Below are 57,671 nucleotides of genomic sequence, written 5' to 3'. Positions count from 1 at the left end.
TGATTGCCGGACTGGTGGCAGTGCCTGTTGTCAGTCTTCTTACGCCGAAGATGAAAAAGGAAAAAATTGATGAGATATTCCAGTGTTATGATGAGACTGTAACAATTACGAAAAAAAGATCGCTTCAGCAGGATGTATAAAAAATAAGAAAAAGGCGGGAATCGGAGCCCTGTCGGACGGAACGGCGGAACAGGCCGGGAAGACCGACAGGGCTTCGCTTTTATATGAAAGAGTTTTTGAAGTTGAATATACGCAATACGTATGTTATAATGGCAGCATATCAAAAAAGTTGTTGACATTTGAAGACCGGTATAATACTATAGTATCAGATGCGAACAACTGTTCGATTTTGAAAAGGAGAATTGATTTATGGCAAATAGTGCAAATATGAACGAAGAAAAGAAAAAAGCGCTGGATGCGGCGATCGCCAAGCTGGAAAAGGATTTCGGAAAAGGCGCGGTGATGCGGCTTGGAGATTCCAGTGCGCATGTTGCGGTTGAGACTGTTCCCACGGGCTGTCTGAGCCTGGATCTTGCGCTGGGACTCGGAGGGGTTCCGAAAGGTCGTGTGATTGAGATTTACGGGCCTGAATCCAGCGGTAAGACGACGGTGGCTCTCCACATGATTGCGGAAGTACAGAAAAGAGGCGGAATTGCCGGGTTTATTGATGCAGAGCATGCACTGGATCCGGTTTATGCGAAAAATATCGGCGTTGATATTGATGAACTGTATATTTCCCAGCCGGACAGCGGAGATCAGGCGCTTGAGATCGCAGAGACCATGGTGCGCTCCGGAGCGATTGATATCATTGTAATTGACTCTGTGGCTGCTCTTGTTCCAAGACAGGAGATTGAGGGAGATATGGGAGACAGCCATGTGGGGCTTCAGGCCAGACTGATGTCTCAGGCACTGAGAAAGCTGACCCCCGTGATCAGCAAGTCCAACTGTGTGGTGATTTTTATCAACCAGCTCAGAGAGAAAGTAGGAGTCATGTTCGGAAACCCGGAGACAACTACCGGAGGAAGGGCTTTGAAGTTCTATGCGTCTGTCCGTATGGATGTAAGAAGGATCGAGACGTTGAAACAGGGCGGAGAAGTTGTGGGAAACCGCACCCGTATTAAGATTGTTAAAAATAAGATTGCTCCTCCGTTTAAAGAGGCGGAGTTTGACATTATGTTTGGAAAAGGCATTTCGCGGACGGGAGATATTCTGGATCTTGCCGCCGGGATAGACGTAGTGAAAAAAAGCGGCGCATGGTATGCCTATGAAGGAGAAAAGATCGGACAGGGAAGAGAAAATGCGAAAACCTATCTGGAGACACATCCGGAAGTGATGGAGGAGCTGGACAGAAAGGTCAGGGCGCACTATCATCTGGGAGATGCTCCGGAGACAGAAGACAAAAATACGGAGAAAAAAGAAAACCCGGACGGAGATCTGAAATTGACGGCCGGTAAGACCAAATGACAGTTACAAGAATCGAACCCTGCGGGAAAACCAGATACCGGATTCATCTGGATGGAGAGCCGGCTTTTATCCTGTATAAAGGAGAGATGAAGAACCTGGGTATTCGTGAAGGGGAGGAGGTCTCCCCGGATACGCTGGAAACAATTTATTCGGCGATACTGTACAGGCGGGCCCGACTGCGGGCCATGCATCTGCTGGAAGACATGGACCGGACAGAGGCGGGACTTCGGGAAAAACTTCGTCAGGGAGAATATCCGGAGGAAGTGACGGAAAAGGCGATCGCATATGTCCGTTCCTTTGGCTATCTGAATGATGCCCGATATGCGGAAAATTTTATTCTGAGCCGTCAGGATACGAAAAGCCGGCGGGAAATAGAAGCGCTTCTGATAAAAAAAGGCGTGGCCAGAGAGATTATTGATCAGGCTTTTTCTGTCTGCTATACGGAGAACGGAGAACTGGAAGCAGTGAGGAAAATTCTCCGGAAAAAAAGGTTTGATCCGGACTCTGCCGACAGCCTGCAAATGCAGAAAATATACGGATATCTTGCCCGGAAAGGATTCCGCTATGAAACAATCCGTCAAGTGATACAAAATCATGCGGAGGATGCTTGACATTGTTGTGAAAACAGTATAAAATTTAACTGTTGTATTTTGATAAAATGTACAATGAAAACTGAATAAGGAGGTGCTCCTGTGCAATGAATCTAGGCTTATGTATAATAATTGCCGTGGCCCTCGCTGTGATAGTCGGTATTATTTCTCATCTCGTGACTGTCTCCAATCTGAAAAAGAATGCGGAGAGTAAGATCGGGAATGCGGAGACCAGAGCAAGAGAAATAATCGACGATGCTGTGAAAACTGCAGAGACAACGAAAAAGGAAGCTCTCTTGGAAGTCAAAGAGGAATCTATCAGGACCAAAAATGATCTTGAAAAGGAAACCAAAGAGAGAAGAGCAGAGCTGCAGCGCTATGAAAAGCGTGTGCTGGCAAAGGAAGAAGCAGTGGATAAGCGGTCAGATGCTCTTGAACATCGTGAATCAAAACTCACGTCGAAAGAAGAGCAGCTGCGTCAGCGTGAAGTCAAGGTAGAAGAACTGAGTCAGAAACGGGTACAGGAACTGGAACGAATCTCAGGACTTACCTCCGAACAGGCAAAAGAGTATCTGTTAAAAACTGTTGAAGAAGATGTCAAGCATGACACTGCCAGGATGGTCAGAGAACTGGAGGCGCAGGCAAAGGAAGAAGCAGACAAGAAAGCAAAAGAATATGTCGTTAATGCAATTCAGAGATGTGCCGCTGACCATGTGGCTGAGACAACGATTTCTGTTGTCCAGCTTCCCAGTGATGAAATGAAAGGACGTATTATCGGACGTGAAGGAAGAAATATCCGGACACTTGAGACACTTACTGGTGTGGAACTGATTATAGATGATACACCGGAAGCGGTTGTATTGTCAGGATTTGATCCGATTCGCCGGGAAGTGGCAAGGATAGCCCTTGAAAGGCTGATTGTGGATGGCAGAATTCATCCCGCAAGAATTGAAGAGATGGTGGAAAAGGCTCAGAAAGAAGTCGATACAATGATCAGAGAGGAAGGAGAGGCGGCTGCACTGGAAGTTGGTGTGACGGGAATCCATCCGGAGCTGATTCGTCTTCTCGGGCGTATGAAGTTCAGAACAAGTTATGGACAGAATGCCCTGAAACATTCCATAGAGGTGGCACAGCTTGCCGGACTTCTGGCAGGGGAAATCGGATTAGATGTACGTGTCGCAAAACGTGCCGGACTTCTGCATGATATAGGAAAATCCATAGATCATGATGTAGAAGGATCACATATTCAGATCGGCGTGGATCTGTGCAGAAAGTATAAAGAATCCGCTACAGTTATAAATGCTGTAGAGGCGCATCATGGAGATGTAGAACCTCAGACATTGATTGCATGTGTAGTGCAGGCTGCGGATACAATTTCCGCGGCAAGACCGGGAGCAAGAAGAGAAACCATCGAAACATATACAAACAGATTGAAACAGTTAGAAGATATTACCAACCAGTTTAAAGGTGTGGAGAAGTCTTTTGCCGTTCAGGCAGGAAGAGAGATTCGTGTTATGGTAGTTCCGGAGCAGGTATCTGATGATGATATGGTGCTTATGGCCAGGGATATTGCAAAACAGATTGAGTTTGAGCTGGAATATCCCGGACAAATTAAGGTGAATGTAATCCGTGAATCACGTGTAACGGATTATGCGAAATAACTGAAATCATAACAAATTAGAAAAGATGCAGCCCTTGTCGAAAGACGAGGGCTTTCTTTTACAGACAGGAGGTATGAAAGATGAGCGATGAGATACGGCGGCTGAAGAGAGAGCTTAAGTTTAAAGGAGTAATACTGGATTTTTATCAGGATACTATGGAGATTAACGGAGACCACACAGTGGTCTGGGATTTTATCAGTCACAAGGGAGCGGCAGCTGTAGTTCCTGTGTGTGATGACGGGCGAATACTTATGGTCAGACAGTACAGAAATGCATTGGAGCGATATACACTTGAGATTCCGGCCGGTGCGTTAGACGCAGAGGATGAGCCGGGAATTGTCTGTGCGGCCAGAGAGCTGGAGGAAGAAACAGGATATCGCTGTGATGAACTGGAATGGCTGATTAACCTCCGGACTACCGTTGCATTCTGTAATGAAAAAATACAGGTGTTTGTAGCCCGGAATCTGGTCCCGTCAAAACAGCATCTGGATGATGACGAGTTTATCGATCTGAAGGCGTATTCGCTTGAAGAACTGAAAGAAAAGATTTTTTCAGGAGAAATCGAGGATGCGAAAACAGTTTCCTCGCTTCTGGCCTACGATGCAAAGTACGGAAGAAACGAATAAATCAGGCTGTCCGGCATATAATGAAATATCTGTCAGGGGAGGAACCATGTCAGAACTTTCTTTCAGGAGGCGTTTCCATGAAGATATTTCATACGAGAAAGCAGCTTTTGGCTTTCTTTATGCCCGGATTTTTGATTGGAATTATATATGTTAATTTTTTCGCCGTAAAATATATGGGGGAACCGGGTATATTCAGTACATATTTTCTGGAGCAGTATCAGTCTGTGGATATTGTGGCAGGAGAATACCTGTGGTATCTGATACGGGTCAGAGTAATTCCTTTTCTTGTACTGTCAGGTCTGGCGCTCACAAAGGCGAGAAAAGCAGCTGCGGTTCTGTTTCTTGTCTGGACGGGCATATCCGGCGGCATTCTGATCTCTCTGGCAGTAATCGATATGGGAATCAAAGGAAGCATTCTGTGTATCACAGGAATGCTTCCTCAGTTTATATTCTATATTCCTGCCTATCTGGTTTTGCTCTGGTATGCCTACATCTATCCCGGCAGCCAGTGGAACCGGCAGAAAACTATTTTCATTTCTTTTATGATGGCAGTAGGACTTATTCTTGAAATTTATGTAAATCCGCTGCTTGTTCGTGCATTTATTTCCACACTTTAAGACAGAAGCTGTATTTTATCATATGGTTCTGGTGAAATCAGCGTGAAATCAGTCTTCTATGGAAGAGGATCCGTTCTTTTTCCCCAGGATAAACAGAATACAAAGCGCAAGGACGGTCACGACTCCCTGACTTGCAAGAAGACCCCAGAGATATCCGACAATTCCATATCTGGGGATAACCAGAAATACACTGGCAATCCGTATGCCCAGACTCAACGTGTTAATCAGGAAGGTGGAGCCGGTTTTTCCGAGGCCGTTAATGGAACTGATCAATGCGGTATTTGTATAGAGAAACGGGCAGATCCAGGCCAGCGTCAGGATAAATTTTCCTGCGGCAGGACTGTGAAACAACAGGTTCCCGAGATACGGGCCGGTAAACAGAAAGAACAGGCAGCAGCCAATACCAAGAAGAAAGCAGCTCCCGGCAGCTTTCCTGATAAGAGCTGCAGTGCCGGATGAATTCCCGTCTGCCTGGGCTTTTGTGACAGCAGGCATTAGAACTGTTCCCACAGAACTGGTAATAGCAGAGGGAAAAAGAATACAGGGCAGTGCCATACCGGTCAGTACGCCGTAAGTGCTTAAGGCCTCCGGCGTGCTCATCCCGTAAAGTTTAAGGGAAGCAGGGATAGAAGCGGCTTCTACGCTCTGCAGCAGGGTGACTGCAGTCCGGTTGGCTGTCAGTGGAAGAGACAGACGGAATAGTTCTCCGGCAGGTCCTTTCAGAGCTGAAAAAGATAAACCGGCAGGACGACGGATTAATTTTGCCAAAACCCGCCAGGAATACAGAAGAGAGAAAAATTCTCCGGCAACAATTCCTGCGGCAGCAATGCTGACAGAAGGGATGCTGCCGCTTTCCCGGATCAGCAAAAAGGTTACCACTACAAAAGCAATACGGACGGACTGTTCTACCAGCTGAGAGACGGCCGGAATTTCAGCCTTCTGCAGTCCGAAAGAATAGCCGCATATACAGCAGTGAACGGCAGCGCATGGCAGCGCATAGGAGATAATAACAAGCATTTCGCTGCATCGGATATCACCCAGAAAATGTCCGGCAATAAAAGTTGCATTTTGCTGGATCAGAATAATTTCCAGTATGGAGAGAGAGACTGTGAAAAACAATGCAATGAAAAGGGCTGTTTTTGCCTCCCGGTGTCGGCTGAGAGATATTTTCCGGGCTACCGTACGGGAAAGAGCGGTTTCGATTCCGGCGGTACTTATAGAATGACACAGAGCATAGACGGGAAAAATAAGCTGATACAGTCCTACATTTTCCTCGCCAAAGGCATGACTTAAAAATATACGGAAGAAAAATCCCATAAAGCGGCTGATAAATCCGGCTGCAGTCAGAATAAAAGCACCCCGGACTAAAGTATGTTTTGACGGCATGAAAGAGATTCCTCCGGCAGAACTTTTTATAAAGATATGACAGATTTTATTAAGATATGTTGGATTCTTTCTTGACAGAACAGGCAGAGGATGGTATCCTACATGAGTAAATCCTAGTAAAATACTAGGGATAATACAGCGATTTAAGAGGGTGATAGATTGAAACTTTCGACAAAAGGAAGATACGGGCTTCGCGCACTGATTGATCTTGCACAGTACAGCAAGGATGCACCGGTTTCAATTATGAGTATTTCCTCCCGCCAGGAACTTTCCGAAAGATATCTGGAACAGCTTATGTCCATGCTGAAAAAGGCCGGGCTGGTGAAAAGCATCCGGGGTGCCGCGGGCGGCTATATTCTGGCAAAGCCGGCAGACGAGATATCGGTGGGGGACGTGCTCCGTGCTCTGGAAGGAAGTCTGGAACCGGTGGACTGTGCGGGGCTGGACCCGGAAGGCAGCTGTAAAGCAGCTGACAGTTGTGTGACAAAATACGTCTGGCAGCGGATTAATGAAAGTATCAACCGGACAGTGGATGAGATTATGTTAAGTCAGCTTGTGGAAGAAAGCCGGAAGAAAAACTGCACAGAGCTCAGAAAAGACCGCGGCGGATGCAGAAATTAAGCCGGTATGGTCCGGGGGCTGTAGATCAAAATACAGGAGGTAGAAAAAGTGGAAAAACTGATATATCTGGATAATGCAGCGACAACGAAGACATCACCGGAAGTGGTGGAGGCCATGCTCCCTTATTTTACGGAGCATTACGGCAACCCTTCCAGTGTGTACGGATTCGCTGCGGGAAACAAAGAGGTTATTACAAGACAGCGGGAGATTATTGCAGAAGCTCTCGGAGCAAAGGATAATGAAATTTATTTTACTGCCGGCGGCACCGAGTCTGACAACTGGGCTCTTACGGCAGCGGCAGAGGCCTATGAAAGCAAAGGAAAACATATTATAACAAGTAAAATTGAACACCACGCAGTTCTTCATACCTGCCGGTATCTGGAAAAGAGAGGATACGAAGTAACCTATCTGGATGTGGATGAAAACGGTCTGGTGAACCCGGCGGATGTGGAAGCGGCAATCCGGCCGGACACTATACTTGTTTCAATTATGTTCGCTAATAATGAGATCGGTACGATTCAGCCAATCCAGGAGATCGGGGAGATCACCCGGAAAAAAGGTGTGCTCTTCCACACAGATGCAGTGCAGGCCTTCGGTCAGATTCCCATCCGGGTGGATGAATGCGGAATCGATATGCTGAGCGCCAGCGGGCATAAGCTTAACGGGCCAAAGGGAATCGGATTTCTGTATATCAGAAAAGGCGTGAAAATCCGTTCTTTCATCCACGGCGGGGCACAGGAGAGAAAACGACGTGCCGGTACAGAAAATGTCCCCGGCATTGTGGGACTTGGAAAAGCAGTGGAACTGGCCTTCCGGACTATGGATGAGCGGACGGCAAAAGAAACAGAGCTCAGGGATTATATGATCAGCCGTATTGAGCGGGAGATACCGTACTGCAGGTTGAACGGAGACAAAAAAAAGCGGCTTCCGAATAATGTGAATTTCAGCTTTCAGTTTATTGAGGGGGAATCTCTTCTCATTATGCTGGATATGAAAGGTGTCTGCGCGTCAAGCGGTTCTGCATGTACATCCGGATCGCTGGATCCGTCCCATGTGCTGCTCGCCATCGGACTTCCTCATGAAATTGCCCATGGGTCCCTGCGCATGACTCTCGGCGCGGATACGGAAAAAGAAGATGTAGATTATGTAGTGGATTGTTTAAAAGAAATTGTAGACCAGCTGCGAAATATGTCCCCGCTTTATGAGGATTTTGTGAAAAAACAGAAAGAGAACCAGTAAAAAGGAGGAACAGAGAACTATGTATACAGAAAAAGTAATGGATCATTTTCAGCATCCGAGAAATGTAGGAGAGATTGAAAACGCCAGCGGAGTAGGTACGGTGGGAAATGCAAAGTGTGGCGATATTATGCGCATTTATCTGGATATTGATGAAAATCAGATTATCCGGGATGTGAAATTTAAGACGTTTGGCTGCGGCGCGGCGGTTGCAACCAGCAGCATGGCTACAGAACTGGTAAAGGGAAAGAACATTCAGGAAGCAATGCAGGTGACAAATAAAGCGGTTATGGAAGCTCTGGACGGTCTTCCGCCGGTTAAGGTTCACTGTTCTCTTCTGGCAGAGGAGGCGATTCACGCGGCGCTCTGGGATTATGCGGAGAAGAATGGCATAAAGATCGAAGGACTATCAAAACCGAAGTCAGATATACATGAGGATGAGGAAGAAGAGGAATACTAATGAGCAGAGTGGTCATTGGAATGTCCGGGGGAGTGGATTCCTCCGTTGCGGCGTATCTGTTAAAAAAGCAGGGATATGATGTTATTGGTGTTACCATGCAGATCTGGCAGGAAGAAGACGTCTGTTCCGTGGAAGAGAACGGCGGCTGCTGCGGATTAAGCGCTGTAGATGATGCCAGAAGAGTTGCGGCTGCTCTGGATATTCCTTTTTATGTAATGAATTTCCGGGAAGAGTTCCAAAAGAATGTGATTGATTATTTCGCCGGCGAGTATTACAGCGGACATACTCCCAATCCCTGCATTGCATGTAACCGATATGTAAAATGGGAAGCTCTGCTGAGAAAAAGTCTGTCTATCGGCGCGGACTATCTGGCTACAGGCCACTATGCCCGGATTGAAAAGCTGAAAAACGGCCGCTATGCGCTGCGGCGTTCGTCCACTCTGACAAAGGATCAGACCTATGCTCTTTATAATCTTACGCAGGAGCAGCTCAGTCATACCCTTATGCCTGTAGGGGATTATTCGAAAGACGAGATCCGTGCGATTGCCGGAGAAATCGGTCTTAAGGTAGCGGATAAACCAGACAGTCAGGATATCTGTTTTGTGCCTGACGGAGATTACGCTGCATTTCTTGAAAAAGAGACCGGAAAAAAAGCAGAAGAAGGAAACTTCGTCACACCGGACGGAAAGATTCTCGGACGCCACAAAGGAATTATTCATTATACAGTAGGCCAGAGAAAAGGGCTGGGCCTTGCCCTGGGATATCCTGCCTTTGTGGTGGAAATACGGCCGCAGACGAATGAAGTAGTAGTCGGCACACTGGAAGAGTCGCTGACCCATACTGTGCGGGCTGACAGACTGAATTTCATGGCTGTGGGGGATATCACATCACCGGTGCGGGCTTTCGCCAAAGTAAGGTACAATCACAGAGGCGCCTGGTGCACAGCGGAAAGAACCGGCGAGGATGAAATTACCTGTCATTTTGAGGAACCGCTTAGAGCCGTTGCACCGGGACAGGCTCTGGTACTCTATGACGGAGAATACGTGATGGGAGGCGGAACCATATTATGAAACCGGCAGATATGGGGGTACGGGCAGATTTTCATATGCACACAGAGTTTTCCGGGGACAGCGACGCATCGGTGCGGGCGATGCTGGATGCTGCTCTGGAGCGTGGCATGGAAGCAGTCTGCATTACAGATCATATTGACGAAGATTATCCGGCAGACAGTGAGACCGGAATGAATCCTTTTCTGTTCGATCTGGATCAGTATTTTCAGGTTCTTCGTGAAATCAGAAAAGAATATGCGGACAGACTGGATCTCCGCATCGGTGTAGAGCTGGGACTTCAGCCTCACCTGGGAGACCGGTACCGGAAACTGATAGAGACATATCCTTTTGATTTCGTAATTGGTTCTCTGCATGTGATTCACGGGATGGATCCATATGACGGTGTTATTTTTGAAGGCCGCAGTGATGCAGATGTGTACAGAGAAGCGTTTCAGGCCACGGCAGAAAATCTGGACCAGGTGAAGGGTTTTGATGTTCTGGGGCACCTTGATTATGTGGTGCGTTATGGGAGACATCAGGCCCGGGAGTATTCCTATCAGGCATTTTCGGATGAAATTGATGAAATTCTGAAGAAATTGATCAATATGGGGAAGGGGATTGAGATGAATATGGGCGGCTTTAAATACGGGCTGGGATTCTGTAATCCTCATCCGGATGTGATCCGCAGATACCGGGAACTGGGAGGCGAGATTATTACGGTAGGGGCAGACGCCCACAAGCCGGAGCATGTAGCGTTTGATTTTGAAAAAGCAGGCGATATACTCAGAAACTGCGGTTTCCGATACTATGCGGAATACAGGAACAGAAAACCCATTTTCAGACAAGTTTAGCTAAAAATACATTTAGCACTTGAATTTTTGTTTCCATTTTAGTACAATTATTCTAGTTGATGAATCTTAAGCAATACGTGCGTGCATTTGTGAGGGGTTCATTGCCTGGCTGTACTTCAGCCAAAGAATTTTTATAAACTTTTAGGAGGAATTAATCATGGCAGTAAAAGTAGCGATTAATGGATTTGGACGTATCGGACGTCTCGCTTTCAGACAGATGTTTGGAGCAGAGGGATTTGAGATCGTGGCAATCAACGACCTTACTTCTCCGAAAATGCTGGCTCACTTACTGAAATATGACTCAACACAGGGCAAATATGCACTGGCTGACAAAGTTGAGGCAGGAGAGGATTCCATCACTGTTGACGGCAAAGAGATCAAAATCTACGCTGAAGCTGATGCTAACAACCTTCCGTGGGGAGAGATCGGTGTTGACGTAGTTCTTGAGTGTACAGGCTTCTATACAAAGAAAGAAAAAGCTCAGGCTCACATCAATGCAGGCGCTAAGAAAGTTATCATCTCCGCTCCGGCAGGAAATGACCTTCCGACAATCGTTTACAATGTAAACCACGAGACACTGACAAAGGATGACGACATTATTTCTGCAGCATCCTGTACAACAAACTGCCTTGCTCCGATGGCTAAGGCTCTGAACGATCTTGCACCGATCAAATCCGGTATCATGTGCACAATCCACGCTTACACAGGCGATCAGATGACACTTGACGGACCGCAGAGAAAAGGCGATCTGAGAAGATCTCGCGCAGCAGCAGTTAACATTGTACCGAACAGCACAGGTGCAGCGAAAGCTATCGGTCTTGTTATTCCGGAACTGAACGGAAAACTGATCGGCTCTGCTCAGCGTGTTCCGACTCCGACAGGATCTACAACAATCCTGACAGCAGTTGTTGAAGGCGAAGTTACAGTTGACCAGATCAACGCAGCTATGAAAGCAGCATCCAATGAGTCTTACGGCTACAACGAGGATGAGATCGTATCCAGCGATATCGTTGGTATGACATATGGTTCTCTGTTCGATGCTACACAGACAATGGCTCTTCCGGTTGGCGACGGTACAACAGAGGTTCAGGTTGTTTCATGGTATGACAACGAGAATTCTTACACAAGCCAGATGGTAAGAACAATCAAATACTTCGGAAAACTGCTTGAGGCTTAATTGAAAGTCTGACAGAATTCTGAATTGACTCACAAAGGGTCCGGTCTTAATTATTGGACCGGACCTTTTTTCACTATTTTGAAAGTACAGGAGGCAATGACAATGGCAATGCTCAACAAAAAATCAGTCGATGATATCAATGTAAAAGGAAAGAGAGTTCTTGTAAGATGTGATTTCAACGTTCCGCTGATTGACGGAAAGATCACAGATGAAAATCGTATTGTTGCGGCTCTTCCGACAATTAAAAAACTGATTGCAGACGGAGGAAAGGTAATCCTCTGCTCTCATCTTGGAAAACCGAAGGGAGAACCCAAACCGGAACTTTCTCTGGCGCCGGTTGCAGTAAGACTTTCCGAACTGCTCGGACAGGAAGTGAAATTTGCAGCAGATCCGGAAGTAGTTGGACCGAACGCAAAAGCAGCAGTTGCAGAGATGAAAGACGGAGACGTTGTGCTTCTTGAGAATACACGTTACAGAGCAGAAGAGACAAAGAACGGGGATGAGTTCTCCAAAGAACTTGCTTCTCTTTGCGATGTATTTGTAAACGACGCATTTGGTACAGCCCACAGAGCTCACTGCTCAAATGTCGGTGTTACAAAATATGTAGATACTGCAGTTGTAGGATATCTGATGCAGAAAGAGATTGATTTCCTTGGCAACGCAGTTGAAAACCCGGAGAGACCGTTTGTTGCAATCCTCGGCGGATCCAAAGTTTCCAGCAAGATTTCCGTAATCGAGAACCTGCTTGATAAGGTTGATACTCTGATCATCGGCGGAGGAATGTGCTTTACATTCAGCAAAGCTCAGGGCGGCAGTGTTGGAAAATCTCTTCTCGAGGAAGATTACTGCCAGTATGCGCTTGACATGATCGAAAAGGCAAAAACAAAAGGCGTAAACCTGCTTCTCCCGGTAGATGCTGTTATTGCCGATGATTTCTCCAATGACGCAAATACGAAAGTTGTTGCTATGGGCGAGATTCCGGAAGGATGGATGGGCCTTGATATCGGACCTGAGACAGCAAAACTTTATGCGGATGCTGTAAAAGACGCAAAAACTGTTGTATGGAACGGACCGATGGGATGCTTCGAGATGCCGAAATTCGCAGCCGGAACTGAGGCAGTTGCGAAGGCAATGTCCGAGACAGACGCTGTAACAATCATCGGCGGCGGTGATTCTGCAGCAGCAGTAAATCAGCTGGGCTACGGCGACAAGATGACACACATCTCAACAGGCGGCGGCGCTTCTCTCGAATTCCTTGAAGGAAAAGAACTGCCGGGCGTAGCAGCAGCAAACGATAAGTAAAAAGCTTAGCGAAGGCAAGCCGGAGGCGCAGGCTGAGCTTAGCGTTTACTTAGTTCGCCGCACTTGCTGAGGTATTATCGAAGCTAGTAAGGCGAACATACCAGAGAGCTTAGCGAAGGCAAGCCGGAGGCGCGGGCTGCCGATAATATGTTTAGGAGAAGAAAAAATGGCAAGAAAAAAAATTATTGCGGGCAACTGGAAAATGAATAAAACTCCCAGCGAGGCCGTTGCTCTTGTAGAAGAACTGAAACCACTTGTTGCGAATGATGAAGTAGATGTAGTATTCTGTGTACCGGCTATCGATATCGTTCCGGTTGTTGAGGCGGTAAAGGGAACAAACATCCAGGTTGGAGCTGAGAATATGTATTTTGAGGAGAGCGGCGCTTACACAGGCGAGATCTCCCCGGCAATGCTTGTAGACGCAGGCGTGAAATATGTAGTTCTCGGACACTCAGAGAGAAGAGATTACTTTGGTGAGACAAACGAGGATGTAAATAAGAAAGTCCTCAAAGCTTTCGAGCACGGCATTACACCGATTATGTGCTGCGGCGAGACTCTGGAGCAGAGAGAGCAGGGCGTTACAATGGACTTCATCCGGCAGCAGGTTAAAGTGGGTCTTCAGAATGTAACAGCTGATCAGGCTAAGACAATGGTTATCGCTTACGAACCCATCTGGGCCATCGGAACCGGCAAGACTGCTACAACAGAGCAGGCTGAGGAAGTGTGCAAAGGCATTCGTGAGTGTGTTGCAGAGGTTTATGATGAAGCTACAGCAGAAGCAATCCGTATTCAGTACGGCGGATCTGTAAATGCTGGAAACGCTGCAGAGCTGTTTGCGCAGGCTGATATCGATGGCGGCCTGGTAGGCGGAGCTTCTCTGAAGGCAGACTTCGGAAAGATCGTAAACTACAAATGATCGTAAACTACAAATAACGATAAACAGACTGTTTAAAAGTCAGAAAACAGGACTTCCGGTTTCAGATAAAAGGGATATGTTTCCCCAATATCTGGATCCGGAAGTTTCGCTTTACGGGAATGTCTGTTGTCTAAATCTACTAAAACAGTTTTTTTAAATTTGTCTGATCTGACAGTGGACAAAAAGCAGGCTGTGAGATACAGATGCCGGTTCTTATTACGAATGCAGAGGAACTTGGCGGAGTGACAGTTGAAGAGGACAAACTTATCATAGGAGGAGAATAGAATGGGATTTTCAAAGAATTTTCTCTGGGGCGGCGCTACTGCCGCAAATCAGTGCGAAGGCGCATGGAATGTTGACGGAAAGGGTGTTTCTGTATCAGACATCTGTACGGGAGGAAAGTTCGGACAGAGCAAACGGATTACTCCGATACCGGAGGAAGGAACTTTTTACCCCAGCCATGAAGGGATCCGGCACTATGAGAAGTTTAAAGAAGACATTGCCTTATTTGCGGAGATGGGATTCAAGTGCTATCGCTTTTCGATTGCATGGACCCGGATTTTCCCGAACGGCGACGAGACAGAGCCCAATGAAGCAGGACTGAAGCACTATGAGGAAGTAATTGACGAGTGCCTGAAATACGGAATCGAACCTCTGATCACCATATCGCACTACGAAGTGCCTTTCGGACTGACAAAGAAGTGCAATGCATGGGTCAGCCGGGACATGATCGGATATTTTCTGAATTACTGCCGGGCGATTTTTGAGAGATACAAAGGGAAAGTAAAATACTGGCTTACATTTAACGAAATCAACAGCTCCGTGGTGCCTATGGGGGCCCTTCTGAATCAGGGAATTCTCAATGATCTGGAGCATCCGACAGAATTTATGAAACAGCCATATCCCGCAGAGCGCGGCAGAAGCGTTTCCTGAACTGAAAGCGGGAACCTGGGGCGGCGCGGGAGAAACGGCGCTGTTCGGAGATCTGGCTTTGAAAGAGATTGACAAAGCATATGCCATGGATGTTCTGCTGGAACATCTGCATGCTTCTCCGGATGCTACGGTGGCTTTCGGAGATGCAAAGGTAGATATTCCCATGCTGGAACACAGCCGGATGGGCGTAGCTATGGGAAACGGAGGCCCGGAGATCCGGGCTGCGGCAGATTATGTGACCGATGATGTAGAATGTGACGGGCTTTGGAAAGCATTTTCCCATCTGGGGCTCCTGGAATAAGAAGAATTTCAGCAGTTATTTCGGCGGGCGGATAAGCTTTTGTCACAACCCCTGTTCTCCGTCTTGCAAAATTGTTTAAAAGCGGGTACAATATTTAACGGGATAAATCCCCAAATGTACAGAATAAAGGAGATATGGATATGAGCAAGAAACCAACCGTATTGATGATATTAGACGGCTACGGCTTAAGAGATGACAAACATGGAAACGCAGTGGCAGAGGCGGCTACACCGGTCATGGACAAGCTGATGGCTGAGTGCCCGTTTGTGAGAGGAAATGCCAGCGGCATGGCAGTAGGACTTCCGGACGGCCAGATGGGAAACTCCGAGGTAGGACATCTGAACATGGGCGCAGGACGTATTGTTTATCAGGATCTGACCAAGATTACAAAAGCGATTCAGGATGGGGATTTCTTTGAGAATAAAGCGCTTGTGGCAGCATGTGAGAACGTTAAGAAGAATGATTCCTCGCTTCATTTGATGGGACTTGTGTCTGACGGCGGCGTGCACAGCCACAATACACATATTTACGGACTTCTTGAGCTGGCAAAGAGACAGGGAATCGAGAAGGTATACGTACACTGCTTCCTTGACGGACGTGATACGCCTCCGGCATCCGGAAAAGAGTATGTGGAAGAGCTGGAAGCCAAAATGAAAGAGATCGGAGTAGGGCAGGTTGCTACGGTTGCAGGCCGCTACTATGCCATGGACCGTGATAACCGCTGGGATCGCGTGGAGAAAGCCTACAGAGCACTTGTAAAGGGCGAGGGAGACGAAGCGGTTTCCGCGACAGAGGGAATTCAGGCTTCCTATGATAAAGATGTGACAGATGAGTTTGTTGTGCCCATGGTAATTATGAAAGACGGCGCTCCGACAGCAACGGTAAAGGATGGAGATTCCATTATCTTCTTTAATTTCCGTCCGGACCGGGCAAGAGAGATCACCAGAACATTCTGCGATGATGACTTCACAGGATTCGACAGAGGCGAGAGAGTAAAGACAACTTATGTGTGCTTCACAGAGTATGATGTGACAATTCCGAACAAGAAGGTAGCCTTTGTAAAAGAAGAGATCACAAATACATTCGGAGAATTCCTTGCGGCTCATAACATGAAACAGGCCCGTATTGCCGAGACAGAGAAGTATGCTCATGTAACCTTCTTCTTTAACGGCGGCGTTGAGGAGCCGAATCCGGGTGAGGACCGCATCCTTGTAAAATCTCCCAAGGTTGCGACATACGACCTGAAACCGGAGATGAGCGCTTATGAAGTATGCGACAAACTGGTCGAGGCGATCAAATCCGGCAAATACGACGTGGTTATCATCAACTTCGCAAACCCGGATATGGTAGGACATACCGGAGTTGAGAATGCGGCGATCAAGGCAATCGAGGCGGTTGACGAGTGTGTCGGAAAGGCAGTAGATGCAATCAAAGAAGTGGACGGACAGATGTTTATCTGTGCTGACCACGGCAATGCGGAACAGCTGATAGATGAGGAGACAGGCGAGCCGTTTACCGCTCATACAACAAACCAGGTTCCCTTTATCCTTGTAAACGCAGATCCGTCCTACAAACTGAGAGAAGGCGGATGCCTGGCTGATATCGCTCCGACTCTGATTGAGATGATGGGAATGGAGCAGCCCAAAGAGATGACAGGAAAATCACTGATTGTAAAATAAAGAAGATCAGATATAGAAAAAGCTGCACAGAGGCACGGCATGAATACAGCCGGGCCTCTGTCTGTATGTAAAGCCGGCAAAAGCCGGCTTTCAGAAGGAGAATATGAAATATGCGGGAAAAACTGACAAAAAGTGATGTGGAAAAAATACAGGCAGAGATCGATCACCGTAAGCTTGTAGAGAGGAAAGAACTGATTGAAGCGGTAAAGGAGGCCCGTTCCCATGGAGATCTGAGTGAAAATTTTGAGTATCACGCGGCCAAAAAGGAGAAAAACCGGAATGAAAGCCGGATCCGCTATCTGGAGAGAATGCTGAAGACAGCCATAATCGTGGAAGATCATTCGAAAGCAGATGAGGTCGGGTTAAATAATACAGTTGAGATCTACTGCGAAGATGATGATGAGACAGAGACATACCGGATCGTTACGTCTGTCCGGGGCAGTTCTCTGAACGGCCTGGTCAGTATTGAGTCGCCCATAGGAAAAGCACTTCTGGGACATAAAGAAGGCGACCGGGTCTACGTGAAAGTCAATGATGACTACGGATATTATGTTGTAATACGGAAGGTAATCAAAACAGAAAGCGAAGAGGAAGATCATATCAGAAGTTTTTAGAGATTATCAGACGGAAAAGATATATTATGCTGCAGTATCTCTGTTAATATTTTCATGAGAGGAGAAAAGAAAATATGAAATACACAACAGCTGTGTTTGATCTGGACGGAACAATTACGGATTCCTGTCCCGGAATTTTAAATTCGATCCGTTATGCTCTGAAAAAACGGGGAATCAGTGAGCCGGAGGAAGGTGTGCTTCGTTCTTTTATCGGACCGCCTCTTCAGCAGCAGTTTCAGAGGGTTTTTCATCTGTCCGAAGAAGAGGGAGCAGCAATGGTTTCTATATACCGGGAATATTACGGGGAGAAAGGCATTTTTGAGAACCGCGTATATGACGGTGTGCCGGAGATGCTCAGACAGCTTAAAGCAGCAGGAATTAAAGTACTGATGGCCACTTCAAAGCCGGAAAAATACGCAGGACAGATTGCGGAGCATTTTGGATTTGATCAGTATTTTGATTTTATAGGCGGCGCATGTATGGACGGAACACGAACAGTCAAACATGAGGTGATTGAATATGTACTTGAGACATGCGGTATTTCTGAAGCTGACAGAAAAAATACCGTCATGATCGGCGACCGCCGTCACGATATAGAAGGAGCAAAACAGTCCGGACTTCACAGTCTGGGAGTATTATACGGATATGGCAGCCGTGAAGAACTGGAACATGCAGGAGCAGAAGCGATTGCAGAGACTCCGGCTGATGTGGCCGGACAGATTCTGGGATAATTGAGTGCAGAACAGAAAATGGATCTCGCATGTCCGCTTTACAGAAACTTTGCATAATCAGAAGAATAGTTTTTACATCCTCTGTTTAAAATAAATATGCAGCAGTAAAGAGAATGGTACTCTTTAACAGATTTATGCATAGGATGACATATGAGATAAAACGGGGGCCTGAAAATGTACAGAGGATTGTGGAATTTTATTAACAAATATACGGACGAGAGTCATGCAGTATCTATTTTTCTTCCGGTTATGATCATGGGCTGGACGCTGGCAGGACTGGCGATTGGCCTGGTCGTATGCGCATGTACCGGAACAGGTATTATGGCGGCGCTTGCAGATCTGATCTGTGCCGGCGGATATGCGGGCCTGATTCTCGGATTGTTCGGCGGATGCTTCTTCCTTTACCGGATCGGTGTCTGATGCCGCGGAAATCCGGCTCAATAGAAATGTGTAAATGAAAAATAAGAATCGAACGTCCCCTGCCGGGATTGACTAATGCAAGTCAATCCCGGCAGGGGACGTTCTGTATCTTTTCTAAAGAAGACCGGTCCAGCTGTATAAAGGCCATATGGAAAACCATTTTATGACAGGAAGTCCCATTTCGCTCAGAATAAGTGGGACGGCAAACAGCAGCAGCGTCAGAAACAGCGCCTGAAAGGCGTTTTTCCTCCAGCGGGACAAAAGCAGGACGAGAAATGTTATGAGAAGTACAGCGCCGGCCTGAATCAATGCTGCCAGGAACAGAAAGAGCAGAATCGGCATATTGAGGAGGAAATGACTGTATTGTGGTATGTTCTGTATTCCTGCCTGCAGTTCCCCCATGGGATAGACTTCTGAAATGGAAATCCAGCGGAAGATCCAGGGAAAAAGAGTGATTCCGATGCACACAAAACTGCAGACCAGATATTTGCTCCGGAGTACTTTCCTGCGGCCGCAGCGGGTGGCAGAAAGCAGTTTCCACATTCCTCTGCTGTCCTCCAGCGCCATTACATCTGAGAAGGAGAAGCAGATACAGAGGACAAGAAGGAGCAGATCGGTCAGAAGACTGTCGTCTATGCTGCCGAGAAGGTAAAGATACCCGGTATCATAGACAAAGATGCCGCCGTTTTCCAGAATCTTTTCATATTGAGCCAGGACTCTCTGAAAGGCAGGATAGAAAGACATTTCGCTTTCCCAGGGCAGTTTCATACTTTCACCGGTACTTTCGCTGATCGCGCCGTCTGCTGTCATACGGTCGATTTTTTTGATCTGTGCGGATGCCTCATCAAAGCGTGCCTGTTCGGAAGCAATAAGCGCCTCTTTTTCTTCGTTCAGTTCTCCTTCTAAAGATTTCATCAGTGTCTGATAGTATTCTTCTCCTGCTGACGGGACATATTTCCTTCCCAGATCCGTCCATCCGAGAATGCATACAAATGCTGCTGCAACAAACAGGATGCGGTTTGCAAAAAGCAGTTTGTAACTTTCATGGCACAGCAGGCTGCTGTGAGGGCGGAAGGGCATACGAAAGGAAAAAATTTTCCGGCGCAGGGTCAGATGTCTTCCACGGGCGAACAGTACGAAAGTGAGCGACAGACCTGCTGCGAGAAAGAGTGCCAGCGCAGTCAGAGAGCAGGCAGGGCGGCTGACCGGATATCCCAGAATACTCAGATTTAAATAGTTCCCCCATATCTGATCCGTCCGGAGCAGCCCGAAAAAAGAAAGATATTTTAACAGATTCCATCCGGAATAAGAGGGAATCTGTGTGTAGAAAATCCAGTTTACTGTAAGAAAGCCGATTCCTGCCAGCTGGGGTGAGAAGCTGCGGGAGGCGAAAATGGCGAAGGCGGACAGCAGCAGTCCGAAGCAGAAAACTGTAATAGCTTTTCCGGCTGTTGATGCCAGAAGAAAAGTACTTATGGAAACCGGCACACTGCTTTCCGTATAAGAGGCCACCGACTGGAGCGCTGCGGTCAGGTCTCCGGCTCCCGCGGCTGATATGCCGAACAGCAGACCGGTGCCAAAGAGCAGAAACGTGAGGGTGACACAGTGGAGGAAAAGCGCGGCAATGCGGGCCGCCATATCCACGGCCACACCCCGCCTCGAAGCTCTTGTAACCGCAAAAAGTTCCTTTTCCTTTTCTTCCGCGATCAGCTGTCCCACAAAGAGAAATACCGAAAGAAGCAGAAGAAGATCCGAAACAGGATTTTCCAGTGCCATGGTGATCCCTTTTGCGGGAAACCAGCGGATATTTTCCCCGGTCATGCCGCTGTGGTCCTCCGCACTTTTCCTGATATTCCGGCTGGTGAAGGATTCTTCTGATCCGCCGGACTGAAAGATTGAGATACCGCTTAAGCGGGAACTGTTCTCCTGTACCGTCCGGATATAATCGTCATAACGGGATACAACGCTGATTTCTTCATACAGCTGATCTGCCAGTGCCTGTTCTTCCTCCAGAGAATGGGTGTAGGTAAGATAATTCCCGGTCCGGTAAATTTCGTAATACTTTTCATAGATTACGGAACTGCTGTTCATACGCTGCCTGGCAAGTGCGTTCCCTGCCTCGGTCCCCTGAGCGAAAAGATTCCGGACTTCTTCCACCAGGGCAATGCCGTCGGTCTGTTCCTTCAGCCCCTGGATATAATCCAGCTTTTCCGGCTCTGTCATTCCGGAGATGTCCCGGCATACAGCCCGGTAAGCTGAAAGAGGAGGCTCTCCCTGGACAGGCCGGTTCAGGTACCACAGAAAAAACAGATTAAGGAAGATGAGAAGAGCCATAAGGCCGGGGAAGCTTTTCCTTCCCCAGACTTTTTTCAGCTCAGACCGGATAAGACAAATCATATGCGGCCTCCTTTCCGGCAGCTCTTTTTTTGAATACCTGTAAATATACCTGTTCCAGATTTTCTGCCTGATTCCATTTCCGGCAGAGATCAGGGACTGTGCCCTGATCTACGATACTGCCTTCTCTGAGAAGGATGATTTCTCCGGCTGCAGATTCAATATCGGATACCACATGGGTTGAAACAAGAATGATTCTGTCCCCGGACATATTTTTTATCGTTTCCCGGATTCTGACCCTTTCTCTGGGGTCCATTCCTGCGGTAGGTTCATCCAGGATGATCAGACTGGGATCTCCAAGAATGGCCTGGGCGACAAGAATTCTCTGCTTCATGCCGCCGGAATATGTTCCGATCAGCCGGCCGGCTTCGTCCGCCATATTTACACAGGACAGGACGCGGTGTATTTCTTCTTTCTGTTTCTTTTTCGGAATGCCTTTGAGGGCGGCCATATAGGAGAGAAAGCGAAGACCGGTAAAATTGTCGTAAAGGCCCTGCTGCTGGGGTGCATAGCCCAGCAGACTCCGGTATGCGGCGCCCATTTTCAGGATCTCTGTTCCATCCCAGAAAATCTGCCCCGAAGTGGGAGCCAGATTCCCTGTGATAAGGCTCATCAGCGTGGACTTGCCTGCGCCATTCGGGCCGAGAAGGCCATACACGCCTTCTTTTAATGTAAGAGAGACCTGATCCAGAGCCTTTTTCCTTCCGTATTGTTTCGTTATTTTATTTAATTCCAGCATTTCAGATTCCCTCCTGGATCATTTTTACAGGTGTGTAGTCCGGCACGCTGTTCAGCAGGTCTTCCAGTCTGATCAGCCCGTACTGGTAGCGGGAAATTTCATAGGAGCCGTCCCCGTTGTCAGTATATTCATAATCATAGATTACCAGCGCGCGGCCGCCGGCTTCTGCCATCAGATCCAGCGGCCATCCAAGTGCCTCGTTGGTCAGGCTGCAGTCATATACCTTTCCTGTGTCTGTATCGATGAAGCTGTAGCAGGGATCTTCTGCTGTGTTGTAACTGGTGCAGCACAGCAGACTGCCAAGGGTGCCGGACAGATCGTTCCTGGACAGACTGGCGACAACGCTTTCCTCACCGGTCAGAGGATCGATTTTTAAAATGTCCTTACCGGAATCATCTGAAATATACAGAAATCCGTTTAAAATACATTCAGAAGAGGAATTGCCGCAGGACCGGGTGCAGATTACGGCTTTTTTTCCGTCAGACAAGTCCAGCGATGCATATACCAGTTTTGTTTTTTTCAGGATATCCATATAGCTGTCTTCGTCGAGAGCGGCAGCATCCTGTTCTGTCATGCCGTCCGGATACTGATATGTCTCCAGAATAATCCGGTTTCCGGCACAGCCGATTACCTGCCAGTTCAGTCCGTCGTCAAAATCCAGCGGACATACAGAACGGGTTTCCCGGCTGTCCGGATCAAGGCAGATGAGCTGCCGGTCGGAAGCCGTAGTATAGGTGCCGGAGCTGATCTGAGCAGTGCCCAGCTTTTTGGTTACAAAATACAGGCCGCCGGGGCCGCCAAAAGCCACGTCTTCCACGGTGGCGTTGTCGTCAAAGGTGTAGATCTGTTCCCGGCCGGACCCGTCCGGATTCATGCGGTACAGGACAGAGGGCCTGGTTTCCGTTTCGGTTTCGCCTGTAATCGTAATGACCGTTGTGCCGCTCGTGTCGGGGAAACGGTCCAGGTAGTAGAGAAAACCGTCCCATAGAAAGATTCTGCCGTCATAAGATGCATCTGAAAAAACAGATGTACATGCCTGCGTATCATGTCTGCAGCTGCTGTCGCTGCACAGATAGACTTCCTGACAGGTGGCATAATCCATGTACATCAGATGAGAAGCATAGCTGCCGTCAGAAAGTTCGGTTTGTTTTTCGGTGAGATAATAGAACCCCTCATCCGTACTGCAGAAACGGCTGAACAGACCGGTGTGATGAATCAGAGAAACCAGTTCATCAGAATTGCTGTCGGAAGAAATATCCGGAACATCGCTGCCGGATTCCCGGTCAGACCCGTCATCGGTCTGTTCCGGATTTCCGGTATAATGATCGGAAGAATTTGTCCCGCATGCAGAAAAAATGCATCCGCAGACTGCAGTCAGTAATACTGCCGCCTTTGCAGCAGCAGGTTTTCGGGAATATTTCCTGAAAAAATTCATAAAAAAGACCTCCTTGTTATTTTGTAATATGGATGTTCCCGCCGGCAGGGAAAACAGAAAACTGCTTTCCCGGTACTCTGCGGGAGATCCGGTTTACTACAAGGAGATCATATTTGAAAAAAGTCAAATTCCCGTCAAATGGATAAAGTGAAAGATACAGCAGCCCCGCCTTTTTCCCCGTTTCGCAGTGTAAGGCTGCCGCCATGATTCCGGCAGAGAACCCGGCAGATTGCAAGTCCCATACCGGAGTGTGTCCCGTCACTGTCTATGGAAGCATATCGGCTTGCGGAATTCAGAATTTTATCCGGAAATCCGCTGCCGTCATCGGATACCGTCGCATGCAGCATTCCGGATTTGCAGGAAAAACGGACGCAGATCTCTTTCTTTGCAAACCGTACAGCATTGCCGATGAGATTTTCAAGAATACGGTAGAGTATTTTGGCATCCAGCGAGACTTCCTGTTCTGACACGGCATTCTTCCAGTTCAGTTCCAGATGTTCTTTTTCCGCCAGCAGAGAAAGATCGGCGAACATTCTGTCTGAGAGTAGGGAAAAGGAGACCGGCCGGGGCTGGATCTCCAGTTCTTCCAGCCGGCTGATGGTTCTGAGAGATTCCGTGTAGCGGTCCAGGCGCTGTGCTGTCTGCATAATATGATCGGCCGCGGACAGGACTTTTTCTCTGTTTATCTGTTCTTTCGTCAGATGGAACTGAAGGTACTGGGCGTATCCCTGGATAATTGCAATGGGATTGCGCAGATCATGGGCTACGGAACCCTGTAATTCCCGCCGTTCTTCCAGCATACGCCACAGCTTCTGGTAGTTCTCTTTTAAAGTCTGTCTCATTTTTTCAAAGGAATCACACAACATCCCCATTTCATCCCGGCTGCGGCAGGATATCTGAAAGTCCAGATTCTGGCCGGCAATCTCCCGGGATGCGGATGCAAGAAGAGAAATCGGCGTTTTCAGTTTCCTGCGGTAAAAGGTCAGTCCGCACAGAAGAATTCCTGCAAGAGAAAAGATAACAGGCAGAGCCGTCATCCCGATCTGACTGCCGTGGTAGGCAAGTTTCCGGCGTGGAGAAAGGGCAGAAAAACTGTTTTCAATGGAGGTGACAGAATACCGGACATCCGGTTCTCCTGCAGAGGGATCTTCCGAATTGTATTCAGTGGGGACATTCCGGGGAATTTCCTGCAGCGCGTCATTAAGAGACATGAGCACAGTGGTGCTTGTGCTGCTTCCGTCGGGATAGTCGCTCTGGACGGTAAGATAGACCTGATCAGAGTCGGGGAGAAGATAGTTCTGCAGAGAAAGACAGCTCCAGATTACAAGAGCAGAGAGAACCGTAACCAGTAAAAATGTGGTCAGGACATACAGAATAAAGGATTGTCTCAGCCCGGACAAACGGGACTTCTGTTTTACTGCTTCCATTTGTAACCAACCCCCCAGACTGTTTCAATATAATCCCGACCGGTAGTTTTCTGCAGCTTCTGCCGGATTTTGCTGATGTGTTCTTTGATGACGGCACTGTCTCCCGCTGCGTCCAGTCCCCATACTCCTTCATAGATCCGCTCCCGGTCAAACACCTGTCCCGCATGAGTGATAAGAAATTCAATAATATCAAATTCACGGCGGGAAAAATCAATTTTTTCCCCTTTATAATGTACCGTCCGGTTTGAAAGGTTTACCAGCAGTTCCCGGGAAGCCAGAAGACGGGAACTGTTCCTGCTCCGTGCTTCTCTGCGCAGATGTGCCGCGATCCGGGCCGCTGTTTCCGGCAGACTGAAAGGTTTGGTAATATAATCATCGCCGCCGAGAAGCAGACCATTGATCCGGTCCTGCTCGGAGGCCCGGGAGGTGAGAAACAGAATCGGACAGGAAACCTCGTCACGGATCATTCTGCAAAGTTCCAGACCGTTCATGCCGGGCATGTTAATATCCAGCAGGATGAGATCGGGAGAAAACCGCAGCATGTCCAGAGCCTCTTTTCCGTCTGCCGCAGTACAGGTAAAATACCCGAGGTCACTGAGATAGTCAGATAAAAGACTGACAAGCATAGGTTCATCATCAACAATTAATATTTTCTCTGGCATAGCCGAATACTCCTTTCACATCTATAAGTCAGCAGTATACACAAAAAAAATCAAAAAATAGTCAAAAATGAAGATTTGTTACAGAAAATCCTCTGCCGGAATGGACTGACAGAGGATTTTATATTGTGAAAAACGTCCCGGGGAAGAAGTCCCTGCAGGTTCTTCCAATATGAAGTCCTCATCTGCAAATTCCGGAAGATGATTTCTGTTATGGAAAGAAAGCGCAGCGGAAGTTCACAGGACATCCGGGCGCAATTCGTGTATTTATAAGACAATGTTCCTGTCGGAGCTTTTCTGGCTGAGAGAAAAAGAAGTTCGGGCGTGGGATGCCATAAAACAAAACATGAAGTGGGAGCGTTCCGAAAAGCATTTGTTCTGGATGTTAGCCGGTGTCAAATGAGAGTCCCATTGGACGAACATTTGATTCCGGTGTTACATCCATTCAAATCTTTGAGGTAGAGCGGAACGGTTTTGTTTTATGGCATCCCACGCCCGAACGGACATTTATTTCTCGAAGTTTTCTTTTTCAAGATTTTTGAATGCAGTGGACAGCATCAGCTTGATTCTGTTAAGCTGGTTTACTTCACTTGCTCCGGGATCGAAGTCGATTGCGACGATGTTGGATTCCGGGTGTCTTCTTCTCAGCTCTTTGATTACGCCTTTTCCTACTACATGGTTCGGCAGGCAGGCAAAGGGCTGTGTGCAGACGATGTTTCCTGCGCCGCTGTGGATCAGTTCCAGCATCTCGCCGGTCAGGAACCAGCCTTCTCCGGTCTGATTTCCGATGGAAACGATTTCGGAGGCCATTTTTGCCAGATCCTCAATGTGTGCCGGCGGAGCAAAGTGTTTGCTTGCGGCAAATGCCCTGGAAGCAGGACCGCGCAGCCACTCCACAGCTTTGATTCCCAGATTTCCGATCAGTGCTTTTGTCTTCTTGAATCCCAGATGGGAGACCTTGAAGTTCTGGTTGTAGAAGCAGTACTGCATAAAGTCGATCAGATCAGGAACGACTGCTTCGGCTCCCTCTGCCTCCAGCAGATCTACCAGATGGTTGTTGGCGGCCGGCAGGAATTTTACCAGGATCTCGCCTACGACACCTACACGGGGCTTCTTAATATCGAGAATTTCAATATTGTCAAAGTCGTTGATAATGTCGTGGCAGAGCTTCCGGAATTTCCGGCGGGACGGGTATCCCTCGGATACAAATTTCCGGACCACTTCCACCCATTTCCGGTGAATCGCATTTGTAGTACCGGGCACTGCCTCGTAAGGACGCATCCGGTAAACACATTTCATAAAGATATCACCGAATACTGCCGCGTATGCGATCCGCACGGCGAGAGGCAGGGTGATCTTGAATCCCGGATTGGCCTCCAGTCCGCTTAAGTTGATGGAGATTACCGGTATATGTCCGTATCCGGCTTTCTTCAAAGCACGGCGGATAAAACCGATATAGTTGGACGCGCGGCAGCCGCCCCCGGTCTGGCTGATGATAACCGCCAGATGATCGGTGTCATAATTTCCGGAAAGGATAGCGTCCATAATCTGTCCGACAACGATCAGCGACGGATAGCAGGCATCATTGTTAACATATTTAAGACCCATGTCCACGGCCTGACGGTTGTCGTTCGGAAGCACTTCGATCTTGTATCCTGCGGCTCTGAAAGCGGGCTCCAGAAGTTCGAAGTGGATCGGTGACATCTGGGGGCAAAGGATCGTATGGGTTTTGCGCATTTCTTTTGTAAACGGCACTTTTTCAATGGAAGCCGGACGGATAGTGCGTTCTGTCTTTTTCTGTTCCCTGACGCGGATGGCTGCAAGCAGGGAGCGGACGCGGATCCGGGCAGCCCCCAGGTTGTTAACCTCATCAATTTTCAGCGTCGTATAAATTTTATCAGAACCGGTCAGAATATCTGCCACTTCATCCGTAGTTACGGCGTCCAGTCCGCAGCCGAAGGAATTCAGCTGGATCAGATCCAGATTCTCCGTTGTTTTTACATAATTCGCTGCTGCGTACAGACGGGAATGATACATCCACTGGTCCATAACGTTTAAGGGACGTTCTACCGGATTTAAATGGGAGACAGAATCTTCTGTCAGCACGGCAATATTGTAGGATGTGATCATTTCGGGCAGCCCATGGTTTACTTCCGGATCAATATGGTACGGACGTCCGGCAAGAACAATACCTCTGTTTCCTGTCTCATTCAGGAATTTAATGGTTTCCTCGCCTTTCCTGCGCATATCCTCACGGCAGGCGGCAAGTTCTGTCCATGCATCATGAACGGCGGATCTGATTTCTTTTTCATTTAATGAGAATTTTTCGCCCAGCTCTTCAATCAGACGGTAGGACAGGGTCTCCTCACTTTGAAAAGAAAGGAAGGGATGGATAAAATCAACTTCCCCGTTTACGATGGGATCCATATTGTTTTTAATATTTTCCGGATAGGACGTTACAATCGGGCAGTTGTAATGGTTGTTGGCATCTTCAAACTCGTTCCGCTCATAGGGAACAGACGGGTAGAAAATATGTTTTACACCATTGTTGATCAGCCACTGTACATGTCCGTGAGCCAGTTTTGCCGGATAGCACTCGGATTCGCTGGGAATGGATTCGATCCCCAGCTCGTAAATCTTCCTGGTAGAAGACGGGGAGAGAACCACCCGGAAGCCCAGTTTCGTGAAAAATGTAAACCAGAACGGATAGTTTTCATATATGTTCAATACCCGGGGAATACCGATTGCCCCCCTTTTTGCGTCTCCTTCTGAAAGCGGTTCGTAGTCAAAATACCGATGAAGCTTGTAATCGAACAGGTTCGGCATGCTATTTTTTGACTTTTCTTTGCCGAGACCGCGCTCACAGCGGTTTCCTGTAATAAACTTACGTCCGCCGCTGAAATGGTTAATGGTCAGACGGCAGGTATTGGTACATCCGCGGCATTTTGTCATAGTCGTGGAGTACTCCATGGATTTGATATCATCAATGGAAAGCATGGTAGTGCCTTCACAGTCCGTATATCTTTCTCTGGCAATCAGAGCTGCTCCAAAAGCGCCCATAATACCGGCAATGTCCGGACGGATTGCCTCGCAGTCCGCAATTTTTTCAAAACTTCTCAGAACGGCATTATTATAGAAAGTACCGCCCTGAACGACAATATGATTTCCAAGTTCCTGCGCGCTGGATACTTTGATTACCTTAAAAAGCGCGTTTTTGATAACGGAGTAAGCCAGGCCGGCAGAAATATCCGCTACAGAAGCACCCTCTTTCTGAGCCTGCTTTACTTTTGAATTCATAAATACAGTACAGCGGGTTCCCAGATCAATGGGATTCTGGGCATAAAGGGCCTCATGGGCAAAGTCTTCCACCGAATAATTCAGAGATTTCGCAAAAGTCTCGATAAAAGAACCACATCCGGAAGAACATGCCTCGTTCAGCTGTACACTGTCAACGGTCTGATTTTTGATTTTGATGCATTTCATATCCTGGCCGCCGATATCGAGAATACAGTCTACATCCGGTTCGAAGAATGCGGCGGCGTAGTAATGAGCTACCGTCTCCACTTCACCCTCATCCAGCATGAGAGCTGCCTTGATCAGGGCTTCTCCGTATCCGGTAGAGCAGGAGTGTACGATTTCAACTCCTTCCGGAAGCTGTTCGTAAATATCTTTAATAGCGGAGATAGTTGTTCCCAGAGGATCTCCGTCATTGTTGTGATAGAAAGAATAGAGCAGCGTGCCGTCTTCGCCTACAAGAGCAGCTTTTGTGGTTGTAGAGCCGGCATCGATTCCCAGGAATGCCTTCCCGCGATATGTTGCAAGATCCTTTACCGGAACCTGGTGTTTTGCATGGCGGGCAATGAATGACTCATATTCCGCATTCGTGGCAAATAAAGGCTCCAGACGGTCTACTTCGATTTCCATCTTTACTTTCCGCTCAAGCCGGTTCTGAAGTTCCCGGAGGGCAACCGGGGTATCCTTTTTTGAATTCAGTGCAGAACCGATAGCGGCGAACAGATGAGAATGGTTCGGCGCGATAATATGTTCATCATCCAGCTTCAGCGTGCGGATAAATGCAGCCCGGAGCTCGGAAAGAAAGTGAAGCGGTCCTCCAAGGAAGGCCACATGGCCCCGGATCGGTTTTCCGCAGGCGAGGCCGCTGATGGTCTGGTTTACCACTGCCTGAAAAATGGAGGCTGCAAGGTCCTCCTTTGAAGCTCCGTCATTGATCAGAGGCTGAATGTCAGATTTGGCGAATACACCGCAGCGGGCTGCAATCGAATAAAGCGCCTTATAATTCTTCGCATATTCATTCAGGCCGGAAGCGTCTGTCTGAAGCAGGGAAGCCATCTGGTCAATGAAGGATCCTGTACCTCCGGCACAGACGCCGTTCATTCTCTGTTCTACATTTCCGCCTTCAAAATAAATGATCTTTGCATCCTCGCCGCCCAGCTCAATGGCTACATCTGTCTGGGGCGCGTAGTCCTGAAGCGCTGTGGAAACGGCAATAACTTCCTGAACAAAAGGTACGCCGAGATTTTTGGCAAGCGTCAGTCCGCCGCTGCCGGTAATTACCGGAGAGACATAGATCGGCCCCAGTTTATAGAGCGCGCGTCCAAGCAGGTCTGAAAGTGTCTCCTGAATATTTGCATAATGCCGTTCATAGTCGGAGAAGAGCACCTCGTTTTCTTCGTCCAGAATCGCTATTTTAACTGTTGTGGAACCGATGTCGATTCCCAGAGTATGTAATTCTTTCGGATTCATAGTATGATCTCCAATCTTCTGTGTAATAAATATATGTGAGTTTCTACATATTAAATGTAATTTTAGATTTACAGCAATATACATTATACGACAGGAATCGGGAAAAGACAATTGTCATTATTATGCGGGATTGGCAGATTCTGCTTATGCTTATGGATATTTTACATAAAGTTTATATGAAAGCACGGAAGAGGAGGTAACATCTGTTTGACAAACCTTGTATGTGACGGTACAATTACACATGGAAATAGAAAGAAAAAATCAAAGAAAGTTAGGGGTAATACAGTTGAACTGGCTTGACAAATTAGAAAGAAAGTTAGGACGTTTTGCAATTCCGAATCTGACGGTATATCTGCTGGTCGGCTATGTGATCGGCTTCGGCATCGTGAATCTGATGCGTGATATGGTAGGATATCTTACACTGGAACCGGCTCTGATATTAAGAGGGCAGGTATGGCGGCTGATCTCCTGGGTGCTGATCCCGCCTACCGACAACCTGATCTCTCTTGTATTTCTGGTACTTTTGTATTATTCGCTGGGTACGGCTCTGGAAAGAACATGGGGAAGTTTCCGGTATAATGTATATATTTTTTCCGGACTCCTGTTTACTGTACTGGCTGTATTCGGACTGTATGCGTTTTATTATTTCAGATATGGAGTGGAAGTACCCCTGTCTGCAGTCGGCCTGATCGGCACAAATTATATTACCATGTCCATTTTCCTGGCATTTGCGGTAATCTATCCCGATATGGAAGTCATGCTGTACTTTATTCTGCCGATAAAAATGAAGTGGATGGCGCTGGTATATGTAGTGCTGGCCGGATATGATTTTATTAATGGAGGTATCGGCATAAGGGTGGCAATTGGTGCATCGCTTCTGAATTTTGTTATCTTTTTCCTGTCTACGCGGAACTATAAGAGATTTGGCCCGAGAGAACAGGCGCGGAAGGCAAAATTTAAAAAGCAGTCAAGCCCCCATATGACTTATACGAACGGCGCGCATCATCGATGTGCGGTGTGCGGCCGGACGGAACTGGATGACCCGTGTCTGGAATTCAGGTTCTGTTCCAAATGCAACGGAAACTATGAATACTGTCAGGATCATCTCTTTACGCATGAGCATGTCAAATAGTGGGAAAACTTAAAACAAAAGACATGATGCATATGAGGGAAGTCTGTTTTGTATAAAAGGAGGATGTACATGAAGAAGACGAAAGTGGTCTGCACAATGGGCCCGAATACAAATAATAGAGAACTGCTCAGAAAGCTTATCCAGAATGGCATGGATGTGGCAAGGTTCAACTTTTCACATGGAGATCATGCCGAGCATAAACACAGAATGGATCTGGTAAAGCAGCTCCGGGAAGAAGAGCATACAAATACTGCCATACTGCTTGATACAAAAGGACCGGAGATCCGGACCGGCACTCTCAGGGATGGAAAGAAGGTTATGCTCAACACCGGAGACACTTTTACGCTCACCGTAGAAGAGATCGTGGGAGATAATAAAAAAGTATCCATCTCTTATCCGGGGCTGGTGGAAGACGTGGATACCGGCAGCACGATTCTGATTGATGACGGCCTGATTGGCCTGAAGGTGCAGCACAGGAAAGAAAAAGAACTTGTGTGTGAAGTTGTCAACGGCGGTGAGCTGGGTGAAAAAAAAGGCGTCAACGTACCTAATGTGGCAGTCCGCCTTCCGGCAATTACAGAAAAAGATAAGGACGATATCCGCTTTGGTGTGGAACAGGGAATTGATTTTATTGCGGCCTCTTTTGTGAGGAATGCAGAGTGTGTCCTTGAGATCAAGGCTTTTCTGAAGGAACTGAATGCTCCTTACACACCGGTTATCGCCAAAATTGAAAATGCCGAGGGAATCCGGAACATTGATGAAATTATCCGGGCGGCAGATGGAGTAATGGTTGCAAGAGGGGATCTGGGAGTTGAGATCCCGGCCGAAGAGGTCCCCTATCTCCAGAAAATGATTATTCAGAAATGCAACAGTAACTTCAAGACAGTTATTACTGCGACACAGATGCTGGATTCCATGATCCGCAATCCCCGCCCGACAAGAGCGGAAGTTACGGATGTGGCAAACGCAGTTTACGACGGAACTGACGCGGTGATGCTTTCCGGCGAGACGGCAGCGGGAAAATATCCGCTGGAGGCTCTCCAGATGATGATTCATATTATTGAAAATACGGAGCAGCATCTGGAATACGACAGAATGCTGGAAAAGGCCTATGGCCGGCTGAAAAGCAGTCTCTCCAGCGCTATCGGATATTCCTCCGTTCTGGCGGCGGCTAATCTGGACGCCAAATGTATTATTACGCCGTCTGTTTCAGGCGCTACCACAAGAGTTGTATCCAATCTGAGACCAAAACAGATGATTCTGGGCGTGACCCCGAATGAGAGGGCGCTGCGAAGAATGTCCATTTACTGGGGAGTTGTTCCGTTAAAATCCATGCAGTTCAGCACAACAGACGATATTTGTAACGGCGCCATAGAACTGGCTCTGGTAAAACAGTATGTGGAGCCGGGGGATGTGGTTGTACTTACCGCCGGGATCCCTTCATCCAATATACTACAGGAGAGAACATCTTCAAGCAATATGATGCGGATCGCTACGGTGGAATAGCCAGACGGGTCCGGCAGAAATACAAGAAGGAGAAAAATAATAATGAACAAAAGGCCATTTGTGACAAAAGAACAGGTTGAGGAGATTGTGAAAACCTATCCTACACCTTTTCATATTTATGACGAAAAAGGAATCAGGGAAAATGTGAAGGCGCTGAAAGAGGCGTTTTCCTGGAATCCGGGATATAAGGAATATTTTGCGGTAAAAGCTACGCCGAATCCGTTTCTTATTGATATTTTAAAGGAATACGGCTGCGGCTGCGACTGCTCTTCCTACACAGAGCTGATGCTTTCAGAGGCGGTCGGCGTGACAGGACATGACATTATGTTTTCTTCCAATGATACTCCGGCGGAAGATTTTGTCCTTGCGGATAAGCTGGGAGCGATTATCAATCTGGATGATATTACCCATATTGATTTTCTGGAAAAGACTATCGGGCATATTCCGGAGACGATCAGCTGCCGTTATAACCCCGGCGGACTCTTTAAGATCAGCAATGATATTATGGACAACCCGGGAGACGCAAAGTACGGCATGACAACGGAGCAGATCACGGACGCATACCGGATTCTGAAGGGAAAGGGCGCGAAAGAATTCGGGCTTCACGCTTTCCTGGCAAGCAATACAGTAACAAATGACTATTATCCGATGCTGGCAAAAGTTCTGTTTGAACAGGCTGTACGTCTTGCAAAAGAAACAGGAGTGCATATAGGTTTTATCAACTTGTCCGGCGGCATCGGCATTCCTTACAGACCGGATCAGGAACCGAATGATATTTATGCCATTGGGGAAGGTGTGCGTAAAGTGTATGAAGAAGTCCTTGTTCCGGCAGGAATGGGAGATGTTGCGATCTATACCGAGCTCGGACGGTATATGCTGGGACCATACGGCGGGCTTGTGACCAAAGCGATCCATGAGAAACATACGTATAAAGAGTATATTGGTGTGGATGCCTGTGCTGTAAATCTCATGCGCCCGGCCATGTACGGCGCATATCATCACATTACTGTGCTGGGAAAAGAGGATGCATCCTGCGATCATAAATATGACGTATCCGGCTCCCTCTGTGAAAATAATGACAAATTCGCCATTGACAGAATGCTGCCGAAGGTTGATATGGGTGACTATCTGTTTATTCATGATGCAGGAGCCCACGGGTTCTCCATGGGATATAATTATAACGGAAAACTCAGATCTGCAGAGCTTCTGCTCCGGGAAGACGGAAGTGTACGGATGATCCGGCGGGCGGAAACTCCTTCAGATTATTTCGCGACATTTGATTGCTTTCCGATCGGGGAGAAACTCATAAAAAAATGAAAAACAGTTGAAAAATCAACATGAATATGATAAGATTTTAGTCGGCCAGAGAGAGCGGTACATCGGCTCTCTCTGCTTTATTAGCCGCTGTGGCGGAATTGGCAGACGCACTTGACTCAAAATCAAGCGGTTCACCCCGTGCCGGTTCGAGTCCGGCCAGCGGCATTGAACTTATTCCCGGATATGCCTGAAATGCAGTGCTTTCAGGACTTCCGGGATTTTTTAAAAAAACGGGACGGAAAACCGGGGATATTTTTTCAGTGACATACATACATATATGTGATAGAATAACTTTCTGTAATGAAAAAGAAAGGAAAATGGTCTGCGGCTTTTTGGCAGTGGGCCAGAGGATAGAAAATGAAAAAAAACGAGAACAAATCGCCGGTAAAACTCATATTCCATATAATACAGGGAGCCCTGATCGGTCTGGGCGCCGTTCTTCCCGGTATTTCCGGAGGAGTTCTGAGTGTTATTTTCGGAATTTACAAGCCGGTTATGGAACTGCTGGCTAATCCGTTCCGCAATTTCAAAACCCATGTGCCAAAACTGATTCCCTATATTATAGGAATGGCAGTGGGATTTCTGGGAGTTGCCAAACTCCTGGCATTTGTGCTGGAAAAATATGAGAATCCTTCGGTCTGTCTGTTTGTAGGTCTGATTACCGGAATGCTTCCGTCTCTGTGGAGAGAAGCGGGAGAGCAGGGACGGAAAAGAGGTTCTTATATTTCCATGGCAGCTGCATTCGCTGTAATTCTGGCGCTGCTGCTTGCGCTGGGAGTTTCTTCTATAACAATAACTCCGGGATTTGGCTGGTATCTGTTTTGCGGATTCTGTCTCGCGCTCAGCGTAATCGCTCCGGGCATGAGCTTTTCAACGCTTCTGATGCCTCTCGGACTTTATACGCCTTTTGTAGATGGAATCGGCAGCATTGACATGAATATTTTAATTCCGGGAGGAATCGGTGCTCTTGCAACAGTAATCTGTCTGGCAAAACTGATCAATCTGCTTTTTGACCGGTTCTACACCTATGCTTTCCATGCAATTGTGGGAATTGTAGTGGCGGCTACGATTGTTATCATTCCGTTTGAAAGTTTTGCGGCGTCTGTGGAATCCTGCATTATAAATATTGTGTGCCTTGTTGTGGGAATTGTGGCGGCGCTTCTTCTGGACCGGTTCAACAGCAGTGTTGAGGTGGGCTGAACGGGATAACCTCAGGAATAGAAGGATTTTTGTTTCGTTATGAGGATGTAATTCAAATAGCAGAGCAGAAATAAAATATGGGCTGCTTTACCGTGGATTTTCGGTGAAGCAGCCCATTGCCGTTGCTTTTTTGTATTTAAAATTGGAAGACAAAATCTTTCAGGTCTGTAAATTTACTGATGCGCATTTTTGCATCAGGCACATCTCCGAAGCCATAGCCGGCAAAGATAAAAGGAATACCCGCCTCGGCGCAGGCGTCTGCATCACCCCGGGTATCTCCTACATAAACGGGATTTTTCAACCCGTTTCTTTTCATAAGAGAGAGGATGGTCTGTCCTTTGGAGGTCTGTGTTTCTCCGAAACACAGGTGGTCCTTTATAAACGGTTCCAGAGAACAGGTGCGCAGCAGCACTTCAATATAGCCCTTCTGGCAGTTGCTGACAATGAAAAGCGGATACTGTCCGGAAAGCACAGCCAGCGTATCGGTAACTCCGTCATACAGTTTTCCGGGATGGGTTTCAAGATAGCGGTTTTCATACTGAAAACAAACTTCCAGCAATTTTATGCGCTCTTTTTCCGGAAGACGGGAAAAAAGTGTATCCGCGATTTCTGTCATGGTTTTCCCGAATACCTGCTGCAGCGCATTCTCCGTAATTGTCAGATCCAGAGAGGAGTTTTCCTGTATTGCCAGGTTCCATGACCGGGCAACGCTGTCAGTGGAATCCCACAGTGTTCCGTCTACATCAAAGATAATACTGTCCATATACTGAGTCCCTTTCCTGTTTTTTGATTTTAAACTGCTACTCATAATACCATAAAATCAGCCTTTAAAAAAGAGGAAGTTTAGTGTATACTTTACTATTGAGTGAAAATCGGGTTATCCGGAAGGGAGAAGTATGGCAGATGAGAAAAAAGATCGTACTGATAGATGGACATAGTATTTTAAACCGGGCCTTTTACGGGGTGCCCGATCTGACAAATTCTGAAGGGCTCCACACAAACGCCGTGTATGGTTTTCTGAATATTATGTTTAAAATACTGGATGAAGAACAGCCGGAATATCTGACCGTAACCTTTGATGTGCATGCGCCTACATTCAGACATAAGATGTATGCGGATTATAAAGGCACGAGAAAACCTATGGCAGAAGAACTGCGCCAGCAGGTACCGGTAATTAAGGAAGTCCTGCAGGCTATGAATATTGAAATTATTGAACAGGCCGGACTGGAGGCAGACGACCTGCTGGGCACGATTTCGCGGATATGTGAAGAAAAAGGCATGGATGTGTCAATTATTTCCGGAGACAGAGACACGCTGCAGCTTGCTACGGAGCATGTGAAAATCAGGATTCCGAAGACAAAGCAGGGTAAAACGGAAGTGGAGGACTACAATGCCGCGGAAGTGAAAGAAAAATATGGGGTTACTCCTGTGGAGTTTATCGATGTGAAAGCGCTTATGGGCGACACTTCGGATAATATCCCCGGCGTTCCCGGAATCGGGGAAAAGACAGCTACAAAAATTATACAGGAATATGGAACGATTGAAAACGCACATGAACATGCAGAAGAGATAAAACCTCCCCGGGCCAGCAAAAATCTGCAGGAATACTGGGAACAGGCCAGAATGAGCAAGGCCCTAGCCACAATAGATATCCATGCTGATATCCGGTTTGATGTGGAAAAGGCAAGACATGGAAATCCCTACACAAAGGAGGCCCATGAACTGTTCCAGCGTCTTCAGTTTAAAAATATGCTCAGCCGTTTTGACGTTGAGCCGGAGGGCAATGCCATTGAAGAATGTTTCCGTGAAGTGTCGGACAGGGAAGAGATTCAGCATATATTTAAAGAGGCACGTCAGGCAGAGCGGGCGGGCGTCGCATTTTCCAGGGATCCGGGAAATGTTCTTCCTCTGTTTGCCCATCCGTCCGGATTTGGCAGAATTTCGCTGGCTTTCGGACCAGACCGGATTTATTCTATTCCATGTACAATGGAAACGGATATGGAGTTTCTTTTTTCGGAGGTTTCGGAACTTGCAGGAAGCATACCATGTTTTGCCGTATGCGGACTGAAAGAATATCTTTCTTATCTTCCCAAGGCGCGCCCGGAGACAGGGTTTGATGTGATCCTGGCGGCATATCTTCTGAATCCTCTGAAGAGCGACTATGATTATGAGGATGTGGCAAAAGAGCAGCTGGGAATTCTGATTGATGAAAAGCTGGATGATTCAGCCAGATCATGCTACGAGGCGTATACTGCTTTTGCGGCCGCTCCGCTTCTTGAAAAGAAACTGCAGGAAGAAGGTATGGAACGGCTTTTCCGGGAGGTTGAGATGCCGCTTGTATTTATCCTGTATGAGATGGAGCAGGCAGGGGTGAAAGTTGAAGGAGAAGCTCTGAAAGTATATGGAGATCAGCTGGGAGCAAGGATTACCGGGCTGGAGCAGGAAATATATGATATGGCCGGAGAAGAATTCAATATTAATTCTCCGAAACAGCTGGGGGTTATTCTATTTGAAAAACTTCAGATGCCTCATGCAAAAAAGACAAAGACGGGATATTCCACAGCGGCAGATGTGTTGGAAAAGCTGGCTCTGGATTATCCGATTGTGGCAAAGATCCTTGAATACAGGCAGCTGGCAAAACTGAAGTCAACTTATGCGGACGGCCTTGCTGTCTATATAGGAAGTGACGGGCGTATTCACGGCAGGTTTAATCAGACGGTGACAGCGACAGGCAGGCTGAGCAGTACGGAACCGAATCTCCAGAATATTCCGGTAAGAATGGAGCTTGGCCGTCTGATCCGCAAAGTTTTTGTACCGAAAGAAGGATGCGTATTTGTGGATGCCGACTATTCACAGATTGAACTGCGTATTCTGGCTCACTGTTCCGGAGATGAACAGCTGATTCAGGCATACCGGGAGGCGAGAGACATTCACAGGATGACGGCATCTCAGGTGTTCCATACGCCGTTTGAGGAAGTGACAGATCTGCAGAGGCGAAATGCCAAGGCGGTGAATTTCGGAATTGTATATGGCATCAGCTCTTTCGGGCTGAGCCAGGATCTGAGTATTACAAGAAAAGAGGCCGCTCAGTATATAGAACACTATTTTGAAACCTATCCGGGAGTTAAGAAATTTCTGGATGACTGCGTGGCAAGCGCGAAAGAAAAAGGATACGCTGTAACTCTGTACGGACGGCGCAGACCGGTGCCGGAACTGAAATCCAGCAATTTTATGCAGAGAAACTTTGGCGAGCGCGTGGCCATGAATGCGCCCATTCAGGGAACGGCGGCGGATATTATTAAAATTGCCATGATCGGCGTGCATAAAGAACTGAAAAAACGGAATCTGAAATCCCGCCTGATTCTTCAGGTTCATGATGAGCTTCTGATTGAAGCTGAGGAATATGAGGTGGAAGAGGTAAAAGAGATCTTAAAGGATCAGATGGAAAATGCGGCCAGTCTTTCCGTACCTTTACTGACAGATATGCATACGGGAAAGAACTGGTATGAGGCAAAATAGAAATAGCGGGGATTCCCGGCAGGAGGAAACGACTTGAAAGTACTGGGGATTACAGGCGGCGTCGGCTCCGGAAAGAGCCAGGTGCTTGCATATCTGGAAAGTGAATATCAGGCGGTTGTCTGTCAGATGGATGAAGTGGCAAAACAGCTTCAGAAAAAAGGAACACCGTGCTACCGGCAGATTCTCCGGCAGTTCGGAACAGAGATTGCAGGGCCGGACGGTGAGATTGACCGTGTCCGGCTGGGAGCGGCCGTGTTTTCCGATGCGGGGAAACTGAAACTGCTTAATGGCATCGTCCATCCGGCGGTTCTGGAATGGGTTCGCCGGGATATTAAAGATAAAGCGTCCCGGGGAGTAAAATTGTACGTGGTAGAAGCGGCCCTTCTTCCGGATGTGGGGGCGGGTCTTTGTGATGAACTCTGGTATGTGTATGCTACGGAAAAAGTGCGGTACAGCAGGCTCAGGGATTCCAGAGGATATTCGGAAGAGAAAACTGCCCGGATGATCGAGAGCCAGCCGTCAGAGGAACGGTTCAGGCAGGTGTGCACTGCAGTAATTGATAACAGCGGAACATTTGAAGATACAAAGAAACAGATAGGAGATAAGTTGACGTTATGAGAATGTGCAGCATTGCCAGCGGCAGCAGCGGAAACTGTATCTATGTGGGCAGCGATCATACTCACCTTCTTGTAGATACAGGGATCAGCAGAAAAAGAATAGAAGAAGGCTTAAAAAAACTGGAAATTAAAGGAGAGGAGATCGACGGGGTTCTGATTACCCATGAGCATTCCGATCATATTCAGGGACTGGGAGTCTTAAGCAGAAAGTATGAGCTTCCGATCTATGCTACAAAGGGAACCATTGAGGGAATTTCAGGCTCTACTTCTCTTGGAAAGATGCCGGACGGGCTGTTTCATACGATTCGTGCAGACGAGCCATTCCGGCTGGGAGATATAGAAGTAAAGCCATTTGCCATTTCTCACGATGCCTGTGAGCCCACCGGCTATCGTTTTGAATGTGGCGGGAGATCTGCGGCAGTGGCTACAGATCTGGGAAAATACGATGAATATACAGTCTCCAATCTTACCGGGCTGGATGCAGTTCTTCTGGAGGCAAATCATGATATTCACATGCTGGAAGTAGGGGGGTATCCCTACTACCTGAAACAGCGGATTCTGGGGGACAAAGGGCATCTGTCAAATGAATTGTCAGGCAGACTCCTTTGTGATATACTACATGATAATCTGAAACACATTATACTGGGGCATTTAAGTAAAGAAAATAATTATGCCCGGCTGGCCTATGAAACGGTGAAGCTGGAGGTTACCCTGGGAGACAACGATTACAAAGGGGAAGATCTGGATATGTTTGTTGCCGGAAGAGATAGTGTTTCAGATATTATAATGGTATAAACAGTAAAAATATGCGGTTTAGGAGGAAGAAACCATGAAAAAATGTATTGTGACAGTACTGGGAAAAGATACCGTCGGAATTATTGCAAAAGTATGTACATACCTTGCGGAAAATGAGATTAATATCCTCGATATTTCTCAGACCATCATTCAGGGATATTTCAATATGATGATGATCGTGGATGTAACAGATCTGAAAAAAGATTTTACAACTGTCTGCGATGAAATGGAGGAGCTGGGACGTGAGATTGGTGTAAATATCCGCTGTCAGAGAGAAGAAATTTTTGAAAAAATGCACAGATTATAATTAAGAGTTCTGCCTATGCTGCAGCAGATCTGCAGATCAGGATTATAAAAGAGAATTGCGAGGAGAAGACTATGATAAATATGTATGAAGTGTCAGAGACAAACAAGATGATCGAACACGAAAATCTTGATGTGCGAACCATTACTCTGGGCATCAGTCTGCTGGACTGTATCGACTCTGACCTGAGAGAACTGAACCGCAAAATATATGAAAAGATTACAACGACAGCCAGAAATCTTGTGGCGACAGGCCAGGAGATCGAAAAGGAATTCGGCATTCCTATCGTAAATAAAAGAATTTCCGTAACGCCGATTGCAATCATAGGCGCATCCGCCTGCAAAACACCGGAAGACTTTGTGGAGATCGCAAAGACTCTGGATCAGGCGGCAAAAGAGGTGGGAGTGAATTTTATAGGAGGATATTCCGCACTGGTATCAAAAGCTATGACGAAAAGTGATGAGAATCTGATTCGTTCAATTCCTCAGGCACTTTCACAGACAGAACGGATCTGCAGTTCCGTAAATGTAGGCTCTACCAAGACCGGGATTAACATGGATGCAGTCAGACTGTGCGGAGAAATGGTTAAAGCTACGGCTGAGGCTACAAAAGAGCAGGATTCTCTGGGTTGTGCCAAACTGGTTGTGTTCTGCAACGCGCCCGACGACAATCCCTTTATGGCAGGCGCTTTTCTGGGAGTTACAGAGGCGGACGCGGTTATAAATGTGGGAGTCAGCGGCCCTGGCGTTGTAAAGAAAGCTCTGGAAAAGGTACGGGGGAAAGGATTTGAGGAGCTGTGTGAGACGATCAAGAAGACGGCGTTTAAAGTAACCCGCGTGGGACAGCTTGTGGCCGGAGAGGCATCCCGGCGTCTGGGCGTGCCTTTCGGAATTGTTGATCTTTCTCTTGCGCCGACTCCGTCTGTAGGAGACAGTGTAGCGGAGATTCTGGAAGAAATCGGGCTGGAAAGAGTCGGCGCGCCCGGCACAACCGCAGCGCTGGCGCTGCTTAATGATCAGGTGAAAAAGGGCGGCGTTATGGCGTCTTCCTATGTGGGCGGTTTAAGCGGAGCCTTTATTCCGGTCAGTGAAGATCAGGGAATGATTGACGCGGTTAACGCGGGAGCGCTGACCCTGGAAAAGCTGGAGGCTATGACCTGTGTCTGCTCGGTAGGCCTTGATATGATTGCTGTGCCGGGAAAAACATCTCCCAGCACTCTGGCGGGTATTATCGCGGACGAGATGGCCATTGGTATGGTAAATCAGAAGACGACGGCTGTCCGGCTGATTCCTGTGATCGGGAAGGATGTGGGAGAGACGGCAGAGTTTGGCGGCCTCCTGGGATATGCACCGATCATGCCGGTCAATGAATTCGGATGTGAGACATTTATCAGCAGAAAGGGCAGGATACCTGCACCCATTCATAGTTTCAAGAACTGACAGGAGAAAATGGTTATGGCAAAAGTGGCGATTGTAACGGACAGCAACAGTGGAATTACACAAAAACAGGGAAAAGAGCTGGGGATCTTTGTTCTCCCTATGCCGTTTTTTATAGACGGGAAAATGTTTCTGGAGGATATTACGCTGACCCAGGAGCAGTTTTACGAAAAGCTGGGAGGGGACTCGGATATTTCCACATCCCAGCCGTCGCCGGGAGATGTAATGGAGCTGTGGGAGAAGGTGCTCAAAGAATATGATGAGATTGTCTGTATTCCTATGTCCAGCGGACTGAGCACCACCTGTTTTACTGCGATATCCATTGCGAATGAGTATAAAGGCCGGGTACAGGTTGTGGATAATCAGCGGATATCTGTCACACAGGCGCAGTCCGTATATGACGCGATGAAACTGAGAGACGAGGGAATGTCTGCCGCTCAGATCAGAGAAATTCTTGAGCGGGAGAAAATGCAGGCCAGTATTTATATTACTGTTGACACCCTGAAGTATCTGAAAAAAGGCGGAAGAATAACACCGGCTGCCGCTGCCATCGGTACGGTCCTGAATCTGAAACCTGTACTTCAGATTCAGGGAGAGAAGCTGGACGCCTTCGCAAAGGCAAGAGGCTGGAAATCAGCGAAAAAAATTATGCTGAATGCGATTGAAAAAGATCTGGATACCCGTTTTGCCGGGGTAAAGGACGACATGGTGCTTGGGATGGCCTATACCTGCAGCAGGGAGGCGGCACAGGAGTGGAAACAGGAGATCATGGAACGGTTCCCGGGATATGATATTATAGAAGGCCCGCTGTCTCTGAGCGTGGCCTGTCATATCGGCCCCGGTTCTATGGCGGTAACCTGTATGAAACGTGTATAAACAGAACAGGAAAAATAAGATAATCAGCCATCCTGCCTGCAGAAATACAAATGCAGGCAGGATGGCTGTCAGACTTTTATGACCGGCTGGCTGTATTCATTGCAGAAGGCAGTTTTGAACTTATCCGTTACGACGGAAGCATAGAGGTTTGAGGCGAGCATATCGTGACGGAGCATTCTCTGCCCCAGCGGGGAGAGATCCTGCGCCTGGGAGAGCTGTGCGAGGAGCGGCAGTTCTCCTTTTTTTGCTGCGGCAGACAGAATCTTTTCGCTGTCTTTCCGGACTCCAAGAAGCCGTGCGTAGAAGTGGCATCCGTTTTCGGTGTATTCCTGTACATTTTTTTTCTTTATTCCAAGCATAATATGAAGAAGCGCCCGGTTAATGCGGGTCTGTGTTATCTCTTTTGTCTTGAGGAGTTCGCAGAACTGTTTATAATTGAAAAAATTATTCAGCTGTCCGCAGATTCTGTTTGCCAGCTCCAGTGAGACATCCATATATTTTAAAAGCATTTCCGGAGTCTTGTTCAGCAGTTTGTATTTCAGAATGAGTGAAAAGTCGTTCTGATAGACCGGGTACTGGACACGGTGGAAGTCTTTCAGGAGTTCCAGGCAGCAGGCAGGCACCTGATCTTCCAGCTCCCCAAGTATGCTGGAAAAAGGCGTGTTTTCAAATGTCCCTCCGCTTCGCTCTGTCCGGAGGGAAGAACCGGAATAAGCCAGAAGAGACCGGATGGCTGAGGCGGAACTGTAGTCATGGTTTATCTGACGGTCATGATAGTGGGCGCCGCGCCTTTGTATTGTAAAAGGTGTAATGGAACAGTTCAGTTTTTTCAGTGCCTTCAGGTACTCAATGCCGAGAATATTGTTCGGATCATTGAGCAGAAATGAAATCCCTTCACTTTCCGTATATTCAGCGAGAGCTTCCTGGCGTGCGGATGGAAATGATTTCCCTTCCCGGAGATGATGCTTTAAAACAGTCTGATATTCTGCCGGCTCTTCCAGGAGAATATCCGCTGCCTGCTGAAGAGCCTGCAGATTGTTGCATTCACTTCCGAAGCAGAGAAAATCAACAATTCCCAGTTTCTGCAGAAGGGAAACTGCTCCCAGCGCGAAATATTCTGCGCTTCCGGCAGCATAGCAGACCGGAAGCTCAAAGACGGCGGCAGCTCCGCACTTCAGAGCCATCTCGGCACGGAGACGTTTTGGCATAATGGCCGGAGTGCCGCGCTGGACATAGTCTCCGCTCATGACTACAACAGCCATATCAGCTCCGGTGAGCCTTTTTGACTCTTCGATGTGGTAAAGATGACCGTTGTGAAATGGATTATATTCTGTGATCAGTCCGACAATTTTCATAAGAATCTCCTTGTATATCATTTTCTACCATATTATACTATAAAAAGACGAATTCTAACAGGTGAATAAAAAAGACCGGATAAAGAGGGGGCAGCCCATGGAACAGAACAGAAAACCAGATGTGGATCAGATGACAGAACTGCTGGAAGCGCACAAATTCAAACAGTTGAAGGATGAACTGGAGACCATGCATCCTGTCGATATTGTGGATGTTCTGGAAGAACTGGATAAAAAACAGAGAACTCTCGTATTCCGTCTTCTTGCCAAAGAGGAAGCGGCAGAGGTTTTCACAGATATGAACAGTGATATGAGGGAGGACCTTATTAATGCCCTGACCGATTCAGAACTGGAAGAAGTCATGGACGAGATGTATGTAGACGACACGGTTGACGTCCTGGAAGAGATGCCTGCTAATGTGGTAGACCGTCTGCTGATGGCGACTGATGAGGAAACGAGACAGAAGATCAATGCGCTTCTGCAGTATCCGGAAGACAGTGCGGGCAGCATTATGAATGTAGAGTACATCAGCCTGCGCAGAGAGATGACTGTGGCGGATGCGATTCTGAAAATCCGGCAGGTAGGTATCAACAAGGAGACGATCTATACCTGTTACGTGACAGAAAAGAAAAAACTGATCGGTATTGTGGATGTGAAGGATCTTCTTACAGCAGGAGAATCCAGACTGATTGAAGAGATTATGGATGAGAATGTGCTTTATGCGCGGACTCTGGATGATCAGGAGTATGTGGCGAATATGATCAACAAATACGGCCTTGTTGCGATTCCCATTATTGATCATGAGGACTGCCTGGTGGGAATTGTAACAGTAGACGATGCTATGCTTGTCCTGCAGGATGAGACAACAGAAGATATCAGCATCATGGCCGGTGTCAGCCCAAGCGAGGACTCTTATTTCGGAACCTCCGTATTTCAGCATGCAAAGAGCAGAACACCCTGGCTGCTGATCATGATGCTTTCCGCTGCTGTAACGGGACAGATTCTGGGATATTACGAAAATGCCATGGCTGCCATGCCTGTGCTGATTACTTTCATCCCTATGCTGATGGGAACCGGCGGAAACTGCGGGTCTCAGAGTTCTACTCTGATTATCCGCGGGCTTGCTGTGGGTGAGATTGAGTTCCGGGATATTTTAAAAGTAATATTTAAAGAAGCAAGAATTGCGGTTGTTGTCGGTCTGCTCCTCTCCACTGTAAACGGAATCCGGATCTATATCATGTACGGGCATGATATCAAGCTTGCCCTTGCGCTGGGGCTGACTATGATCGGCGTTGTGCTTATGGCAAAATGCATTGGGTGTATCCTGCCGCTGACGGCCAAAAAGCTGGGCCTGGATCCGGCGATTATGGCGGCTCCGCTGATTACGACGATTCTGGATACATGTACAATTCTGGTGTATTTTAATATTGTTACAGCATTCTATCCGTCGCTGTAAAACGGGCTGATTGTTTTTAAAATTGCACATGAAATTCTCTTGTATACAAAAAACCTTTGCGTTATAATAAAACACAGGTGAGAAAATAGGAAAGGTGGCATTTACAATCATGGGATTTATTGATGAAATCAAGGCAAGAGCAAAAGCTGATAAAAAAACAATTGTTCTTCCTGAGACAGAGGACGAAAGAACTTATAAGGCTGCAGAAGCAGTCCTGAAAGAGGGAATTGCGGATCTGATTCTTGTCGGCAGCAAGGAGCAGATTGAGAAAAACAAAGGATCATATGACATTTCCGGAGCTTCTTTCATAGATCCGGCAACAAGTGAAAAGACAGAGGGTTATATTGCGAAGCTTGTTGAGCTGAGACAGAAAAAAGGAATGACAGAAGAGCAGGCAAGGGAACTTCTTCTGAACAATTACCTGTACTATGGCGTAATGATGGTGAAGATGGGCGATGCTGACGGTATGGTATCAGGCGCGTGCCATTCTACAGCGGACACACTTCGTCCGTGTCTGCAGATCCTGAAGACAAAACCGGGTACAAAACTTGTATCTGCATTCTTCCTGATGGTAGTTCCGGACTGCGATATGGGAGCGAACGGCACATTTATCTTTGGTGATGCCGGTCTGGAGCAGAATCCGGATCCGGAGAAACTGGCTTACATAGCTCTTTCTTCCGCAGAGTCGTTCCGTACACTGACTGGAAAAGAACCGGTTGTGGCAATGCTTTCCCACTCTACAAAGGGAAGCGCGAAACATCCGGATGTGGATAAGGTTGTAGAAGCTACAAAACTGGCACATGAATTCGCGCCGGATCTGAAGCTGGACGGAGAGCTTCAGCTTGATGCGGCTATCGTACCGGAAGTAGGAGCGTCCAAAGCTCCGGGAAGCGAAGTTGCCGGACATGCAAATGTTCTGATCTTCCCTGATCTTGATGCAGGAAATATCGGATACAAGCTGGTACAGCGCCTTGGAAAGGCAGAAGCTTACGGACCGCTTACACAGGGAATCGCAGCACCGGTTAATGATCTGTCCCGCGGATGCAGCGCAGAAGATATTGTAGGAGTTGTGGCAATTACGTGTGTACAGGCACAGGCTCAGTAAAAGAAGCGAAAATGGTCGGCGAACGGCTGGCCGGCCGGAAAAATTAAAGAGGAATAGGTTTCAGGAGGAAAGAAAATGAATGTATTAGTAATTAACTGTGGAAGTTCTTCACTTAAGTTCCAGCTGATCAACGCAGAGTCCGAGGAAGTTCTCGCAAAGGGAATCTGTGAGAGAATCGGTATCGATGGTCGTCTTACCTATCAGCCGGAAGGCGGAGAAAAAGAGAAATCAGACAAGCCCATGCCGACACATACAGAGGCAATTCAGTTTGTAATCGAAGCACTGACCAACACGGAAACCGGTGTTGTGGGAAGTCTGGATGAGATCGGCGCAGTCGGACACAGAGTTGTTCACGGCGGAGAGAAATTTGCTTCATCCGTTGTAATTGACGAGGAAGTAAAAAAAGCCATTGAAGAGTGCAATGAACTTGCGCCGCTCCACAATCCGGCAAACCTGATCGGAATCAACGCATGTGAGAAACTGATGCCGGGAACACCTATGGTTGCAGTGTTTGATACAGCCTTCCATCAGACAATGCCGGAGAAGGCATATATGTACGGCCTTCCCTATGATTATTATGAGAAATATAAAATAAGACGCTATGGATTCCATGGAACAAGTCACAGCTTCGTGTCCAAAAAAGCTGCGGAAGTAATGGGAAAACCGCTTGAGGAGCTGAAAACAATCGTATGCCACCTTGGAAACGGCTCCAGTGTATCTGCTGTTCTGGGCGGAAAATCCGTAGATACATCCATGGGTCTGACTCCGCTGGAAGGTCTTGTAATGGGAACCCGCTCCGGAGATATTGATCCGGCTATCATGGAATTTATTGCAGAGAAAGAAGGACTGGATATTGCTGGCGTGATGAATGTGCTTAATAAAAAATCCGGTGTATTCGGACTTTCCGGTGAGCTGTCCAGCGACTTCCGTGATCTGACAGATGCCATGAATGCAGGGGATAAAAAAGCAAAGATTGCAATGGATGTATTCTCATACCGCGTAGCTAAATATGTTGGTTCCTATGCGGCAGCGATGAACGGTGTGGATGATATCGTATTTACCGCGGGCATCGGAGAGAATGACGATTATGTAAGAGAACAGGTGTGCAGCTATCTGGGCTATCTTGGTGTTGATTTTGACAAAGAGAAGAACGATGGTCTCAGAGGAAAACAGGAAGAGCTTACAAAGCCGGGATCCAGGGTAAGAGTATTTGTAATTCCTACCAATGAAGAGCTGGCAATCGCAAGAGAAACGCTGGCGCTTGTAAAACAGGCGTAATAATATCATCCGAAAACAGGGGTAAAATCAGAAGAACGTTTCTGCTCAAAGCGGCAGCGTTCTTCTGTTTCTGTTCCGGTATTTTTCCTGATATGACCGGATGAAAAAATATTGATTTTTTCTGGTTGACAAACATGATTTACATGATATAATAGTCTAGGTGTGAATAGGAGTAATCTATTATGTTAATTAACCTATCAGACGTTATGTCAGACCAGCATAGGACGGTTGAAGAGACGGTGGAATGTACACTGGATGAGATCCGGATCAGGTCCGGCAATTATCCGGTTGTCCGCAGGGAACCGGTTCATGTGCGTGTGGAATTCGTAAAAGGGAAAGAGCTTATGATCTACACAGATACGGTACTTTCCGTTGCGATTCCCTGCGACAGGTGCCTGGAGCAAGTCAGGCATGAGTTTGTGATAAACAGTACAAAACATGTTGACTTAGGTCTCTCCGATGCAGAACTGACAGAGGAACTGGATGAATCAAACTTTATTGACGGATATCATCTTGACGTTGACAGACTTCTTTTCTGTGAAGTCCTGTCGGGATGGCCGGAAAAGGTGCTCTGCAGAGAAGACTGCAAAGGTCTGTGCAGCGTGTGCGGCCAGAACTTAAATACGGGGTCCTGTGACTGTGAAGATCCGGGACTTGATCCTAGAATGTCAGTAGTCCGTGACTTATTTAAGAATTTTAAGGAGGTGTAACCTATGTCAATCTGTCCAAAGAATAAATCTTCAAAGGCAAGAAGAGATAAAAGAAGAGCCAACTGGAAGATGAGCGCTCCGAACCTTGTAAAATGCAGCAAGTGCGGTGAACTTATGATGCCTCACCGTGTATGCAAGGCATGTGGTTCTTACAATAAGCGTGAAATCATTTCCGTTGATTAATTCAGGTACAAAAAGCAGGGGTGCAGAACATTGAGTTCTGTACCCTTTTTATGTTTTTATGGAAAGAGATACTTATACTTGATTTTTATAATGTTTTCCAGTAGAATAATTTCAGTAGTGTTAGGAGGAAGGAAAATGTCTGATGTTACAAGGGTTGCGCTTGATGCAATGGGCGGAGACAATGCGCCCGCTGAAATTGTGAAAGGCGCGGTGGAAGCGGTTCAGAAAAGAAGCGATATCAAGATACTGCTGACCGGAAGAGAGGAAGTCCTGAAGAAGGAACTGTCAGGTTATACTTATCCTGCGGAGCGGATTGAGATTGTAAATGCTTCAGAGGTGATTGAGACGGCGGAACCGCCTGTAAAAGCGATCAGAGGCAAGAAGGATTCTTCCATTGTAGTTGCCATGAAGATGGTGAAAAAGGGAGAAGCGGATGCGTTTGTATCAGCGGGAAGCACAGGGGCTGTCCTTGTTGGCGGTCAGGTACTTGTAGGAAGGATAAAAGGCGTGGAGAGACCTCCTCTGGCACCGCTTTTTCCCACTTTGAAAGGGGCCTCTCTTCTGATTGACTGCGGAGCCAATGTGGATGCAAGGCCGTCTCATCTGGTTCAGTTCGCCAGGATGGGATCCATTTACATGGAAAATGTTATGGGAATTAAAAATCCGACGGTTGGGATTGTAAACATTGGAGCAGAAGAAGAGAAAGGAAATGCTCTTGTAAAGGAGACATTCCCGCTGCTGAAGGCATGTGATGACATTAACTTTATCGGAAGCGTCGAGGCAAGAGACATTCCCTATGGAGCAGCTGATGTGATCGTATGCGAGGCCTTTGTTGGCAATGTGATTCTGAAGCTTTATGAGGGAGTGGGAGGTGCTCTGATTAAAAAGATTAAGGATGGAATGTTGTCATCATTCAGAAGTAAAATCGGAGCGCTGCTTGTAAAACCGGCATTGAAAGAAACGCTGAAAGATTTTGACCTCAGCGAACACGGCGGGGCACCGCTTCTGGGACTGAATGGCCTGGTGGTAAAGACACATGGAAGCTCCACGTCCAGAGAAATATGCAATTCTATTATTCAGTGCGTCACATTCAGAGAGCAGAGGATTAATGAAAAAATAAAGGCAGCAATACAGCAGGAGGCGCAGGGAAATTTAGAGTAAAGTAGGAGGATTGAATTATGGAATTTGAAAAACTGCAGGACATTATTGCGGATGTGCTGAACGTCCAGAAAGATGAGATCAAACCGGAGACTACATTTGTAGATGATCTGGGAGCAGATTCCCTGGATATTTTCCAGATTATCATGGGAATTGAGGAAGAGTTCGATATTGAAATCGACAATGATGAAGCTGAAAAAATCGTAACGGTTCAGGATGCGGTTGATCAGATAAAGAAAGCAGTGGAATAGAAAAATAAAAACGAAAAAGCCCCTGTGGGCTTTTTCGTTTTCATAACAGAGGATATATAATGGATGATAAATTAAAAGAACTGGAACAGAAGATAGGATATACATTCCGGGATTCTGATCTTTTAAAGACAGCCATGATGCACAGTTCCTATACGAATGAACAGCATATGCCGAAACACCGTTGCAATGAGCGGCTGGAATTCCTCGGCGATGCGGTTCTTGAGCTGGTTTCAAGTGAATTTCTTTTTCGCAGATCCCCGAAGATGCCGGAAGGGAAACTGACCAAGCTGAGGGCAAGCATGGTTTGCGAACCGTCTCTTGCCATGTGTGCACGTGATATCGGACTGGGGAGCTATCTTTATCTTGGAAAAGGAGAGGAATCCACGGGCGGAAGGTACCGGGATTCTGTTACTTCTGACGCAATGGAAGCACTGATCGGGGCCGTGTATCTGGATGGTGGTTTTACTAATGCAAAAGAGTTTATTCATCGTTTTGTACTGACAGATCTGGAAAATAAGCAGCTCTTTTATGATAGTAAAACTATCCTGCAGGAAATCGTACAGGCAGACGGAAAAGACGCGATTTCCTACAGACTTACGGGAGAAGAAGGGCCGGATCACGACAAATCTTTCTGTGTGGAAGTCAGAATCGGCGATACCGTCTTTGGTTCCGGGAAGGGACGTACGAAAAAAGCGGCAGAGCAGCAGGCGGCATATAAGGCTATTCTGCAGCTGCGCCGGCAGAAGTAAAGGTGTTTTATGTATTTAAAAAGCATTGAAGTGCAGGGATTTAAATCCTTTGCCAATAGAATAAAATTTGACTTTCACAACGGCATTACCGGAATCGTAGGTCCAAATGGAAGTGGAAAAAGCAACGTTGCTGACGCAGTCAGGTGGGTTCTTGGCGAGCAGCGTGTTAAACAGCTGCGCGGCGGAAGTATGCAGGATGTGATTTTTTCAGGTACGGAAAACAGAAAGCCGCTCAGTTATGCTTCTGTTGCGATTACGCTTGACAACTCGGACCATAAACTTCCCGTGGAATACGGAGAAGTTACCGTTACGCGTAAACTGTACCGTTCCGGGGAAAGCGAATATCTGATTAACGGCGCGCAGTGCAGGCTGAAGGACATTAATGAGATGTTCTATGATACCGGAATCGGAAAAGAAGGATATTCCATTATCGGTCAGGGGCAGATTGACAAAATTCTGAGCGGAAAACCGGAGGAAAGAAGAGAACTTTTTGACGAAGCGGCGGGAATTGTAAAGTTCAAACGGAGAAAAAACGTTTCTCTGAAAAAGCTGGAAGAGGAGCGGATGAATTTAACCCGTGTGGACGACATATTAAAAGAACTGGAAAAGCAGCTGGGCCCCCTTGAAAAACAGTCCGAAACAGCCAGAGAGTATCTGAAGAAAAAGGAAGAACTGAAGAAATATGACATCAATATGTTTCTCCTGGAAGAGGAACGTTTAAAGGAGAGAATCCGGGATACTCAGGAAAAATATGACGCGGCTTCCGAAGAAATGGAAGAAGCGGGCGGCCGTTACGAAAAAATGAAAGCGGAGTATGAAGCGATTGAGGAAGAAATCGACGGCATTGATCTGGCAATTGAAACTGCCAAAAATCAACTTAATGAGACAACCCTTCTGAAACAGCAGCTGGAAGGACAGATTAACGTCCTGAAAGAACAGATTAATACGGCCCGTATGAATGACGAACATTATGACAATCGTGTAAATACGGTTCGTGTTGAAATTGAAACCCGCCAGGAACAGAAGGCTTCTCTGGAAAAAGAACAGGATTCCCTGCAGGAAAAGCTGCTTCAGGCTTCGGAGGAAGACCGGGAGGCCAGAGAAAGGCTGATTGAAGTTCAGACAAAGATTGCAGAGCACACTGCCGGCATTGAGAGCGGGAAGCAGGAGATCATGGAGCTTCTGGAAAACCGCGCGTCTACAAAGGCAAAGATACAGCACTACGACACGACAAAAGATCAGATCGCGTCAAGAAAGAAGATTCTTGCCCGGACTATACAGCAGCTTGCCGAGGAAGGAAGAAAACAGGGAAGCAATCTGAAAGACTATGAAGAGCAGCTGGATGCAGTCCGCAAAGAGATTGAAACTTATAATGCCAGAATTGCGGAGAATGAGCAGGAGATAAGCAGGCTCCAGAATGAGCTTTCAGAAAAACAGGATAAACTGCGGATTGGACAGACTGCTTATCACAGAGAATCTTCCCGGCTGGAGTCCCTGAAGAATATTACCGAACGCTATGACGGTTACGGAAACAGTATCCGGAAAGTTATGGCCAATAAAGACCGGGAAAAAGGCCTGGTCGGTGTGGTGGCCGATATTATTAAAGTTGATAAAGAATATGAAATTGCTGTAGAAACTGCTTTAGGCGGCAATATTCAGAATATTGTTACAGACAATGAGGAAACCGCAAAGAGAATGATCGCTTTTCTGAAGAATAATAAATTCGGACGGGCTACTTTTCTTCCTCTTACAAGTATGCATGGGAGCAGTGCTATCCGGAATCAGGAAGCTTTGCGGGAACCGGGCGTGATCGGCCTGGCAAGTTCACTGGTTCATGTAGAAAAAAGATTTGAAGGACTTGCAGGGCAGCTCCTTGGCCGTACCATTGTGGTGGATCATATTGATCATGGGATTGCGATTGCCAGAAAATACAGACAGACACTGAGACTGGTCACGCTGGAAGGAGAACTGATTAACCCGGGCGGTTCAATGACCGGGGGAGCATTTAAAAATTCCAGTAATCTTCTTAGCAGAAGACGGGAGATTGAAGAGTTCGAAAAAACAGTGTCCATGCTGAAGTCTGATATGGACGAGATGGAACAGCAGGTCAATGATGTAAAAAGCCGGCGCGCTGCCTGTTATGCGGAAATTGATGAAATTCAGCAGAGTCTCACAAAGGCTTCTGTCGTGGAAAATACAGCGAGAATGAACCTGGAACAGGCTCAGCTGCGACAGCTGGAGGCAAAGCAGCGGCTGGACGCATATGCCGGGGAGCAGGCTGATCTGGATGCGCAGCTCAGAGAGATTGAAGACAATGAGGACTCCATTCAGATGGAACTGGAAACATCACAGAACCTGGAAAGAGAGTGGAATGAAAAAATAGAATCCCTTCAGAAGCTCCTTGAAGATGAGCGGGAAAGGGAAGCTGTGCAGATGAAGCAGTCGGAAGAGGTTCACCTGTCCCTGGCCAGTCTGGAACAGCAGAATTCCTTTATTCAGGAAAATATTATCCGAATAGAGGAAGAAACGGCGAAATTTGAGCAGGAACTTTCCGAACTTGACAGAAATAAAGGCACCGTTTCCGATGAGATTAAAGAAAAGGAAGAAAAGATCAGGGAACTGAAAGAGACGATTGATAATTCTTCCGAGCTTTTTGAAGAGATTAACGGTGAAATCGCGACTCAGACAGGAAAGCGGGAGGAGCTGAATCAGAAACATAAAGATTTTCTCCGACAGCGGGAAGATTTGTCGAAACATATTTCATCTCTTGATAAAGAATGTTTCCGTCTGAACAGTCAGAAAGAATCTTTTGAGGAGGCCTCGGAAAAACAGATTAATTATATGTGGGAAGAATACGAGCTCACATATAACAGAGCTCTGGAGCTCAGAGATGCAAATCTGACCGATCTGTCTTATATGAAAAAGCAGATCCAGAATCTCAAAGGAGAGATACGCAGGCTTGGAACAGTCAATGTCAATGCTATAGAAGATTATAAAAATGTCTCGGAGCGGTATACTTTTCTTAAGGGGCAGCATGACGACCTGGTGGAAGCGGAAGAATCCCTGATGCAGATTATTGATGAGCTGGATACAGCCATGAGAAAACAGTTTGCAGAACAGTTTGCTAAGATTTCCGAGGAATTCAACACCGTATTCCGCCAGCTTTTCGGCGGCGGAAAAGGCACCCTTGAGCTGATGGAAGATGAAGATATTCTGGAAGCAGGAATCCGGATTATCGCACAGCCTCCGGGCAAGAAGCTTCAGAATATGATGCAGCTTTCAGGCGGAGAGAAGGCTCTGACAGCCATTTCACTGCTTTTTGCAATTCAGAATCTGAAACCGTCTCCTTTCTGTCTTCTGGATGAGATTGAGGCGGCCCTGGACGACAATAATGTCAGCCGTTTTGCCCGGTATCTTCATAAACTGACAAAGAATACCCAGTTTATTGTAATTACGCACCGAAGAGGAACTATGTCTTCTGCAGACCGGCTGTACGGAATTACGATGCAGGAAAAAGGTGTGTCAACTCTGGTGTCCGTGGATCTGCTGGAGGACGAACTGGATAAGTAGACGGCAGGACAGCCCGGAGTCCCGGACGATATGAAGGAAAAGTGTTTTCTTCAGGAAAGTGGAGAAAAGAGGTAGCAAGGAAAGGCGGAAATACTGAAATGGAAGAAAAAAAAGGATTTTTCAGGCGGCTTGTCTCCGGCCTGACAAAAACAAGAGATAATATTGTTTCCGGAATGGACAGTATCTTTCACGGATTTTCCAGAATAGATGATGATTTTTATGAAGAACTGGAAGAATTACTTATTATGGGAGATCTGGGCGTACATGCCGCGATGGAGATTCTGGACGATCTGAAACAGAAGGTGAAGGAGAAACATATCCGGGAACCCATTGAGTGCAGACAGCTGTTGATCGACAGTATTAAAGAGCAGATGGATGTAGGAGAGACTGCCTATGAATTTGAAAACCGCACTTCTGTCGTGTTTGTAATTGGAGTAAATGGAGTGGGAAAAACTACGACTATCGGGAAACTGGCGGGAAAGCTGAAGCAGCAGAATAAAAAAGTAGTACTGGCTGCAGCGGATACATTCCGCGCAGCGGCGGGAGAGCAGCTTAAAGAGTGGGCCAACCGGGCCGGAGTTGATATGATCGGCGGACAGGAAGGGGCAGATCCGGCTTCGGTTGTTTATGACGCGGTGGCTGCGGCCCGTGCAAGAAAGGCGGATGTTCTCCTGTGCGATACTGCAGGCAGGCTTCACAACAAAAAGAATCTGATGGAAGAGCTGAAAAAGATCAACCGTGTAATTGACCGGGAGTACCCGGAGGCATTTCGGGAAACTCTTGTTGTACTGGACGCTACGACAGGACAGAACGCCCTTGCTCAGGCCAGGGAATTTAATGAAGTAGCAGAGATAACGGGCGTGATTCTGACAAAGATGGATGGGACGGCCAAAGGAGGAATCGCGGTTGCCATACAGGCAGAGCTTGGCATTCCTGTAAAATATATCGGTGTAGGTGAGTCTATCGATGATCTGCAGAAATTTAATTCAGAAGAATTTGTAAACGCACTGTTTTATCAAGAGGAAGAATAAAGCCTCCGGGAAACAGTTTCAGAACAATTAGTCTAGGAACAGAAAGAAGGATAGGAAAATGTTGACATTGGAAAAATTTGAAGAGGCAAGTGAACTTGTAAAAAGAGTGACTAATCCTACAAAGCTTGTTTACAGCGATTATCTGAGTGAGCAGTGCGGCGGAAAAGTGTACTTAAAACCTGAAAATATGCAGCATACAGGAGCTTACAAAATACGGGGCGCATATTATAAAATCAGTACCCTTTCTGATGAGGCGAGAGAAAGAGGACTGATTACGGCATCTGCGGGAAATCACGCCCAGGGCGTGGCGTTTGCTGCAAAAAAATTCGGGTGCAGGGCGACCATTGTCATGCCCACAGTGACACCTCTGATTAAAGTGAACAGGACAAAAAGCTACGGAGCCGATGTAATTCTTTATGGCGATGTGTACGATGATGCATATAATTATGCATGTGAGCTTGCAGAGAAAAACGGTTACACTTTCGTCCATCCGTTTAATGATCTGGATGTAGCAGCCGGACAGGGAACCATTGCAATGGAGATTGTGCAGGAGCTTCCGACAGTTGACTATATTATTGTTCCGGTAGGGGGCGGCGGACTGATTGCAGGAGTTTCCACACTGGCGAAAATGCTGAATCCGAATATCAGGGTTATCGGTGTGGAACCATCAGAAGCAGCCAGTATGACAGCAGCGCTTCAGGCGGGCGAGGTAGTGGAACTGGATTCTGCAAATACGATTGCTGATGGAACTGCCGTGAAGGCGGTAGGAGACAATGTTCTTCCTTATGTTCGGGAAAATGTGGACGATATGCTTCTGGTAGAGGATGATGAGCTGATCGGCGCATTTCTGGATATGGTGGAAAACCACAAGATGATCGTGGAAAATTCGGGACTCCTTTCCGTGGCTGCATTAAAGCAGCTGGACTGCAGGGGGAAGAAAGTAGTCTGCATCTTAAGCGGCGGAAATATGGATGTCATTACTATGTCTTCCATTGTTCAGCACGGCCTGATTCAGCGGGACAGAATCTTCTCTGTTTCTGTTCTCCTGCCGGACAAACCCGGGGAACTTGTACAGGTTGCAAAAACAATAGCGGATGAACAGGGCAATGTTATCAAACTGGAACATAATCAGTTTGTAAGTACAAACAGAAATGCGGCAGTAGAACTGCGTATTACAATGGAAGCATTTGGAACGGAGCATAAAAACAGAATCCTTGATGCATTAGAAAAAGCAGGATTCCGTCCAAAGCTGATCAGCGCAAAACTTTATTAAAAAGGGGACGGAGCCTTTTTCAAAGGGGTCTGTCCCCTTTGGGGAGAATTGTCAGAAAGGAGCTGCATATGTCCAGACGAATACCGAAACCAGGTGATATTTACAAACATTTTAAAGGAAAACAGTATAAGATTCTGCATATTGCCATCAGTACTGAAACGGGAGAGGATGTTGTTGTTTTTGAGGCGCTTCAGGGAGAACATCAGGTATATGTAAGCCTTCTTGAATCTTTTCTGAGTCCTCTGGATACCGGGAAATATCCCCATGCGGATCAGAAGTACCGGTTTGAGCTCTGCCGGAATCAGACGGATGAGCACAGTCTGAAAAAGCTGCGTCACGGAAATACAACTGAATTGATTCTGGAGTTTCTGGATCTGGATGACAATGAATCAAGGGCAGAGTTTCTTCAGAAACATCAGGCCCAGATTGACAGCAGATTTCTGACGGCTGCCGCAGAAAGCCTGGAATTTACAGAGAGGGCGGAGACGTTGGAAGAAAGGTACGCCGCGCTTCTCAGATTTCTGAGAACAAAAATGAGATATGAGGGCGGACGCCTGAGATAAAAAAGCAGGGCTGCCGGCTTTATGCCGGCGCCCCGTTTTTGTTTTTGTATCTGTCAAGAAGGGCGTGGATTTTATCAGTTGGATTCATTACAGCTCCGATGGTAATATCGTGGTTGAAGGAATCAATAATCATTGCCAGAAACTTGCTCATGTCGGCCTGAATAAAATATGGTTTTTCATAAAGTTCCGGCGGGAGATAAGTTAAATTGGTTGTGATGACTTTGTTGATATATCCTTT

At 47.1% G+C, this 57,671-nt stretch carries 51 protein-coding genes, 1 tRNA gene and 1 pseudogene (2 of these 53 cut by a window edge); 43 read left to right on the top strand and 10 right to left on the bottom strand.

Annotation, left to right across the window (positions count from 1 at the left end):
• From AC0QUU_RS10870 to AC0QUU_RS10845, 6 genes are all read left to right on the top strand, one after another.
• Window positions 1-140, top strand: the 3' portion of a protein-coding gene (locus tag AC0QUU_RS10870; RefSeq protein WP_474542755.1) for a sodium:solute symporter family transporter. Its footprint begins 1,393 nt before the window's first position; 140 of the gene's 1,533 nt are visible here — the last part of the coding sequence; the start codon falls outside the window, past its left edge; it ends in the stop codon at window positions 138-140.
• A gap of 229 nt (window positions 141-369) precedes the next feature.
• Window positions 370-1,464, top strand: coding sequence for a recombinase RecA (recA, locus tag AC0QUU_RS10865; protein WP_474542753.1), 1,095 nt, complete (start codon window positions 370-372; stop codon window positions 1,462-1,464).
• A complete protein-coding gene (locus AC0QUU_RS10860) occupies window positions 1,461-2,075 on the top strand; it encodes a regulatory protein RecX (RefSeq protein WP_474542751.1) in 615 nt (204 codons plus the stop codon). The genes recA and AC0QUU_RS10860 overlap by 4 nt, the downstream gene beginning before the upstream one ends.
• Before the next feature lie 86 nt (window positions 2,076-2,161).
• Window positions 2,162-3,715 carry a ribonuclease Y gene (gene rny / locus AC0QUU_RS10855; protein ID WP_474542750.1) on the top strand — a complete coding sequence of 518 codons (1,554 nt, stop codon included), beginning with the start codon at window positions 2,162-2,164 and terminating at the stop codon, window positions 3,713-3,715.
• An 80-nt stretch (window positions 3,716-3,795) separates the two neighbouring features.
• On the top strand, window positions 3,796-4,341 hold the full coding sequence (locus AC0QUU_RS10850) for an NUDIX hydrolase (protein ID WP_474542748.1): 546 nt from the start codon (window positions 3,796-3,798) through the stop codon (window positions 4,339-4,341).
• 77 nt (window positions 4,342-4,418) lie between these two features.
• Window positions 4,419-4,958: a stage II sporulation protein M gene (locus AC0QUU_RS10845; RefSeq protein WP_474542747.1), complete on the top strand. Its 540-nt coding sequence runs from the start codon at window positions 4,419-4,421 to the stop codon at window positions 4,956-4,958.
• A gap of 48 nt (window positions 4,959-5,006) precedes the next feature.
• Here the strand turns inward: AC0QUU_RS10845 and AC0QUU_RS10840 are convergent, their stop codons facing one another.
• Complete coding sequence (locus AC0QUU_RS10840) at window positions 5,007-6,344, bottom strand: oligosaccharide flippase family protein (RefSeq protein ID WP_474542746.1); 1,338 nt, start codon at window positions 6,342-6,344, stop codon at window positions 5,007-5,009.
• Between the two features lie 159 nt (window positions 6,345-6,503).
• On the opposite strand from AC0QUU_RS10840, the gene AC0QUU_RS10835 reads away from it, so the two are divergent.
• The 14 genes and pseudogenes from AC0QUU_RS10835 to AC0QUU_RS10770 all read left to right on the top strand — a co-directional run bounded on the left by AC0QUU_RS10835 (window position 6,504) and on the right by AC0QUU_RS10770 (window position 18,634).
• Window positions 6,504-6,965, top strand: coding sequence for an RrF2 family transcriptional regulator (locus AC0QUU_RS10835; protein ID WP_474542744.1), 462 nt, complete (start codon window positions 6,504-6,506; stop codon window positions 6,963-6,965).
• Window positions 6,966-7,013: 48 nt separating this feature from the next.
• Window positions 7,014-8,204, top strand: a complete 1,191-nt coding sequence (gene nifS, locus AC0QUU_RS10830) for a cysteine desulfurase NifS (RefSeq protein WP_474542742.1) — start codon at window positions 7,014-7,016, stop codon at window positions 8,202-8,204.
• A gap of 19 nt (window positions 8,205-8,223) precedes the next feature.
• A complete protein-coding gene (gene nifU / locus AC0QUU_RS10825; RefSeq protein WP_474542740.1) occupies window positions 8,224-8,661 on the top strand; it encodes a Fe-S cluster assembly scaffold protein NifU in 438 nt (145 codons plus the stop codon).
• The gene (gene mnmA / locus AC0QUU_RS10820) at window positions 8,661-9,731 is read left to right on the top strand and encodes a tRNA 2-thiouridine(34) synthase MnmA (RefSeq protein ID WP_474542739.1); all 1,071 of its coding nucleotides are present in this window, start codon (window positions 8,661-8,663) and stop codon (window positions 9,729-9,731) included. The genes nifU and mnmA overlap by 1 nt, the downstream gene beginning before the upstream one ends.
• A complete protein-coding gene (locus AC0QUU_RS10815) occupies window positions 9,728-10,561 on the top strand; it encodes a histidinol-phosphatase HisJ family protein (protein ID WP_474542737.1) in 834 nt (277 codons plus the stop codon). The genes mnmA and AC0QUU_RS10815 overlap by 4 nt, the downstream gene beginning before the upstream one ends.
• Window positions 10,562-10,718: 157 nt before the next feature.
• The gene (gap, locus tag AC0QUU_RS10810) at window positions 10,719-11,738 is read left to right on the top strand and encodes a type I glyceraldehyde-3-phosphate dehydrogenase (protein ID WP_474542736.1); all 1,020 of its coding nucleotides are present in this window, start codon (window positions 10,719-10,721) and stop codon (window positions 11,736-11,738) included.
• A 108-nt stretch (window positions 11,739-11,846) separates the two neighbouring features.
• Entirely contained in the window at window positions 11,847-13,040 is a 1,194-nt protein-coding gene (locus AC0QUU_RS10805) for a phosphoglycerate kinase (RefSeq protein ID WP_474545567.1), read from the top strand.
• A 166-nt stretch (window positions 13,041-13,206) separates the two neighbouring features.
• Window positions 13,207-13,956 (top strand): triose-phosphate isomerase, encoded by a 750-nt coding sequence (gene tpiA / locus AC0QUU_RS10800; protein WP_474542735.1) that lies wholly within the window; start codon window positions 13,207-13,209, stop codon window positions 13,954-13,956.
• A gap of 285 nt (window positions 13,957-14,241) precedes the next feature.
• Window positions 14,242-14,853 (top strand): annotated as a pseudogene (locus AC0QUU_RS10795) (glycoside hydrolase family 1 protein); the annotation flags it as partial.
• A gap of 94 nt (window positions 14,854-14,947) precedes the next feature.
• Window positions 14,948-15,190 carry an HAD hydrolase family protein gene (locus tag AC0QUU_RS10790; protein ID WP_474542734.1) on the top strand — a complete coding sequence of 81 codons (243 nt, stop codon included), beginning with the start codon at window positions 14,948-14,950 and terminating at the stop codon, window positions 15,188-15,190.
• A 140-nt stretch (window positions 15,191-15,330) separates the two neighbouring features.
• Window positions 15,331-16,869 (top strand): 2,3-bisphosphoglycerate-independent phosphoglycerate mutase, encoded by a 1,539-nt coding sequence (gpmI, locus tag AC0QUU_RS10785; protein ID WP_474542733.1) that lies wholly within the window; start codon window positions 15,331-15,333, stop codon window positions 16,867-16,869.
• Window positions 16,870-16,979: 110 nt separating this feature from the next.
• Entirely contained in the window at window positions 16,980-17,483 is a 504-nt protein-coding gene (locus tag AC0QUU_RS10780) for a GreA/GreB family elongation factor (RefSeq protein ID WP_474542732.1), read from the top strand.
• Window positions 17,484-17,557: 74 nt separating this feature from the next.
• Window positions 17,558-18,214, top strand: coding sequence for an HAD family hydrolase (locus tag AC0QUU_RS10775; protein WP_474542730.1), 657 nt, complete (start codon window positions 17,558-17,560; stop codon window positions 18,212-18,214).
• Between the two features lie 174 nt (window positions 18,215-18,388).
• Window positions 18,389-18,634 carry a hypothetical protein gene (locus AC0QUU_RS10770; RefSeq protein WP_474542728.1) on the top strand — a complete coding sequence of 82 codons (246 nt, stop codon included), beginning with the start codon at window positions 18,389-18,391 and terminating at the stop codon, window positions 18,632-18,634.
• A gap of 114 nt (window positions 18,635-18,748) precedes the next feature.
• Here the strand turns inward: AC0QUU_RS10770 and AC0QUU_RS10765 are convergent, their stop codons facing one another.
• The 6 genes from AC0QUU_RS10765 to AC0QUU_RS10740 form a co-directional block, all read right to left on the bottom strand.
• Entirely contained in the window at window positions 18,749-21,031 is a 2,283-nt protein-coding gene (locus AC0QUU_RS10765) for a hypothetical protein (protein ID WP_474542726.1), read from the bottom strand.
• Entirely contained in the window at window positions 21,009-21,767 is a 759-nt protein-coding gene (locus AC0QUU_RS10760) for an ABC transporter ATP-binding protein (protein ID WP_474542724.1), read from the bottom strand. Before AC0QUU_RS10760 ends, AC0QUU_RS10765 begins: the two co-directional genes overlap by 23 nt.
• 1 nt (window position 21,768) lies before the next feature.
• Window positions 21,769-23,202 carry a hypothetical protein gene (locus AC0QUU_RS10755; protein WP_474542722.1) on the bottom strand — a complete coding sequence of 478 codons (1,434 nt, stop codon included), beginning with the start codon at window positions 23,200-23,202 and terminating at the stop codon, window positions 21,769-21,771.
• Between the two features lie 134 nt (window positions 23,203-23,336).
• Window positions 23,337-24,629 (bottom strand): sensor histidine kinase, encoded by a 1,293-nt coding sequence (locus tag AC0QUU_RS10750; RefSeq protein ID WP_474542720.1) that lies wholly within the window; start codon window positions 24,627-24,629, stop codon window positions 23,337-23,339.
• Window positions 24,617-25,291: a response regulator transcription factor gene (locus tag AC0QUU_RS10745; protein WP_474542718.1), complete on the bottom strand. Its 675-nt coding sequence runs from the start codon at window positions 25,289-25,291 to the stop codon at window positions 24,617-24,619. Before AC0QUU_RS10745 ends, AC0QUU_RS10750 begins: the two co-directional genes overlap by 13 nt.
• Window positions 25,292-25,795: 504 nt before the next feature.
• A complete protein-coding gene (locus AC0QUU_RS10740) occupies window positions 25,796-30,052 on the bottom strand; it encodes an acyl-CoA dehydratase activase-related protein (RefSeq protein WP_474542717.1) in 4,257 nt (1,418 codons plus the stop codon).
• Between the two features lie 286 nt (window positions 30,053-30,338).
• On the opposite strand from AC0QUU_RS10740, the gene AC0QUU_RS10735 reads away from it, so the two are divergent.
• The 5 genes from AC0QUU_RS10735 (at window position 30,339) to AC0QUU_RS10715 (ending at window position 35,207) form a co-directional block, all read left to right on the top strand.
• Window positions 30,339-31,184, top strand: coding sequence for a hypothetical protein (locus tag AC0QUU_RS10735; protein ID WP_474542715.1), 846 nt, complete (start codon window positions 30,339-30,341; stop codon window positions 31,182-31,184).
• Between the two features lie 69 nt (window positions 31,185-31,253).
• Window positions 31,254-32,690, top strand: a complete 1,437-nt coding sequence (gene pyk / locus AC0QUU_RS10730) for a pyruvate kinase (protein WP_474542714.1) — start codon at window positions 31,254-31,256, stop codon at window positions 32,688-32,690.
• Between the two features lie 42 nt (window positions 32,691-32,732).
• Window positions 32,733-34,007, top strand: coding sequence for a diaminopimelate decarboxylase (locus AC0QUU_RS10725; protein WP_474542713.1), 1,275 nt, complete (start codon window positions 32,733-32,735; stop codon window positions 34,005-34,007).
• An 83-nt stretch (window positions 34,008-34,090) separates the two neighbouring features.
• Window positions 34,091-34,172: transfer RNA gene (locus AC0QUU_RS10720), tRNA-Leu, on the top strand.
• A 192-nt stretch (window positions 34,173-34,364) separates the two neighbouring features.
• A complete protein-coding gene (locus AC0QUU_RS10715) occupies window positions 34,365-35,207 on the top strand; it encodes a DUF368 domain-containing protein (RefSeq protein ID WP_474542712.1) in 843 nt (280 codons plus the stop codon).
• 136 nt (window positions 35,208-35,343) lie between these two features.
• Here AC0QUU_RS10715 and AC0QUU_RS10710 read toward each other — a convergent pair whose 3' ends face one another.
• The gene (locus AC0QUU_RS10710; RefSeq protein WP_474542711.1) at window positions 35,344-35,970 is read right to left on the bottom strand and encodes an HAD family hydrolase; all 627 of its coding nucleotides are present in this window, start codon (window positions 35,968-35,970) and stop codon (window positions 35,344-35,346) included.
• Between the two features lie 140 nt (window positions 35,971-36,110).
• On the opposite strand from AC0QUU_RS10710, the gene polA reads away from it, so the two are divergent.
• From polA to AC0QUU_RS10680, 6 genes are all read left to right on the top strand, one after another.
• A complete protein-coding gene (polA, locus tag AC0QUU_RS10705) occupies window positions 36,111-38,726 on the top strand; it encodes a DNA polymerase I (RefSeq protein WP_474542709.1) in 2,616 nt (871 codons plus the stop codon).
• A 33-nt stretch (window positions 38,727-38,759) separates the two neighbouring features.
• Window positions 38,760-39,344, top strand: a complete 585-nt coding sequence (coaE, locus tag AC0QUU_RS10700) for a dephospho-CoA kinase (protein WP_474542708.1) — start codon at window positions 38,760-38,762, stop codon at window positions 39,342-39,344.
• The gene (locus AC0QUU_RS10695; RefSeq protein ID WP_474542707.1) at window positions 39,341-40,138 is read left to right on the top strand and encodes an MBL fold metallo-hydrolase; all 798 of its coding nucleotides are present in this window, start codon (window positions 39,341-39,343) and stop codon (window positions 40,136-40,138) included. Before coaE ends, AC0QUU_RS10695 begins: the two co-directional genes overlap by 4 nt.
• Window positions 40,139-40,172: 34 nt before the next feature.
• Window positions 40,173-40,445 carry an ACT domain-containing protein gene (locus AC0QUU_RS10690; protein WP_474542705.1) on the top strand — a complete coding sequence of 91 codons (273 nt, stop codon included), beginning with the start codon at window positions 40,173-40,175 and terminating at the stop codon, window positions 40,443-40,445.
• A gap of 71 nt (window positions 40,446-40,516) precedes the next feature.
• Window positions 40,517-41,881 (top strand): DUF711 family protein, encoded by a 1,365-nt coding sequence (locus AC0QUU_RS10685; protein WP_474542704.1) that lies wholly within the window; start codon window positions 40,517-40,519, stop codon window positions 41,879-41,881.
• A gap of 15 nt (window positions 41,882-41,896) precedes the next feature.
• Window positions 41,897-42,754 carry a DegV family protein gene (locus AC0QUU_RS10680; protein WP_474542702.1) on the top strand — a complete coding sequence of 286 codons (858 nt, stop codon included), beginning with the start codon at window positions 41,897-41,899 and terminating at the stop codon, window positions 42,752-42,754.
• A gap of 68 nt (window positions 42,755-42,822) precedes the next feature.
• Here the strand turns inward: AC0QUU_RS10680 and AC0QUU_RS10675 are convergent, their stop codons facing one another.
• Window positions 42,823-44,109 (bottom strand): nucleotidyltransferase, encoded by a 1,287-nt coding sequence (locus AC0QUU_RS10675; RefSeq protein ID WP_474542701.1) that lies wholly within the window; start codon window positions 44,107-44,109, stop codon window positions 42,823-42,825.
• Between the two features lie 97 nt (window positions 44,110-44,206).
• On the opposite strand from AC0QUU_RS10675, the gene mgtE reads away from it, so the two are divergent.
• From mgtE to AC0QUU_RS10615, 12 genes are all read left to right on the top strand, one after another.
• On the top strand, window positions 44,207-45,562 hold the full coding sequence (gene mgtE, locus AC0QUU_RS10670; protein WP_474542699.1) for a magnesium transporter: 1,356 nt from the start codon (window positions 44,207-44,209) through the stop codon (window positions 45,560-45,562).
• Between the two features lie 109 nt (window positions 45,563-45,671).
• Window positions 45,672-46,667, top strand: a complete 996-nt coding sequence (gene pta, locus AC0QUU_RS10665; protein ID WP_474545566.1) for a phosphate acetyltransferase — start codon at window positions 45,672-45,674, stop codon at window positions 46,665-46,667.
• 75 nt (window positions 46,668-46,742) lie between these two features.
• Window positions 46,743-47,945 (top strand): acetate kinase, encoded by a 1,203-nt coding sequence (locus AC0QUU_RS10660; RefSeq protein WP_474542698.1) that lies wholly within the window; start codon window positions 46,743-46,745, stop codon window positions 47,943-47,945.
• A 182-nt stretch (window positions 47,946-48,127) separates the two neighbouring features.
• A complete protein-coding gene (locus AC0QUU_RS10655; RefSeq protein ID WP_474542697.1) occupies window positions 48,128-48,655 on the top strand; it encodes a YceD family protein in 528 nt (175 codons plus the stop codon).
• 3 nt (window positions 48,656-48,658) lie between these two features.
• A complete protein-coding gene (rpmF, locus tag AC0QUU_RS10650) occupies window positions 48,659-48,838 on the top strand; it encodes a 50S ribosomal protein L32 (protein WP_087177255.1) in 180 nt (59 codons plus the stop codon).
• A 135-nt stretch (window positions 48,839-48,973) separates the two neighbouring features.
• Window positions 48,974-49,999: a phosphate acyltransferase PlsX gene (gene plsX, locus AC0QUU_RS10645; RefSeq protein ID WP_474542695.1), complete on the top strand. Its 1,026-nt coding sequence runs from the start codon at window positions 48,974-48,976 to the stop codon at window positions 49,997-49,999.
• Window positions 50,000-50,016: 17 nt separating this feature from the next.
• A complete protein-coding gene (gene acpP / locus AC0QUU_RS10640) occupies window positions 50,017-50,247 on the top strand; it encodes an acyl carrier protein (RefSeq protein WP_474542694.1) in 231 nt (76 codons plus the stop codon).
• A gap of 59 nt (window positions 50,248-50,306) precedes the next feature.
• Window positions 50,307-50,996, top strand: coding sequence for a ribonuclease III (gene rnc / locus AC0QUU_RS10635; RefSeq protein WP_474542693.1), 690 nt, complete (start codon window positions 50,307-50,309; stop codon window positions 50,994-50,996).
• A gap of 9 nt (window positions 50,997-51,005) precedes the next feature.
• Window positions 51,006-54,566 (top strand): chromosome segregation protein SMC, encoded by a 3,561-nt coding sequence (gene smc, locus AC0QUU_RS10630; protein ID WP_474542692.1) that lies wholly within the window; start codon window positions 51,006-51,008, stop codon window positions 54,564-54,566.
• 98 nt (window positions 54,567-54,664) lie between these two features.
• On the top strand, window positions 54,665-55,597 hold the full coding sequence (ftsY, locus tag AC0QUU_RS10625) for a signal recognition particle-docking protein FtsY (protein WP_474542691.1): 933 nt from the start codon (window positions 54,665-54,667) through the stop codon (window positions 55,595-55,597).
• A gap of 58 nt (window positions 55,598-55,655) precedes the next feature.
• Window positions 55,656-56,870 (top strand): threonine ammonia-lyase, encoded by a 1,215-nt coding sequence (gene ilvA / locus AC0QUU_RS10620; RefSeq protein ID WP_474542690.1) that lies wholly within the window; start codon window positions 55,656-55,658, stop codon window positions 56,868-56,870.
• Window positions 56,871-56,938: 68 nt separating this feature from the next.
• Window positions 56,939-57,433: a DUF1653 domain-containing protein gene (locus AC0QUU_RS10615; protein WP_474542689.1), complete on the top strand. Its 495-nt coding sequence runs from the start codon at window positions 56,939-56,941 to the stop codon at window positions 57,431-57,433.
• 19 nt (window positions 57,434-57,452) lie between these two features.
• On the opposite strand, the gene AC0QUU_RS10610 is transcribed toward AC0QUU_RS10615, so the two are convergent.
• On the bottom strand, window positions 57,453-57,671 hold the 3' end of the coding sequence (locus tag AC0QUU_RS10610; RefSeq protein WP_474542688.1) for a ribose-phosphate pyrophosphokinase. It continues 969 nt past the right edge of the window; only the last 219 of its 1,188 coding nucleotides appear in the window; its start codon lies off the right edge, out of view; it ends in the stop codon at window positions 57,453-57,455.

It is taken from the genome of Mediterraneibacter sp. HA8405 (assembly GCF_056148955.1).
This window is presented reverse-complemented; position numbering and strand designations above follow the sequence as displayed.

Excerpts from the sequence above, each read along its gene's own strand:
- plsX (WP_474542695.1), top strand. The coding sequence starts at position 48,974 with ATGTCTGATGTTACAAGGGTTGCGCTTGATGCAATGGGCGGAGACAAT.
- AC0QUU_RS10660 (WP_474542698.1), top strand. The coding sequence starts at position 46,743 with ATGAATGTATTAGTAATTAACTGTGGAAGTTCTTCACTTAAGTTCCAG.
- AC0QUU_RS10725 (WP_474542713.1), top strand. The coding sequence starts at position 32,733 with ATGAACAAAAGGCCATTTGTGACAAAAGAACAGGTTGAGGAGATTGTG.
- AC0QUU_RS10770 (WP_474542728.1), top strand. The coding sequence starts at position 18,389 with ATGTACAGAGGATTGTGGAATTTTATTAACAAATATACGGACGAGAGT.
- AC0QUU_RS10710 (WP_474542711.1), bottom strand. The coding sequence starts at position 35,970 with ATGGACAGTATTATCTTTGATGTAGACGGAACACTGTGGGATTCCACT.
- AC0QUU_RS10680 (WP_474542702.1), top strand. The coding sequence starts at position 41,897 with ATGGCAAAAGTGGCGATTGTAACGGACAGCAACAGTGGAATTACACAA.
- AC0QUU_RS10655 (WP_474542697.1), top strand. The coding sequence starts at position 48,128 with ATGTTAATTAACCTATCAGACGTTATGTCAGACCAGCATAGGACGGTT.
- AC0QUU_RS10715 (WP_474542712.1), top strand. The coding sequence starts at position 34,365 with ATGAAAAAAAACGAGAACAAATCGCCGGTAAAACTCATATTCCATATA.
- pta (WP_474545566.1), top strand. The coding sequence starts at position 45,672 with ATGGGATTTATTGATGAAATCAAGGCAAGAGCAAAAGCTGATAAAAAA.
- AC0QUU_RS10750 (WP_474542720.1), bottom strand. The coding sequence starts at position 24,629 with ATGGAAGCAGTAAAACAGAAGTCCCGTTTGTCCGGGCTGAGACAATCC.
- AC0QUU_RS10745 (WP_474542718.1), bottom strand. The coding sequence starts at position 25,291 with ATGCCAGAGAAAATATTAATTGTTGATGATGAACCTATGCTTGTCAGT.
- AC0QUU_RS10615 (WP_474542689.1), top strand. The coding sequence starts at position 56,939 with ATGTCCAGACGAATACCGAAACCAGGTGATATTTACAAACATTTTAAA.
- ilvA (WP_474542690.1), top strand. The coding sequence starts at position 55,656 with ATGTTGACATTGGAAAAATTTGAAGAGGCAAGTGAACTTGTAAAAAGA.
- rny (WP_474542750.1), top strand. The coding sequence starts at position 2,162 with ATGAATCTAGGCTTATGTATAATAATTGCCGTGGCCCTCGCTGTGATA.
- recA (WP_474542753.1), top strand. The coding sequence starts at position 370 with ATGGCAAATAGTGCAAATATGAACGAAGAAAAGAAAAAAGCGCTGGAT.
- AC0QUU_RS10765 (WP_474542726.1), bottom strand. The coding sequence starts at position 21,031 with ATGATTTGTCTTATCCGGTCTGAGCTGAAAAAAGTCTGGGGAAGGAAA.
- rnc (WP_474542693.1), top strand. The coding sequence starts at position 50,307 with ATGGATGATAAATTAAAAGAACTGGAACAGAAGATAGGATATACATTC.
- AC0QUU_RS10805 (WP_474545567.1), top strand. The coding sequence starts at position 11,847 with ATGCTCAACAAAAAATCAGTCGATGATATCAATGTAAAAGGAAAGAGA.
- AC0QUU_RS10690 (WP_474542705.1), top strand. The coding sequence starts at position 40,173 with ATGAAAAAATGTATTGTGACAGTACTGGGAAAAGATACCGTCGGAATT.
- nifU (WP_474542740.1), top strand. The coding sequence starts at position 8,224 with ATGTATACAGAAAAAGTAATGGATCATTTTCAGCATCCGAGAAATGTA.
- gap (WP_474542736.1), top strand. The coding sequence starts at position 10,719 with ATGGCAGTAAAAGTAGCGATTAATGGATTTGGACGTATCGGACGTCTC.
- AC0QUU_RS10840 (WP_474542746.1), bottom strand. The coding sequence starts at position 6,344 with ATGCCGTCAAAACATACTTTAGTCCGGGGTGCTTTTATTCTGACTGCA.
- tpiA (WP_474542735.1), top strand. The coding sequence starts at position 13,207 with ATGGCAAGAAAAAAAATTATTGCGGGCAACTGGAAAATGAATAAAACT.
- AC0QUU_RS10740 (WP_474542717.1), bottom strand. The coding sequence starts at position 30,052 with ATGAATCCGAAAGAATTACATACTCTGGGAATCGACATCGGTTCCACA.
- AC0QUU_RS10695 (WP_474542707.1), top strand. The coding sequence starts at position 39,341 with ATGAGAATGTGCAGCATTGCCAGCGGCAGCAGCGGAAACTGTATCTAT.
- AC0QUU_RS10775 (WP_474542730.1), top strand. The coding sequence starts at position 17,558 with ATGAAATACACAACAGCTGTGTTTGATCTGGACGGAACAATTACGGAT.
- ftsY (WP_474542691.1), top strand. The coding sequence starts at position 54,665 with ATGGAAGAAAAAAAAGGATTTTTCAGGCGGCTTGTCTCCGGCCTGACA.
- acpP (WP_474542694.1), top strand. The coding sequence starts at position 50,017 with ATGGAATTTGAAAAACTGCAGGACATTATTGCGGATGTGCTGAACGTC.
- pyk (WP_474542714.1), top strand. The coding sequence starts at position 31,254 with ATGAAGAAGACGAAAGTGGTCTGCACAATGGGCCCGAATACAAATAAT.
- smc (WP_474542692.1), top strand. The coding sequence starts at position 51,006 with ATGTATTTAAAAAGCATTGAAGTGCAGGGATTTAAATCCTTTGCCAAT.
- gpmI (WP_474542733.1), top strand. The coding sequence starts at position 15,331 with ATGAGCAAGAAACCAACCGTATTGATGATATTAGACGGCTACGGCTTA.
- AC0QUU_RS10780 (WP_474542732.1), top strand. The coding sequence starts at position 16,980 with ATGCGGGAAAAACTGACAAAAAGTGATGTGGAAAAAATACAGGCAGAG.
- AC0QUU_RS10755 (WP_474542722.1), bottom strand. The coding sequence starts at position 23,202 with ATGAATTTTTTCAGGAAATATTCCCGAAAACCTGCTGCTGCAAAGGCG.
- AC0QUU_RS10815 (WP_474542737.1), top strand. The coding sequence starts at position 9,728 with ATGAAACCGGCAGATATGGGGGTACGGGCAGATTTTCATATGCACACA.
- AC0QUU_RS10675 (WP_474542701.1), bottom strand. The coding sequence starts at position 44,109 with ATGAAAATTGTCGGACTGATCACAGAATATAATCCATTTCACAACGGT.
- AC0QUU_RS10760 (WP_474542724.1), bottom strand. The coding sequence starts at position 21,767 with ATGCTGGAATTAAATAAAATAACGAAACAATACGGAAGGAAAAAGGCT.
- AC0QUU_RS10860 (WP_474542751.1), top strand. The coding sequence starts at position 1,461 with ATGACAGTTACAAGAATCGAACCCTGCGGGAAAACCAGATACCGGATT.
- AC0QUU_RS10850 (WP_474542748.1), top strand. The coding sequence starts at position 3,796 with ATGAGCGATGAGATACGGCGGCTGAAGAGAGAGCTTAAGTTTAAAGGA.
- rpmF (WP_087177255.1), top strand. The coding sequence starts at position 48,659 with ATGTCAATCTGTCCAAAGAATAAATCTTCAAAGGCAAGAAGAGATAAA.
- polA (WP_474542709.1), top strand. The coding sequence starts at position 36,111 with ATGAGAAAAAAGATCGTACTGATAGATGGACATAGTATTTTAAACCGG.
- mgtE (WP_474542699.1), top strand. The coding sequence starts at position 44,207 with ATGGAACAGAACAGAAAACCAGATGTGGATCAGATGACAGAACTGCTG.
- mnmA (WP_474542739.1), top strand. The coding sequence starts at position 8,661 with ATGAGCAGAGTGGTCATTGGAATGTCCGGGGGAGTGGATTCCTCCGTT.
- AC0QUU_RS10845 (WP_474542747.1), top strand. The coding sequence starts at position 4,419 with ATGAAGATATTTCATACGAGAAAGCAGCTTTTGGCTTTCTTTATGCCC.
- AC0QUU_RS10685 (WP_474542704.1), top strand. The coding sequence starts at position 40,517 with ATGATAAATATGTATGAAGTGTCAGAGACAAACAAGATGATCGAACAC.